This window comes from Rhizobium sp. P38BS-XIX (assembly GCF_012641435.1).
In the GTDB taxonomy this organism is placed as follows: domain Bacteria; phylum Pseudomonadota; class Alphaproteobacteria; order Rhizobiales; family Rhizobiaceae; genus Rhizobium.
Map to the genome: position 1 here is coordinate 1 of NZ_JABAIJ010000014.1, position 57,106 is coordinate 57,106.

At 59.8% G+C, this 57,106-nt stretch carries 54 protein-coding genes (1 of these 54 cut by a window edge); 23 read left to right on the forward strand and 31 right to left on the reverse strand.

Going from position 1 to position 57,106, the window contains the following annotated elements:
* The 6 genes from HGP17_RS29485 to HGP17_RS29510 all read left to right on the forward strand — a co-directional run.
* Positions 1-338: TOBE domain-containing protein (locus tag HGP17_RS29485; RefSeq protein ID WP_168814815.1), on the forward strand; the 338-nt coding region annotated here is incomplete at its 5' end.
* Between the two features lie 12 nt (positions 339-350).
* Positions 351-1,901, forward strand: coding sequence for a GMC family oxidoreductase (locus HGP17_RS29490; RefSeq protein WP_168814817.1), 1,551 nt, complete (start codon positions 351-353; stop codon positions 1,899-1,901).
* Between the two features lie 9 nt (positions 1,902-1,910).
* Complete coding sequence (locus HGP17_RS29495; RefSeq protein WP_168814819.1) at positions 1,911-3,566, forward strand: GMC family oxidoreductase N-terminal domain-containing protein; 1,656 nt, start codon at positions 1,911-1,913, stop codon at positions 3,564-3,566.
* A 30-nt stretch (positions 3,567-3,596) separates the two neighbouring features.
* Positions 3,597-4,766, forward strand: coding sequence for a Gfo/Idh/MocA family oxidoreductase (locus tag HGP17_RS29500; protein WP_168814821.1), 1,170 nt, complete (start codon positions 3,597-3,599; stop codon positions 4,764-4,766).
* A gap of 31 nt (positions 4,767-4,797) precedes the next feature.
* On the forward strand, positions 4,798-6,879 hold the full coding sequence (locus HGP17_RS29505; protein ID WP_168814823.1) for an FAD-binding protein: 2,082 nt from the start codon (positions 4,798-4,800) through the stop codon (positions 6,877-6,879).
* A 221-nt stretch (positions 6,880-7,100) separates the two neighbouring features.
* Positions 7,101-7,733 (forward strand): Pr6Pr family membrane protein, encoded by a 633-nt coding sequence (locus HGP17_RS29510; RefSeq protein WP_168814825.1) that lies wholly within the window; start codon positions 7,101-7,103, stop codon positions 7,731-7,733.
* Between the two features lie 152 nt (positions 7,734-7,885).
* On the opposite strand, the gene HGP17_RS29515 is transcribed toward HGP17_RS29510, so the two are convergent.
* The 12 genes from HGP17_RS29515 to HGP17_RS29570 form a co-directional block, all read right to left on the reverse strand.
* Complete coding sequence (locus HGP17_RS29515; RefSeq protein ID WP_168814827.1) at positions 7,886-8,884, reverse strand: Gfo/Idh/MocA family oxidoreductase; 999 nt, start codon at positions 8,882-8,884, stop codon at positions 7,886-7,888.
* Positions 8,881-10,065 carry a mannonate dehydratase gene (gene uxuA, locus HGP17_RS29520; RefSeq protein WP_168814829.1) on the reverse strand — a complete coding sequence of 395 codons (1,185 nt, stop codon included), beginning with the start codon at positions 10,063-10,065 and terminating at the stop codon, positions 8,881-8,883. Before uxuA ends, HGP17_RS29515 begins: the two co-directional genes overlap by 4 nt.
* The gene (locus tag HGP17_RS29525; RefSeq protein ID WP_168814831.1) at positions 10,062-11,534 is read right to left on the reverse strand and encodes a mannitol dehydrogenase family protein; all 1,473 of its coding nucleotides are present in this window, start codon (positions 11,532-11,534) and stop codon (positions 10,062-10,064) included. The genes uxuA and HGP17_RS29525 overlap by 4 nt, the downstream gene beginning before the upstream one ends.
* Before the next feature lie 40 nt (positions 11,535-11,574).
* Positions 11,575-12,642, reverse strand: a complete 1,068-nt coding sequence (ugpC, locus tag HGP17_RS29530; protein WP_168814833.1) for a sn-glycerol-3-phosphate ABC transporter ATP-binding protein UgpC — start codon at positions 12,640-12,642, stop codon at positions 11,575-11,577.
* Between the two features lie 4 nt (positions 12,643-12,646).
* Positions 12,647-13,873 (reverse strand): AGE family epimerase/isomerase, encoded by a 1,227-nt coding sequence (locus tag HGP17_RS29535; RefSeq protein WP_168814835.1) that lies wholly within the window; start codon positions 13,871-13,873, stop codon positions 12,647-12,649.
* A gap of 4 nt (positions 13,874-13,877) precedes the next feature.
* The gene (locus tag HGP17_RS29540) at positions 13,878-14,771 is read right to left on the reverse strand and encodes a carbohydrate ABC transporter permease (protein ID WP_168814837.1); all 894 of its coding nucleotides are present in this window, start codon (positions 14,769-14,771) and stop codon (positions 13,878-13,880) included.
* Positions 14,768-15,655: a sugar ABC transporter permease gene (locus tag HGP17_RS29545; protein ID WP_168814839.1), complete on the reverse strand. Its 888-nt coding sequence runs from the start codon at positions 15,653-15,655 to the stop codon at positions 14,768-14,770. Before HGP17_RS29545 ends, HGP17_RS29540 begins: the two co-directional genes overlap by 4 nt.
* Before the next feature lie 117 nt (positions 15,656-15,772).
* The gene (locus tag HGP17_RS29550; protein WP_348649005.1) at positions 15,773-17,077 is read right to left on the reverse strand and encodes an extracellular solute-binding protein; all 1,305 of its coding nucleotides are present in this window, start codon (positions 17,075-17,077) and stop codon (positions 15,773-15,775) included.
* Positions 17,078-17,163: 86 nt separating this feature from the next.
* Complete coding sequence (locus HGP17_RS29555; RefSeq protein ID WP_168814841.1) at positions 17,164-18,426, reverse strand: neutral/alkaline non-lysosomal ceramidase N-terminal domain-containing protein; 1,263 nt, start codon at positions 18,424-18,426, stop codon at positions 17,164-17,166.
* Positions 18,423-19,565 carry an amidohydrolase family protein gene (locus HGP17_RS29560; protein WP_168814849.1) on the reverse strand — a complete coding sequence of 381 codons (1,143 nt, stop codon included), beginning with the start codon at positions 19,563-19,565 and terminating at the stop codon, positions 18,423-18,425. The genes HGP17_RS29555 and HGP17_RS29560 overlap by 4 nt, the downstream gene beginning before the upstream one ends.
* Positions 19,565-20,344, reverse strand: coding sequence for a sugar isomerase domain-containing protein (locus tag HGP17_RS29565; RefSeq protein WP_168814851.1), 780 nt, complete (start codon positions 20,342-20,344; stop codon positions 19,565-19,567). The genes HGP17_RS29560 and HGP17_RS29565 overlap by 1 nt, the downstream gene beginning before the upstream one ends.
* Complete coding sequence (locus tag HGP17_RS29570) at positions 20,337-21,119, reverse strand: 6-phosphogluconolactonase (protein ID WP_246704285.1); 783 nt, start codon at positions 21,117-21,119, stop codon at positions 20,337-20,339. The genes HGP17_RS29565 and HGP17_RS29570 overlap by 8 nt, the downstream gene beginning before the upstream one ends.
* A gap of 209 nt (positions 21,120-21,328) precedes the next feature.
* On the opposite strand from HGP17_RS29570, the gene HGP17_RS29575 reads away from it, so the two are divergent.
* From HGP17_RS29575 to HGP17_RS29615, 9 genes are all read left to right on the forward strand, one after another.
* Entirely contained in the window at positions 21,329-22,321 is a 993-nt protein-coding gene (locus HGP17_RS29575; protein WP_168815075.1) for a LacI family DNA-binding transcriptional regulator, read from the forward strand.
* 295 nt (positions 22,322-22,616) lie between these two features.
* A complete protein-coding gene (locus HGP17_RS29580) occupies positions 22,617-23,843 on the forward strand; it encodes a PfkB family carbohydrate kinase (RefSeq protein WP_168814854.1) in 1,227 nt (408 codons plus the stop codon).
* Positions 23,840-24,607: a glutamine amidotransferase gene (locus tag HGP17_RS29585; protein WP_168814856.1), complete on the forward strand. Its 768-nt coding sequence runs from the start codon at positions 23,840-23,842 to the stop codon at positions 24,605-24,607. Before HGP17_RS29580 ends, HGP17_RS29585 begins: the two co-directional genes overlap by 4 nt.
* Positions 24,608-24,633: 26 nt before the next feature.
* Positions 24,634-25,404, forward strand: a complete 771-nt coding sequence (locus tag HGP17_RS29590; RefSeq protein ID WP_168814858.1) for an ATP-binding cassette domain-containing protein — start codon at positions 24,634-24,636, stop codon at positions 25,402-25,404.
* 33 nt (positions 25,405-25,437) lie between these two features.
* Complete coding sequence (locus tag HGP17_RS29595; RefSeq protein WP_168814860.1) at positions 25,438-26,424, forward strand: autoinducer 2 ABC transporter substrate-binding protein; 987 nt, start codon at positions 25,438-25,440, stop codon at positions 26,422-26,424.
* 17 nt (positions 26,425-26,441) lie between these two features.
* Complete coding sequence (locus HGP17_RS29600; protein ID WP_168814862.1) at positions 26,442-27,419, forward strand: ABC transporter permease; 978 nt, start codon at positions 26,442-26,444, stop codon at positions 27,417-27,419.
* Positions 27,416-28,363 (forward strand): ABC transporter permease, encoded by a 948-nt coding sequence (locus HGP17_RS29605; protein ID WP_205926190.1) that lies wholly within the window; start codon positions 27,416-27,418, stop codon positions 28,361-28,363. Before HGP17_RS29600 ends, HGP17_RS29605 begins: the two co-directional genes overlap by 4 nt.
* 2 nt (positions 28,364-28,365) lie before the next feature.
* Entirely contained in the window at positions 28,366-29,682 is a 1,317-nt protein-coding gene (locus tag HGP17_RS29610) for an ArgE/DapE family deacylase (RefSeq protein WP_168814864.1), read from the forward strand.
* Positions 29,683-29,862: 180 nt separating this feature from the next.
* Positions 29,863-31,209, forward strand: coding sequence for an FAD-binding oxidoreductase (locus HGP17_RS29615; protein WP_168814866.1), 1,347 nt, complete (start codon positions 29,863-29,865; stop codon positions 31,207-31,209).
* A gap of 27 nt (positions 31,210-31,236) precedes the next feature.
* Here HGP17_RS29615 and guaD read toward each other — a convergent pair whose 3' ends face one another.
* Both guaD and HGP17_RS29625 read right to left on the reverse strand, forming a co-directional pair.
* Complete coding sequence (gene guaD / locus HGP17_RS29620; RefSeq protein WP_168814868.1) at positions 31,237-32,589, reverse strand: guanine deaminase; 1,353 nt, start codon at positions 32,587-32,589, stop codon at positions 31,237-31,239.
* Positions 32,586-33,824, reverse strand: coding sequence for a urate hydroxylase PuuD (locus tag HGP17_RS29625; protein WP_168814870.1), 1,239 nt, complete (start codon positions 33,822-33,824; stop codon positions 32,586-32,588). The genes guaD and HGP17_RS29625 overlap by 4 nt, the downstream gene beginning before the upstream one ends.
* A 141-nt stretch (positions 33,825-33,965) precedes the next feature.
* Here HGP17_RS29625 and HGP17_RS29630 point away from each other — a divergent pair, with 141 nt between their 5' ends.
* The 3 genes from HGP17_RS29630 (at position 33,966) to HGP17_RS29640 (ending at position 35,695) form a co-directional block, all read left to right on the forward strand.
* A complete protein-coding gene (locus tag HGP17_RS29630; protein WP_168814872.1) occupies positions 33,966-34,901 on the forward strand; it encodes a LysR family transcriptional regulator in 936 nt (311 codons plus the stop codon).
* Positions 34,902-35,000: 99 nt separating this feature from the next.
* On the forward strand, positions 35,001-35,252 hold the full coding sequence (locus tag HGP17_RS29635; protein ID WP_168814874.1) for a type II toxin-antitoxin system Phd/YefM family antitoxin: 252 nt from the start codon (positions 35,001-35,003) through the stop codon (positions 35,250-35,252).
* A 2-nt stretch (positions 35,253-35,254) separates the two neighbouring features.
* Entirely contained in the window at positions 35,255-35,695 is a 441-nt protein-coding gene (locus tag HGP17_RS29640) for a PIN domain-containing protein (protein ID WP_168814876.1), read from the forward strand.
* Positions 35,696-35,735: 40 nt separating this feature from the next.
* On the opposite strand, the gene xdhC is transcribed toward HGP17_RS29640, so the two are convergent.
* Genes xdhC through uraH form a run of 4 tightly spaced genes read right to left on the reverse strand, consistent with a single transcriptional unit; the run spans position 35,736 to position 40,800 of the window.
* On the reverse strand, positions 35,736-36,584 hold the full coding sequence (gene xdhC, locus HGP17_RS29645; RefSeq protein ID WP_168814878.1) for a xanthine dehydrogenase accessory protein XdhC: 849 nt from the start codon (positions 36,582-36,584) through the stop codon (positions 35,736-35,738).
* Positions 36,585-36,588: 4 nt separating this feature from the next.
* Positions 36,589-38,943 (reverse strand): xanthine dehydrogenase molybdopterin binding subunit, encoded by a 2,355-nt coding sequence (gene xdhB, locus HGP17_RS29650; protein ID WP_168814880.1) that lies wholly within the window; start codon positions 38,941-38,943, stop codon positions 36,589-36,591.
* 2 nt (positions 38,944-38,945) lie between these two features.
* On the reverse strand, positions 38,946-40,430 hold the full coding sequence (xdhA, locus tag HGP17_RS29655; RefSeq protein ID WP_168814882.1) for a xanthine dehydrogenase small subunit: 1,485 nt from the start codon (positions 40,428-40,430) through the stop codon (positions 38,946-38,948).
* A 4-nt stretch (positions 40,431-40,434) separates the two neighbouring features.
* Positions 40,435-40,800: a hydroxyisourate hydrolase gene (gene uraH / locus HGP17_RS29660; RefSeq protein ID WP_168814888.1), complete on the reverse strand. Its 366-nt coding sequence runs from the start codon at positions 40,798-40,800 to the stop codon at positions 40,435-40,437.
* Between the two features lie 159 nt (positions 40,801-40,959).
* On the opposite strand from uraH, the gene puuE reads away from it, so the two are divergent.
* Complete coding sequence (gene puuE / locus HGP17_RS29665) at positions 40,960-42,417, forward strand: allantoinase PuuE (protein ID WP_168814889.1); 1,458 nt, start codon at positions 40,960-40,962, stop codon at positions 42,415-42,417.
* Positions 42,418-42,448: 31 nt separating this feature from the next.
* On the forward strand, positions 42,449-42,934 hold the full coding sequence (locus HGP17_RS29670) for an ureidoglycolate lyase (RefSeq protein WP_168814890.1): 486 nt from the start codon (positions 42,449-42,451) through the stop codon (positions 42,932-42,934).
* Between the two features lie 190 nt (positions 42,935-43,124).
* On the opposite strand, the gene HGP17_RS29675 is transcribed toward HGP17_RS29670, so the two are convergent.
* The 9 genes from HGP17_RS29675 to HGP17_RS29715 all read right to left on the reverse strand — a co-directional run bounded on the left by HGP17_RS29675 (position 43,125) and on the right by HGP17_RS29715 (position 51,965).
* Entirely contained in the window at positions 43,125-44,417 is a 1,293-nt protein-coding gene (locus tag HGP17_RS29675; RefSeq protein WP_168814891.1) for an NCS2 family permease, read from the reverse strand.
* 369 nt (positions 44,418-44,786) lie between these two features.
* Entirely contained in the window at positions 44,787-45,269 is a 483-nt protein-coding gene (locus HGP17_RS29680; protein ID WP_205926191.1) for a hypothetical protein, read from the reverse strand.
* Positions 45,270-45,272: 3 nt separating this feature from the next.
* A complete protein-coding gene (locus HGP17_RS29685; protein WP_168814892.1) occupies positions 45,273-46,157 on the reverse strand; it encodes an RDD family protein in 885 nt (294 codons plus the stop codon).
* Complete coding sequence (locus tag HGP17_RS29690; protein ID WP_168814893.1) at positions 46,154-47,233, reverse strand: stage II sporulation protein M; 1,080 nt, start codon at positions 47,231-47,233, stop codon at positions 46,154-46,156. The genes HGP17_RS29685 and HGP17_RS29690 overlap by 4 nt, the downstream gene beginning before the upstream one ends.
* The gene (locus HGP17_RS29695; protein WP_168814894.1) at positions 47,230-48,549 is read right to left on the reverse strand and encodes a DUF58 domain-containing protein; all 1,320 of its coding nucleotides are present in this window, start codon (positions 48,547-48,549) and stop codon (positions 47,230-47,232) included. The genes HGP17_RS29690 and HGP17_RS29695 overlap by 4 nt, the downstream gene beginning before the upstream one ends.
* Positions 48,550-49,506 carry a MoxR family ATPase gene (locus HGP17_RS29700; RefSeq protein ID WP_168814896.1) on the reverse strand — a complete coding sequence of 319 codons (957 nt, stop codon included), beginning with the start codon at positions 49,504-49,506 and terminating at the stop codon, positions 48,550-48,552.
* A complete protein-coding gene (locus HGP17_RS29705; protein WP_168814898.1) occupies positions 49,493-50,767 on the reverse strand; it encodes a hypothetical protein in 1,275 nt (424 codons plus the stop codon). Before HGP17_RS29705 ends, HGP17_RS29700 begins: the two co-directional genes overlap by 14 nt.
* Positions 50,760-51,515 carry a hypothetical protein gene (locus tag HGP17_RS29710; protein ID WP_168814900.1) on the reverse strand — a complete coding sequence of 252 codons (756 nt, stop codon included), beginning with the start codon at positions 51,513-51,515 and terminating at the stop codon, positions 50,760-50,762. Before HGP17_RS29710 ends, HGP17_RS29705 begins: the two co-directional genes overlap by 8 nt.
* Positions 51,516-51,518: 3 nt before the next feature.
* Positions 51,519-51,965 (reverse strand): DUF805 domain-containing protein, encoded by a 447-nt coding sequence (locus tag HGP17_RS29715; RefSeq protein WP_168814902.1) that lies wholly within the window; start codon positions 51,963-51,965, stop codon positions 51,519-51,521.
* A 467-nt stretch (positions 51,966-52,432) separates the two neighbouring features.
* Between HGP17_RS29715 and HGP17_RS29720 the strand changes: the two genes are divergently transcribed.
* Positions 52,433-53,245 carry a PIG-L family deacetylase gene (locus tag HGP17_RS29720; protein WP_168814904.1) on the forward strand — a complete coding sequence of 271 codons (813 nt, stop codon included), beginning with the start codon at positions 52,433-52,435 and terminating at the stop codon, positions 53,243-53,245.
* Positions 53,246-53,312: 67 nt separating this feature from the next.
* Here HGP17_RS29720 and HGP17_RS29725 read toward each other — a convergent pair whose 3' ends face one another.
* The 3 genes from HGP17_RS29725 to HGP17_RS29735 all read right to left on the reverse strand — a co-directional run bounded on the left by HGP17_RS29725 (position 53,313) and on the right by HGP17_RS29735 (position 54,849).
* Positions 53,313-53,933: a hypothetical protein gene (locus HGP17_RS29725; protein ID WP_246704286.1), complete on the reverse strand. Its 621-nt coding sequence runs from the start codon at positions 53,931-53,933 to the stop codon at positions 53,313-53,315.
* A 311-nt stretch (positions 53,934-54,244) separates the two neighbouring features.
* On the reverse strand, positions 54,245-54,541 hold the full coding sequence (locus HGP17_RS29730) for a hypothetical protein (protein ID WP_168814906.1): 297 nt from the start codon (positions 54,539-54,541) through the stop codon (positions 54,245-54,247).
* Between the two features lie 146 nt (positions 54,542-54,687).
* On the reverse strand, positions 54,688-54,849 hold the full coding sequence (locus tag HGP17_RS29735; RefSeq protein WP_348649008.1) for a Thivi_2564 family membrane protein: 162 nt from the start codon (positions 54,847-54,849) through the stop codon (positions 54,688-54,690).
* A 302-nt stretch (positions 54,850-55,151) separates the two neighbouring features.
* Here HGP17_RS29735 and HGP17_RS29740 point away from each other — a divergent pair, with 302 nt between their 5' ends.
* Entirely contained in the window at positions 55,152-55,613 is a 462-nt protein-coding gene (locus HGP17_RS29740) for a YbhB/YbcL family Raf kinase inhibitor-like protein (protein WP_168814909.1), read from the forward strand.
* A 30-nt stretch (positions 55,614-55,643) separates the two neighbouring features.
* On the opposite strand, the gene HGP17_RS29745 is transcribed toward HGP17_RS29740, so the two are convergent.
* Positions 55,644-56,225: a GNAT family protein gene (locus HGP17_RS29745; RefSeq protein WP_205926192.1), complete on the reverse strand. Its 582-nt coding sequence runs from the start codon at positions 56,223-56,225 to the stop codon at positions 55,644-55,646.
* A gap of 272 nt (positions 56,226-56,497) precedes the next feature.
* Here HGP17_RS29745 and HGP17_RS29750 point away from each other — a divergent pair, with 272 nt between their 5' ends.
* On the forward strand, positions 56,498-57,106 hold the 5' portion of the coding sequence (locus tag HGP17_RS29750; RefSeq protein ID WP_168814912.1) for a LysR substrate-binding domain-containing protein. 297 nt of this gene lie beyond the right edge of the window; 609 of the gene's 906 nt are visible here — the first part of the coding sequence; the start codon lies at positions 56,498-56,500; the stop codon falls past the right edge of the window.

The window sequence follows — 57,106 nt, forward strand, 5'->3', positions numbered from 1 at the left end:
CCGACGGCGAGCCGGTCAGGCTGCCGATCGCACCCGGCCGCGAGCAGCTCGAAGCCCATGCCGGCCGTCCCGTCGTCTTCGGCATCCGCCCCGAGGCGCTGACCGACCCGGATGGCGCCGACCGCAACGCACAGACCGTTTCCGAGAACGACTGCCTGATCGAGGTGGTCGAACCCGCCGGCTCCGACACCTTCGCCGTCATCAAGCTCGGCGGCAAGGAAGTCGTCGCTCGCCTGCGCGCCGATGCACGCATCCACGCAGGCCAACACGCACGCCTCGCGTTCAACCTCGACAAGGCCGTCTTCTTCGATCCAAACTCCCAACTCAGAATCGCTTGAACGGGGGATTCCATGAACGACACCCCCGATATCGTCATCATCGGTTCAGGCATGGGCGGCTCCACGGTTGCGGCCGGTCTTGCTGCATCCGGTGCCAGCATTCTGATCCTCGAAGCCGGCGATCATATTGCCGACCATCCGGTCAACCGCGACCAGCGCGCCATCTTCCAGCGCGGACATTTCCGACCGAAGGAAACGTGGTACGAGGCGAACGGCGTGGGGTTCAATCCCGGCAACTACTACAATGTCGGCGGCAATTCGAAGTTCTATGGCGCCGTGCTCTCGCGCTACCGGCGCGAGGATTTCGCGCTGATGGAGCATCAGGAGGGCGTCTCGCCGGCCTGGCCCTTTTCCTATGACGTTCTCGAGCCCTGGTATAGCCGCGCCGAGCGCATGTACAATGTGCGAGGCCGACTTGGAGAGGACCCGACAGAACCACATCATTCCGCGACTTACGATTATCCTCCGGTTCCCGACGAACCCGCGATTGCGGATGTGCGGGCGCGTTTGAAGGCAAAGGGGCTTCATCCCTCCTCGCTGCCGCTGGGTGTCGATATCGACCGATGGCTGGCGAAGGCGCGTACGCCTTGGGACGCACATCCGAATTCCGCGGACGGTAAGATGGATGCCGAAACGGTCGCGCTTTCGGCCGCTCTCCAGCATGGCAATGTGAAGCTTGAGACGAACGCGCGGGTGCTGAAGCTCGAAACCGGCGCAAACGGTCTCATCGAAAAGGTCGTTTATCAAAAGAACGGGCAGACCCTCTCCGTCACGCCAGCCATTGTCGTTCTGTCGGCCGGCGCGGTTCAATCCTCCGTGCTTCTGCTGCGGTCCGCCAACGATCGCTACAAGACTGGCCTGGCGAATTCGTCCGACCAGGTCGGCCGCAATTTCATGAATCACAACTCCTCGGCGGTCATCGGGATTTCGCCGACCTTCAGGAACACCTCCGTGTACCAGAAGACCTTTGCCTTCAACGATTTCTATCTGTCCGATGGCGAGGGTGGGCCGCCCCTCGGAAATGTTCAGCTTCTCGGGCGGGTTTCCGGCAAGATCCTGAAAGGCTCGCTTCCGCACGTTCCGGAGCGGCTTCTGGATTTCATTGCCGGACATGCCGTCGATTTCTACGCGATGAGTGAGGATATCCCCAATCCCGAAAGCCGGATCATGGTCGACGGTGACAGGATCGTCCTGCAATGGAAGCGCACCAATTGGGATGCGCATCTCGCGCTCGTTGCCAAGCTGAAAGGCATTCTGAAATCGATCGGCTTTCCGCTTGTTCTTGCCAAGCCCTTCGACAAACGCACCCCATCGCATCAATGCGGAACCGTGCGCATCGGCAACGACCCTGCGACGGCGCCGCTCGACATCTTCTGCCGCGCCTACGACCACCAGAACCTTTTTGTCGTCGATGCGAGCTTCCTGCCGACTTCGGCCGCCGTCAATCCGGCGCTCACCGTCGCCAGCCAGGCATTGCGGGTGGCCGATCACATCGCATCCACGGATTTGAAGCAGACGCGCGTCGCCGCAGATCTCAACCCGGCAACGCCTCGCCTTTCATAGGATCACAACATGGCTTTCGATTATATCATAACGGGTGCCGGGCCGGCGGGCTGCGTGCTTGCAAACCGGTTGAGTGAAGATCCAAGCGTCAAGGTGCTTTTGCTGGAAGCGGGCGGCGGTGACTGGAATCCGCTGTTCCACATGCCGGCCGGCTTTGCCAAGATGACCAAGGGCGTCGCGAGCTGGGGTTGGGAAACCGTTCCGCAAAAACACATGAAGGGACGCGTGCTTCGCTACACCCAGGCGAAGGTCATTGGCGGCGGGTCATCGATCAATGCGCAGCTTTATACGCGCGGCAACGCCGCCGATTATGATGCGTGGGCCAGCGAGGATGGATGCGAAGGCTGGGACTATCGTTCGATCCTGCCATATTTCAAGCGTGCCGAGGACAATCAGCGCTTTGCCGACGACTATCACTCCTATGGTGGCCCTCTGGGCGTTTCAATGCCCACGGCGGCTTTGCCGATCTGTGACGCTTACATCCGTGCCGGTCAGGAACTTGGAATTCCCTACAATCACGATTTCAATGGCCGCCAGCAGGCTGGCGTCGGTTTCTATCAGCTGACGCAACGCAACCGTCGACGCTCCTCGGCATCTCTCGCTTACCTCTCTCCGATCAAGGATCGCAAGAACCTGACGGTCAGGACCGGCGCGCGCGTCTCACGCATCGTCCTGGAGGGACGGCGTGCCGTCGGCGTCGAGATCGCCGGCAAGAATGGCCCGGAGATCGTGCGAGCGGAGCGGGAGGTTCTCGTTTCTTCGGGTGCGATCGGCTCTCCCAAGCTTCTTCTGCAATCGGGCATCGGACCGGGCGATCATCTGCGCTCCGTCGGCGTCAAGGTTCTGCATGATCTGCCGGGAGTGGGCGGCAACATGCAGGACCATCTCGACCTCTTCGTCATCGCCGAATGCACGGGCGATCACACCTATGATGGGGTCGCGAAGCTGCACCGCACGCTTTGGGCCGGTCTTCAATATGTGTTGTTTCGCACTGGCCCCGTCGCGTCCTCGTTGTTTGAAACCGGCGGATTCTGGTACGCAGACCCGAATGCGCGCTCGCCCGACATCCAGTTCCATCTTGGACTGGGATCGGGCATCGAGGCGGGTGTCGAGCGTCTGAAGAATGCCGGCGTCACGCTTAATTCGGCCTACCTTCATCCAAGATCGCGCGGCACTGTGCGCTTGTCGTCGGCTGACCCGAGCGCGGCCCCTCTGATCGATCCCAATTACTGGTCCGATCCCCATGACAGGGAAATGTCGCTGGAGGGGCTGAAGATCGCGCGAGAGATCATGCAGCAGGCGGCGCTCAAACCCTATGTGCTTGCCGAGCGGTTGCCCGGCCCGAAGGTGATGACCGACGCGGAACTCTTCGATTACGGCTGCGCCAACGCAAAGACCGATCATCACCCGGTCGGCACCTGCAAGATGGGGACGGGATCGGACGCCGTGGTCGGGCTCGATCTGCGGGTCCATGGGCTGGAGGGACTGCGCGTCTGCGATTCCTCGGTCATGCCGCGAGTTCCGTCCTGCAATACGAACGCGCCGACGATCATGGTGGGAGAAAAGGGTGCGGACGTGATCAGGAACCTGCCGCCGCTTCCGTCAACGATCTTTTCTTACGAGCGCAATGACACGCGGCCCCGCGCCCGTGCCGCTATTCGTTAGGCGCGTTTGAGGTTCAAGGGGATGAATGCAATGGCTGAAATCAAGGTAGCAGTGCTCGGCGCTTCGGGCTGGATGGGCAAGGTTCACACCATGGCTTACCAGACCTTTCCGCATTTTCTCGGGGTTTCGGGTGGCACGGCGCGGGTCGTGGCGCTGGTGGAGGCGAACCCGAAAGCTGCGGAGGATTTGGCCCGGCGGGCGCCTGGCGCAAGGATCCTACAGGATTGGCAAGTGGCCGTGCATGATCCAGACATCGATCTGATCGACATCTGCCTGCCTGACAGCCTGCATTACGAGGTCGCCAAGGCGGCCTTGTTGGCCGGAAAGCACGTCTATTGCGAAAAGCCGCTCGCCAACACCGCTCAGGAAGCGCGCGAGCTTGCCGATATCGCCCGGGAAAAGGGTCTGATTACCCGCGTCGGGCATGCCTTTCCGCGAAACCCCGTCCACGATCTGGCCAAGGAAATCATTGAGGCCGGGGAGATCGGCGAGATCAAGATGTTTCGCGGTTGCCAGCATGTCGACATGTATGGGGATCCCAACGCGCCTTTCATGTGGCGCGCCGACGGCAAGCTTGCTCCAACCGGCATCGTCGGCGACACGGGCTCGCATATCTTCAGCTTCATGGAGTTCCTGGTCGGGCGTGTCAGCGCGCTGATTGCCGACAATCTGATCGTGACGCCGAAGCGGCCGGTGGTCGAAGGTCTTGCCTATGGTGAACAGGTGCAGCTGAAAGGCGACGAGCGCTGGGCTGAGATTACCAATCCCGATGCGACCAATCTGCTTTGCCGTTTCGAGAACGGCGCAAGCGGTATCGTCGATTTCAGCCGGGTGGCGACCGGCCGCAAGTTCATGCAGACCTACGAGGTCTACGGCACCAAGGGCAGTCTTGCCTATACCTATGACGAAGTGAACCGACTGCGGTTCTATTCGAATGACGACCGCGCCGGTCGCAGTGGTTTCCGCGAGATCGACGTCGGCCCGGAGAACCCGACCTTCCGCGCCTTCCTGCCGCTCCCGAACTTCGCGCTGGGCTATAATGAGAGCAAGATCATCGAAGTGGCGGAAGTCATCCGGTCGATCAGCACGAATACGCCGATGTGGCCGACTTTCGAGACCGGCCACCACATCTGCCAGATCGTCGATGCCTGCATGGAATCCTCGCGCCTCAAGCGCTGGGTCGACATTCCGCTCGCCTGACCCTGATGGCTATTGCAAGGAATAGAGGCCGATGACCATTGATGTGCCGCAAAACATTCTCGACGCGCTGACGGATGTCGATATGCCGCGGCTTCCGCCGGAGATTGCGGCCGGTGAAACGATGCGGCTCGCCGGTATCGACGTGCCGGTTTACAGAGCCGGGTGCGTTGTCGTCGGCTCGGGGGCAGCGGGCTTGCGCGCGGCCGTCGAAATGAAACGCCGCAGCGATGACGTAATCATCCTCAGCCAGAGTGCCTGGGGCGGGACATCCGCCTGTTCCGGATCGGACAAGCAGACGCTTCACACCGCAAACACGGCCGATCAGGGCGATAATTTCAAGGCTATGGCACGCGCCATCCGCGCCGGTGGCGCGATGGACGAGGACACGGCCTATGTCGAGGCGGTCGGTTCCGCCCGCATGATGGCGACGCTGCAGTTTCTGGGGTTGCCATTGCCTCAGGATCCCCTGGGCGGCACGCTCCGATACCAGACCGACCACGACGAGGTCGGGCGGGCAACCAGTTGCGGTCCGAGAACGTCCCGGCTTATGGTCAAAGTACTGGCCGAGGAGGCCATTCGCCTTGATGTTCCGTTTTACAATCACACCACCGCCGTCAGCATTCTGACCCGCAGAGAAGGCGATGCTCGCCAGATCTCCGGTGTCCTGGCGATCCGCGCGGCCGATCGCAGCGAGACGAATCCTTTTGGTATCGCGCTTTTTGTCTGTGGGGTGCTGGTGTTGGCAGCCGGGGGGCCGGGAGAGCTTTATCGGGACAGCGTTTATCCAAACGGCTGCTTCGGATCGCTTGGTCTTGCTCTGTCTGCAGGCATCGAACTCGTCAATCTGACGGAAAGTCAGTTCGGCATCGGCACGCGCAGGGAAGGGTTTCCCTGGAACCTTTCAGGCACCTATGTCCAGTCGATCCCTCATATCTATTCGCTCGACAGCGATGGAAACGAGCATCATTTCCTGGCGCAATATTATCGTAGCACGCAGGAGATGGCGTCGAACATCTTCCGCAAGGGATATCAGTGGCCTTTCCACTCCACCCGCATGCTCGAATTCGGTTCGAGCCTAGTGGATCTTGCGATCTATCGCGAGACTGCGGCGGGCCGCCGCGTTTTCATGGATTTCAACCGCAACCCCCTGCCAGTCCCCGGCGACGAGGACTTCGATCTGCAGCGGCTCGACGACGACGTAAGGCATTATCTCGGCAAGGCCGGCGCTGGCCAGGAACTGCCAATCCAGCGTCTGCGGCACATGAACCCGCTCGCGATCGAGCTTTATCGCCGCTACAAGATCGATGTTGCCGAAGAGCCGCTCGAGTTTGCGGTCAACAACCAGCATATGAACGGCGGCATACTTGTTGATGTCTGGGGACGCAGCAGTCTTGCCGGCTGCTACGCGATCGGGGAAGCTGCGGGGACACACGGCGTTACCCGTCCGGGCGGTGCGGCCCTCAATGCGGGTCAGGTGTTCGGCACGCGTGCGGCCGAACATATCGGTGCCAGCGGCAAGGCGAAGGCTGCGCCAGAGACTGATGTGAGCGACGGCGCCGAAGCCTGCGTTCTAAGGCTGTTAGACACATTGAAGACCGACAGCCCTCTGACCGCAAAAGCGATCCGTAGCGACGTGCAGGCCCGGATGAGCGATCGGGCTGGAATGATCTGCGACGCTGACAGCGTCGCCGAGGCGTTATCCGATGCAAAGGCCCTTAACGCCGAAATCCGAGAAAGGGGTATCGGCTACGACCGCCCTGCGGAAGCCGCGCGTGCGCTTCAATGGCAGCAAATGGCACTTGCATCTGAGGCTGTGCTTACGGCTCTGGATGCTTTCATCAGCAATGGTGGCGGTAGTCGGGGTGCCCGGGCCATCTGTGATCGGGAAGGGGAATGCCTGCCATTTGATCGGTCCGGCCCGCTTGACGACTATCGCTTTCGAAGGGAGGACGACATTCATCGAGCCGAGCAGATCGTCGTCAGGCTTGACGCTGATGGAATGATGGCGTCGACCCGTCTCATTCGGCGTTTCGACGAAAATGCGAAGTCGTTCTTCGAGCGCGATTGGCCAGCGTGGCTGACTGGCCATATCTATGATCTTGGCTCCGTTTGAGGGTATGCAGCGCCTATCGATCGTTATTTAGAGGTTACATTATAAGCTAAGGCAACGCCGCTAGCCTGAGCCATGCGGCATACGGCCAAGACGCGGAACAACCGCGCCCGATGTGCGGCCGTGAATTAGAGCCAGGCTTCCCGTGGTTCGCCTTATCTCCGCCATGTATTCTCTCTCATACAGCAACTGGTGGTCTCAATCTTCGCAACGTCCCGGATTTCATGACGAGCTCGATCCGTTATTATCGCTGCATGATCGCGCTGCTGGCGCTGACAGGCGTCGTCATCTCCTACACAGCCATCGTGCCGGCGGCACATGTGTCACGAGTGAGGCTGACCACCAATTTTCTGAGCTATTTCACCATCCAGTCCAATGTCGTTCTGGCCCTGGCGTTGTTGGCAGGAGAGGTGGCTGCGGCATCGCTGATCGGTCGATGGGCACGTCATCCGTCGGTTAGAACCGGCCTTTTCCTTTATGTGGCGGTTGCCGGTGCTGTTTATGTCTTGATCCTGAAGGATGCCTGGCATCCACGTGGCTGGCAGCTGCGCGGAGATCAGATCCTGCATTATTGCATTCCCATTCTGGCGGCGCTGGACTGGCTATTCCTCGCTGAGCGGGGCAAACTCACCTGGCGCGATGCAATCTGGTGGCTTGGTTTTCCCGCCCTCTATTCCGCCTATACGCTGGTGCATGGTCATGTTTCCGGCTTCTATCCCTATCCCTTTCTGGATGTGGGCGATATCGGCCTTGAGGATGTCTTGACGAACATGGCTCTATTGGCGGCGCTGTTTCTCGCACTTGGATGCGCGTTCGTTTTGCTTGACCACATCGTTGCAAAGTTTCTACGCCGCTAGCCGTCGTATCGCGGCCGCGACACGATGCGTGACAGCTGTCAAAGGAAGCGGCTAGAGCAATTCCAGGAAAAGTGCGCAGCGGTTTTCCGTCCGGAATGCGCGAAAACAAAGAGATAGAGCGGTTCGGGGATTCCGTGAAAAGCTGAACCGCTCTAGCGCTTGGACCGCAGAATTTCGTCAATAAATGCATGCGCGCGCAGGGCATCGTCGCCGTTCACGACAAGCCGATCGCCCTTTGTAATCGCATCGATGAAGTTGCCGAGCAGTTCCCGATGCAGGTCGTGACCGAAGGCCATCGGGTCGCTGCCGAAACCGGCTGCCATGTTTGCTCCTGCGCTGACCATACGGCCATCATGTAGATTGGCCTGCAGGCTGTCGCCGGTCAGAAGCGCCGTCCCCTTCGAGCAGATGAGTTCGATCCGTTCCGGATAGCCGGGATAGGCGCAGGTCGTTGCATTCAGCGTTCCTGTCGCGCCGCTTTCAAAGGAAAACACCGCATTCACGAGGTCTTCCGTTTCCATGCGATGGATGGACGTCGTTCGAGAAAAGGCCGCAATGTTCGACGGGGTGCCTGCCAGAGCGAGCAGAAGATCGATCGTGTGAATGCCCTGCGTCAAGAGAACGCCGCCGCCGTCACGCGCCAGTGTGCCTCGACCTGGCGCGTCGTAATATTGCTGCGGACGCCAGTTGCGCAGGCTCATCGATGCTTCGAGGATGGTGCCCAGTTCTCGGGCCTGCAACATGGATTGCAAGGTCAGGAAGGATGATCGAAACCGGTTCTGCAGGACCACCGCCAAGAGCACACCGGCATTCCTTGCAAGCGAAACGGCAGCCTTGGCCCGCTCCAGCGAAATATCCAGCGGCTTTTCCAGGAGGATATGTTGCCCGGCTTTCGTGGCTCTTTCAACAAGCTCCAAATGCGTATTGGGCGGCGTCAGGATCAGGACGGCATCGGCGAAGCGCGTGTCGAAAGCCGTGTCGAGGTCAGCCACAGGCGGAAACCCATATTGAGCGGCGAAGGCTTCGCGGCGTGTCTCGGTCGGGCTGTAAACGCCGACCACATCGACCCGGTCGGCAAGATCGATGAGACTGCGGGCGTGGTGCCCGGCCGCCATGCCCAGCCCTATGATCGCCACCCGCAGTTTTGTCATCGAAGCCCTCCCAGGGTCTCGATCGTGCGCATGACGCCGCGCAGCTCGGCGAGACCCTTGAGGCGGCCGATACAAGAATATCCGGGATTAACGCGCTTGCCGATATCGTCAACGATGGCATGGCCATGGTCGGGGCGCATCGGTATTTCCCAATCCTCTCGGCCTTCCGCTTGCCGCCGCCGCTCCTCGGTCATCAGCGCATCGACCACACGGATCATGTCGGTATCACCCTCCAGATGCTCGGCTTCGTGAAACGATCCGTCGCCTTCCTTGGTGACATTCCGCAGATGCGCGAAATGGATATCGGGTGCGAACTCCTTCGCCATGGCGACCAGATCGTTTTCGGGATTTGCCCCATAGGAGCCGGTGCACAGGGTGATGCCGTTCGCCGCTGAAGGAACGGCCGACAATAGGGCGCGTGCATCGGCCGCGCAGCACACCACGCGCGGCAATCCGAAGAGCGGGAATGGTGGATCGTCCGGGTGAATGGCCATGCGGACGCCGGCTTCCTCGGCAACCGGAACGATCTCCGCCAGAAACTCGAACAGATTTTGTCGGAAACCTTCAGTCGAGAGCTCGCCATAGACATCGAGCATCCTGTTGAGGCTTTGGCGATCATAGACGAACTCGCGAGCCGGGACCCATTCGATCAGATTGCGCTCGAGCCGGGCAAGATCGCTTTCGCTCATTCTCTTGAGGCGCGCCTGCGCTCTTTCGATCCGCTCAGGCGGATGGTCAGCTTCCGCGCCCGGGCGCTTGAGGATGAAAAGATCGTAGGCGCAGAATTCGACGACATCAAACCGCAGCGCTGTGCCGCCATGCTGCATTTGATAGTCGAGGTCAGTCCTGGTCCAATCGGTGATGGCCATGAAATTGTAGCATATTGTCTTGATGCCCGCCTTGGCGACCGCACGGATCGACGCCTTGTAGTTGTCGATGAGCTCGCGGTAGCGTCCGCTGCGCGTCTTGACGTCTTCGTGCACGATGATGCTTTCGACCACAGACCAGGTCAGGCCGGCATCCTCGATGATCGCCTTGCGTTTGAGGATTTCGTCTTCGGGCCATGCCCGTCCGTCGTTCAGCTGATGAAGCGCCGTAACGATGCCGCTCGCGCCTGCCTGCTTAACATGAGAGAGCGTGACCGTGTCGTCCGGTCCGAACCAACGCCATGTCTGTTTCATTGTTCTTCTTCCCTCATCATCAACTCCTGCAACGCCTTCTCTGGCCCCTTGTCCCGGATCGCTTTCAGATGGCTCGCCACCAGATCAATTAGCTTGGAGCGCTCCGGTGCGGCCTTCGCAAAACCTGTAACGTCGAAGATGGCTTCGACCTCCCTCATATGATCAGGGAAGTCGGCTTCGACATTCGCCAGTTGCGCATCGAGCGGATCGGAGAACGCCGCCTCCTTCGACCGTCCCTGAAGCGCTGCAATCCAGGCGGCCACGACGAAAGAGAGATGCTCTGCCGGAAACTGCATCGACAGGCGTTCGCATGCCGCCGCGATAATCCGTTGCGGCAGCTTCTGCGAGCCGTCATTGGCGATCTGAGCAGTCCTGTGCTTCAACGCGGTATTCGAGAAGCGCTGGGTGAGTTTTGCCGTATAGGCCAGCGGCTCAAGGCCCTTGTCTTGCGGAAGGGTCGGCACCAGCTCGCCCCAGACGCCATCGACGAATTGCCTGACGAGCGGCACTGCCATGGCATCGGACACTGTCTGAAGGTCGAGCAACTGCCCGAGATAGGCAATGGCGGAGTGCGCGCCGTTCAGCAACCTGAGCTTCCTCACCTCAAACGGAGCGACATCGTCAACCATGGTCACACCGAACGGTTGCCAGTCCGGCCTGCCATGCGGAAAGCGATCCTCGATCACCCATTCGCTGAAGGGTTCGGTCACGACAGGCCATGCGTCGGTCATGCCTGTTGCGTCCTCGATGCGCGTTCTATCGGCTTCCGTTGTCGCCGGTACAATCCGATCCACCATGGTGGATGGGCAGGAGACATCGTGCTCGACGAACCGCGCAAGCTCCAGGGAGCGCTGTGCCGCAAATTCTCGCAGCAGACGGTGCAGGGTATGCCCGTTGGCAGGAAGGTTGTCGCAGCTGAGGATCGTGAACGGCGCATGTCCGGCCGCGCGCCGCCGCACGAGTGCCTCGGTGATCAATCCGTAAATCGTACGCGGATTTTGCGGATCGGCGAGATCGGCGCGAATATCGGGATCATTCAGATCAAGAAGGCCATTCGCATCGCGCAGATAAGCCTTTTCAGTCACCGTCAGCGAAACGACGCGAATATCGGGATTGGCCATGGCGGCAATCACGGCTGCGGGATCTTCCGGTGCCACCAACAGGTCTACGACTGCGCCGATCACCCTCAGTGCTTCGCCGCCGCCGTCACGCACCGCAAGCGTATAGAGGCCGTCTTGCGGTTGCAGCGCATCGCGTGTCTGCGGACTGCGCAAGGATACGGCAATCACGCCCCAGCCTGTCTGACCTGCCGCAAGGCACTCATCGATGTACATGGCCTGATGAGCGCGATGAAACGCGCCGACGCCCAGATGGACGATGCCTGGTGTGATCGCCGATCTTTCGTAACCCGGGCGAAGAACGTCGTCCGGAAGCTGGCCGATCGTATGTCGTGAAAGGCGCAAACTCATCTTTCCTCTCGACATTGCTCTGTTTTCGACGTCATGGCGGTCAAACGAAGCGGATGCCTGTCGCTGCATCGAAAAGATGGGTATGTCCCGGAGGAATATTCAGAGGCATGATGTCGCCGACCTTGATGGGCATGCGCTCGCGAAGTTGCGCGGAAACTTTCTGGCCATCGATCGTTCCCTGGATGAAAGTCTCCGCGCCTGTCGGCTCGACGTTGGTGACCGTCATTGCAATGCCGTTGCCGTCCGTCGCGATCGCCAGATGCTCGGGACGAATGCCATAGGTGACAGCCGTTCCAGGTGCAGCGGCAGCCATGTCGGCGAGCGGCAGAAGGGTTCCGTTTTCGGTTCGCACAGACTTACGATCTCCGGCCACTGTTGCGGAGAGGAAATTCATCGATGGGGAGCCGATGAAGCTTGCGACGAATGTGTTGACCGGCTTGTCGTAGAGGTCGAGCGGCGCGCCGACCTGCTCGACAATACCGTCGCGCATCACCACGATGCGGTCAGCCATCGTCATGGCCTCGATCTGGTCATGCGTGACGTAGACCGTCGTCGTCTTGATGCGCGCATGAATATCCTTGAGTTCAGCCCGCATCTGCACACGCAGCTTTGCATCGAGGTTCGACAACGGCTCGTCGAACAGGAAGACCTTCGGGTTGCGAACGATAGCGCGGCCCATGGCCACGCGCTGACGCTGGCCGCCAGACAATTGCTTGGGATAGCGCGTCAGATATTCGGAAAGGCCGAGAATGCGAGCTGCGTCGGAGACGCGCGTGGCGATCTCGTCCTTGGGAGTCTTGGCGAGCTTCAGCGAGAAGCCCATGTTTTCGGCGATGGTCATGTGCGGATAGAGCGCATAATTCTGGAAAACCATGGCGATATCGCGGTTTTTCGGCTCGACATCGTTGATGACGCGACCGTCGATGCGGATCGTACCGCCGGTGATTTCCTCAAGGCCGGCAAGCATGCGCAGCAGCGTGGACTTGCCGCAGCCCGAGGGACCGACCAGCACAACGAAGGCACCGTCCGGCACTTCGACCGAGACACCCTTGATGGTCTCGAATGTACCGTAAGCCTTGCGGACGTTCTGGATTTCGACTGAAGCCATGGATCTATCCTGAGATTTTTGGGTTTTGGGACATCAGTTGATCAGCGGCGCGAATGGCCGCGAGCAGGCTGAGGCCGGTGTGATAAGCGGGATCGAGGTCCGGCGTTGCGGGAACGAAGTCCACCGGTCCTTCTTTCGTCATGGTCTGATAGGCAATCGGCGGCGTGCCGCGCCAATAGTGGTCGAAGAAGGCACGATGGGCCGTTTGCCAGACGCGCAGGCTTTGCTGGCTCCGCGTGCGGCAATGGGCAAGTGCGGCGGCACGGATCGCTTCCGGCAGTGACCACCAGGGGCAATTGGGCGTAAGCGCCTTGCCGGTGGAAACCGAAATTGCGCTCGCAATGCCGGGACCGACGAAGCCTTTGTCGAAAGAGCAAGTGAGGATGCGCTCCAATATTTCGATCAGCGCCGGGTCGGCATTGTCGTCGAGATAGTCGAGGGCGAAGCCGACGAATTCGATGCCGTGCCCCGGATTGCAATCGTCTCCGCCAGGCACGTCACGCAATAGCCCGGCTTCCGGGTCGAAATGCCGGTTGATGACATGGGTAATAAAGCGATCGGCATAGGCCAGATGTGCCGTGTGGCCGAACCCTTTCAGCATTGCCGCTGCACCAAGCAAGATCATGCGGGGGCCGAAATCCTCGGGCTGGCCAGCTATGTTATCGAGCGATAGCAGCTGGCGTTCATCGATCTGAAAGTGACCGATCTCTATGGCCGCGATGATACGCTCGAGATAGGCGAGATGGTCTGGAAGATCGGGCAAGCCATAGCGACTTGCGGCCGCCACGAGACCCTTGGCGAAGAATGCATCCGAGTAGGTATAGACAAGCTGCGGATTTTGCTGCGCGTGAAGCACGCCTGGGGCATCGCCATAGACTGGCTTCATCTCACGATCGTAGCAAAAATAAGCGTGGCCGTTTCGCCGTTGCAAATCTTCGAGCAAGGCGTAGAGCCGGCTGCCGACTGCATCGAGCTTGTCGGCGAGCGGCGGCAGATCTTCCTCGAAAAATTCCGCGTGTTCGATCAATGCTTCCAGGCCGCGTCCCTGGATCCACCCGTAAGTGTAATCCGGGCCACGCAAGCCGTCCCTGGCGTCGTAGTCTGCCAGCGTCAGGCTGTTTTGCTTCGTGTTGAGGACACCGTTGCCAAGTGCCGGCCGTTGCAGCATCCAATAGAGGGTGCCGGCATTGGCTGCTGCATAGGTTCTGCGTGCTTCTTCGAGGAATTGCATGCCATCACTCCTTGAGGCCAGTGCTTGCGACGCCCTGAACGAAGTTGCGGCGGAGAATGACAAAGAGCAAGATGGATGGAATGAGAACCGTTGCGGAAGCAGCGCTCAGGCGCCCGAGGTCGACGGTAAATCCGGTCTGGAAGAGCGCCAGTCCCACTTCGATCGTATAGCTCGAGCGCGTTGTCGCGACGATCATCGGCCAGGCGAAAGCAGTCCAGGCCTGGAAGAAGGCGAGGACGGCCAAAGCGCCGAGAGCGCCGCGCAACAATGGCAAGACGATGCGAAAGAAGATCCAGAACTGCCCTGCGCCGTCGATGCGTGCAGCCTCCAGAAGCTCGTCCGGGATCGAATGCATCACGTTCTGGCGGATCAGGAAAATGCCGAAACTCATCACCAGATAGCCGAGCAGCAGCCCCCAGACAGAGTTGAGGATACCGAGGCTTTTTGCCTGGAAATAGAGCGGTATCATATAGACTTCGAACGGCACGATGGCGGTTGCCAGGAAGAGCGCGAAGAGAATGCTCATCGTGCGGTAGCGGAATTTTCCGAAGATGTAGCCGGCGATCGCCGACGTCGCGACAATGGCGATCGTCGACATCACGGCAAAAGCAATGCTGTTGCCGATCCATCGCAGCAGCGGAGTCTCTCCAAGCACTGCCGAAAAGTTGGCGATCGTAGGGTCGCGCGGAATGATGGTCGGCGGCCAGGCAAGCATCTCGGCGGGCGTCTTGAACGCATTCGCCACCAGGAAAAGCAGCGGCAGCAACATCAGGATCGAAACGACAGCCAAAAAGAGATCGATGGCAAGATTTGTCAGCTTTCGCTTGCGTCGCAGGCGCAGGCTATCGGCTTTTTCCGCGGCGGTGAGTTCGCCATAGTGCATGGTTTCGGTCGTCATGCCTTGCCCCTTTCCCGCAGCATCGAGAACTGAATGAGTGTCAGCCCCAGCACGATGACCAGAAGCACGACCGCCTCGGAGGCGGCGTAGCCGACACGATAGTTGCGGAAGCTATTTTCCAGCATGTCCAGAACGAGCACGCGAACCTGCCTGCCGGGCGCGCCTTGAGCGTCGGAGGCCAGCACGAAGGCCTGGGCATAGACGTTGAAGCCGGACACGAGCGTTACGACGGAGACGTAGAGCGTAATCGGCTTCAGCATCGGAATGGACAGATACCAGAAGCTTTGCGGGCCGGAGGCCCCGTCGAGCTTGGCCGCCTCATAGAGCGAGACCGGCAGATTCTTGAAGCCGACGATATAGATCAGAACCGCATAACCGAGCGCCTGCCAGGAGCAAAGGACGATGATGCAGATCACCGACAGAACGGGATCGAAGAGCCAGTTCTGGGCGGGAATGCCGAAGAAGGTCAAAAGCGCATTGAGCGGGCCGAGGCGAGCGTCGAAAATCCATTTCCAGGCCATGGCCGCCGGCACCAGCGACACAACGTGCGGAATGAAGACGGCGGTTTCATAGAAGCCGGCCATCTTCGACCGCGTGCGGTGGAATATCAGCGCGGCAATGATGAGGGCCATCGGGATGGTCAGGAAAAGTACGCCGAACGCAATGATCGTCGTGTTGACCAGCGCATCGAGGAAGAGGTGGTCGCCCATCAGCTCGCGGAAATTGGCAAGCCCGATGAACGGTTTGTTCTTCGACAGGATATTCCACTGATAAAGGCTAAGCCTCAACGTGCCGATGATCGGATAGAGGCGAACATAGGCAAAAATTGCCAGCGTCGGTAGGATCGCAACGATCGCAAAGAGGAACCTTTTGCGCTTCAACATTCGGTCGTGGCCTGTAGACGAGTGGATGCAGCCGCAGAACGGATCGGCACCACTATCCCCATGGGTGCCCGGAGCCTTCGCCCCGGGCGGCGATTAGTTTGGCAAGCGTGATGGCTCTTATTTCGCCAACAGCCCCTCGCGATCGAGAATGGTGTTCACCTCGTCGCTGCTGCTCTTTAGGAAGGCGTCGATCTTGGCATCATCGCCGGCAAGCGACGGGTCCCCGAAGGCGACCACCAGCTGCGCAGCGACGCGCGTGAGAATTTCCTCGATCGGGCCGATGGAGGGCAGGGTGAAGAACTCATAACCCTTCGGATAATCGACGAAGGCGGCAAACGCCGGCTGCTTCGATGTGACGCTCGAATAATCCAGGCCGGCGCGGTTCGGCAGCCAGCCGACATTTTGCAGAAGCCAGATCAGGTTTTCCTGAGAATTGGCGGCCTTGGCGAATTCCCAGCCGATGGCGGAATCGTCGCCGGCGACATAAAGATTGGTCGGCAGCGCTATCGAGCCGCGCGGCAGTGGTGCGGTCGCATATTTCAGGTCCGGCGCCTTCTTGGCGATATCGCCGATCACCCAGGACTCGCGCATGAACATCGCCGTCTGGCTACGCTCGAATGCATCGGCGTCAGCCGGCATTTCCGGGGTCACGGTCTTCGTGGTGAAGATGTTGGCGAGATATTGTTTCAACGCCTTGCGGCCGGCTTCGTTGGCGAAGTCCGTCTTCCACTTGCCGTCGCCGGCCGGCACGAGGATTGCGCCGCCGAATTGGTGCAGATTGAGCCAGAATTTCTCGGCGATGCCCTGGCCGCCGCCGGAAAGACGCAGGCTCCAGCCAGAGACGGTTGCCTTGCCCGAGGCATCGCGCTGCGTGAGCTTCTCGGCATAGGTCGAGAACTCTTCCATGGTCTTCGGCGGAGCGGTCAGGCCTGCGGCCTTGAACAGGTCGGTGTTATAGTAAAGCGCGCCCTGGCCGCGGAAAAGTGGCACGCCGTAGACCGTGCCGTCGTAGCTGGCGCTGTCGATGAAGAATTTATCGAAGTTCTTGCCGTCCTTGACGAATGTCGAGACATCGTCAGGAGCCTTCGGCAGGAGATCATTTTCAAGGTAGCGGGTCGCCGTCGAGCCCGAAAGCTCGATAACGGTCACGCCTTCCTGGCCGCCGCCCGTCAACCCGAGGGCCACACGCTTTTCATGCTCGCGCAAGGCAATCGCTTCGACCTTGACCTGCAGATCAGGATGAGCCGCCTTCATGCCTTCGGCAACGTGCTCGTAGAAAGGCGCCATTTCCGGGTAGCCGCTCCACACAGTGAGCGTCTCGGCCGAAGCGGAGGCGATGCTGGAAAAAAGCGTGCCGGCAAAGGCCGCGCTCACGAGCAGCGCCCGCGTGGAAATCTTCATTTTCACTGATGCATTTTTCACGTTTCTGTTCCCTTATCTTTGTTGGAAAAATTGTCATGCAACCGGTTGCGTGTCAAGCTTCGGCTCATCTTGGATGTCGCCACTGGTCAGGCGGCGCTATCCAACTTTCTGGCCAAATCGATCGCGCATCTGGCAAGTGCCTCTGCTGAGCCCGGCGCGAATGTTATAGGCATGCCGTAGTAGCGATGAGCCTCATCCACCTCGTAGCCGCCATGCTGGAACTCACTCGCGGGGGGAATATAGCCGGGGTTGTCCTCCGCAAATCCGATGATGAAAGACTGTTCGCCGGATGCGATGCCAGCTCGGATCGACAATGCGGTCTCGGTGAAGATTTCGCCGGGCAGCGCCACGATCGTTATACCTCCCCAATCGAATAGCGTGACGCGCGCCGCCATTGGCTCCTGTCCTTTGGGTGCGACCTGCTGCGCCCATTCGGTCCAATAGCCAAGCAGGTTCCTGCGCGCAGGTTCGGCGGTCGGTGCCTCGTCGCGCCAGAGCTTCTGCAGCGCCTTCGGTGAGTCCTCTTCACGGCGCTCGAACTGAAGCATCACCGTGTCGTTGAACACATGGATGCTGTCAGTGATTGGCCGCTCCACAGCCGTCAGCGCCGCTTGTGCGACCTTGCTGCCGATCCGCCGCGCTGCATCAAATGTTCGATCTGGCGCGGCCGTCAGCGTGATGGAAGCATGTGCGGAATGACCGGTGTTCACGTCTCCCACGCAGCCGGTCAGGAAGATTGCGATTGCGCCGGGATGGGCGCCCTCCAATGCTTGCCGAACGAAATGCGGATAGTCCGCCGTCCAGAGCAAGTTATCGGCTGCAAGAACGACCGGATGGCAGGCATAGCCGGTCACCACGGCGATCATCGCCCCATCTTCGCCGCGCACGCGCAACAGCGGCAGGGTGGCATCGACCGGTCCGTCGATATGGCGCCGATTGCGAGCGACCCTGGGATCGCTACCCCTAGCGATTGTCATCTCGGCCGACCGCCGTGAAGTGGCCGCCTTGTTGATCGCTGCCACACACGCGTCTTCCAATCTTTCCAGATAGGCCGGATCCGAGGGAGCGCCGAGGCGACCTTCCATCGAAACGGGGCCGCCATGTGTGTGAAGAGCGGCCACCACGACATTGTCTGTGGGCAATGAGCAGCGCTGCCTTATGCGCATGCTCATCTGCTTGTCGATGCCAATGACGTCGGCCACGACGATTGCCGTATCGCCGATCACGAGCGCCCGTGCCGTTAGAGGATCGTGCGCACCCGTTGCCGTGAGGCTTCGCGCGGCAAAACCGGACATCGCGAGTCCTGGCGGCGGGGTGATATCGATGATGGCGGCGCCGGCTTGGATCATCGGTCGAATACCTTTTCGCCGCGCAGCCAGGTTTCCCGCACCCGGATCTCGCGATCGCCCTTTGACCATTCGAACCGGATGAGATCGGCTCTGGCGCCGACTTCCAATCGTCCGCGTCCGCCGACGAACCGGCCGGGATTTTGCGTGGCGAGCAGCAAGCTGTCGGCAAGTGGAATTTCCGCCATCTCCGCGGCAATTGCGACATTCGCCGCAAGAGGCAGGCTGGCGCCGGCGAGATAGGGTGTTTCGGCAATGCCGATGCGACCTTCAGGCGAGACTTCCACATTGCCGCCGACCGGTTGCCGATAGAGGCCCGGCGGCATTCCCGCCAGGGCAACCATGTCCGAGACGAGAATGGTCCGCGCCATCCCCTTGGCACGCAGCATGGATTTGAACGTATCGGGCGGCAGATGCCAGCCGTCGGCGATCAAGCTGGCGGTCAGGCGGTCGTCGGCAAGCTGCGACCAGATGACATTCGGATGGCGCGGCAACATGGATGCAGCGCCATTGCCGAGATGGGTCGAGAGTCTGGCTCCGGCTGCGGCTGCGGCGTGGATTTCCTCCGGCGTGGCCGCCGTGTGGCCGAGAGAGACGAGGATGCCCTGCGCTGTCAGTGCAGTTATATAGTCGATCGATCCCTCATGCTCCGGTGCAAGCGTCACCATGGAAACAAGATTGCCCGAGGCGCGCTGCCAGCGCTCGAACTCCGCAAGGGACGGTGGCCGGATATGGGCGAGCGGATGGGCTCCACGAGGGCCATCGATTCTCGAGATCGAAGGCCCCTCGAGATGAACGCCTGCCACCATCTCGGCAACCAGTCCATCGTCAGCGCGGCTTTCGGCGATCGCCTCCAGGGCCTGCAGGATCGCTGCTTCCGATGCGGTAATGATCGTCGGCAACCACGTCGTTACGCCGACGCTCAACAGCTCCCCGCATATCGATCGCACAACATTCGGTGTAACAGCGCCGTTGTTGAGATCGAAGCCGCGAAAACCGTTGACCTGCAGGTCGATGAGACCAGCTGAAATGAAGGTGGGGCTTGCGCTCTCGCACGGCTTTATCGCCGCGATCGCGCCGTCGACGATCTCTATCGCAATGGCCGTGCCTGTGCGGGGATCAATGCCGTCGACAACAACCATCACAGCGCCTTTACCCGACCCTGGAAGTTCGCGATGAAACGGCCGTTTGCCTCATCGCCACCCGGTGCATTGCCGCTGCGCCAGACGGGCGGTTCGATACCCCGCTCCACCAGCTTGGCAACCGTGCGGATGACCAGGCAGTTCAGCGCGAAGGCATTGGCAAAGGTCGAGATTGCCGCGATATTCTCGCTCATGCCGGCAATCGTGACGACTGCGTCGCCAATCGGCACCTTGCAGTCGATTGCGATGTCGACAAGGTCGTGCAGATTGCGCTTGGTCGGATGGCGGGCCGGATGGTCCGGTGACGTCTTGTTGGCGTGCTCGTGCGAGCTGATGCCGATCAAAAAGGCGCCGCGATGGCGTGCTTCCAATGCCGCATCGATCAGGGCGGCGTTGATGCCATAGGCGTTGATGAGGATCAGAAGATCGTTTGCGTCGATACGATTGTTGGCGATCACGATCTTGCCGTATCCCGGTGTGCGTTCGATCGCCATCGAGCGCAGCGCACCATTGGAAAGCAGCGTGCCTTCGTCAAGGATGGCGCTGATATGCATCAGCCCGCCGGCGCGGAAAAACACCTCTTGCGCAGCCAGATTGGAATGACCGCCAGGCCCGAATATGTGCACCAGTCGATCGGCGGCAATCTGGTCGGCCAGTTTGGAAGCCGCGCCGTCGAGAGCTGCTTTCTCCTCTGCCAGGATTCGGTGCATCAACGCCTGGGTGGAGGTCAAATAGCTGTCGCAGAGTGCGTCGACGTCGATCTTGGTGGCGTCAGGCATCGGGATCCGAGTCCTTGTCGATGTAAAGGGTGCAAGCGGCATGCGTACGCAAGATGGTTGCGGGGCACTCCTCGCTGAGGGGAGCATACAGCGTTCCCCAAACCGCCTCGCGCTTGATTTTACCCGGCACGACGCAGAACAGGCGGCCCGCGCGCATCAGCCTTGGTACGGTGAGCGTGATGGCGCGATGCGGCACCGAGGCCAGATCCGGGAAGCAATCGTCGTCTACCTGTTGCTGCCGGCAGACATCGTCCAGCTCGACGAGCTTGACGTCGAATGGATCGTCGAATTCCGCGACAGGCGGATCGTTGAAGGCGATGTGCGCGTTTACGCCAATGCCAAGGCAGACAAAGTCGATTGGCGCCTCGTTCATCAGTGCAGAATAGCGGGAAACTTCGGCCTCGGCGTCCGGTTCGGGTGTCATGCGATGCACGGCGGCAAAGGGCAGTCGATTGAAAAGATTGGCATCGAGCCAGTTGGCAAAGCGTGCGGGGGACGCTGGATCCAGCCCGATATACTCGTCCATGTGAAAGGCCGTGACACGGCTCCAGTCGATCCCCGGCGAATTGGCGAGTACCGCCAATGTATCTGCCTGGCTGGGTGCCGAGGCGAAGACGATGCGCGCAGTCGCGTGGCTGCAAAGGCGTTCGATCAGCGCCGCTGCAATATCGGCTGCTGCCGCTGCACCCATGTCTCCACGGGTCGCAAAGCTTTCGACGACAAGCTGGTCAGCGGTTCGCCGTGTCATCGGCGAGGGGCGTATGGCGGAATTCAATACGGTCTCCACGATTGATGTGCGGAAACCAGCGGCGCGACGCCATATCCTGCGGTCGCGGCCGTTACGGTTCCCCTTGTTCTTGTTGGTCAAAGACTTTCATGCAACCGGTTGCATGTCAAGTGGATGAATGGCAGTCTTCTGCATCGATTGATGAGGCTGTGAACTTTATGGTAAGCGGGTCCAGAGCGAGCGAGTTTCAAGACACGATGATCAAGCGGGCCAAGGGCGTTACCATCAGCCAGGTTGCGGATGCCGCAGGGGTGGCGCGTTCCAGCGTCTCCCGTGCCTTCACGCGACCCGACATGCTGCTGCCCGAAACAGTCGAACGCATCCTTAAGGCGGCTGAGGCTTTGGGCTATGTGCCGAACCATACGGCGCGAGCGCTCAGCACCGGCCGCCACGGCAACATCGGGCTGATCGTACCGGACATCGCCAATCCGTTCTTTCCACCGCTGATCCAGGCGGCCCAGCTCGAGGCCGATCGTTCGGACTTCTGCATCTTCCTTGGCAATACGGAGGAAAATCCCAAGCAGGAAGACAAGCTGGTCGGGCGTTTTGCCGGCCAGGTCGAAGGCCTTGTGCTGACCTCCTCGCGGCTTAGCGACGAGCGCATTCGTGCGCATGCCAGCCAGTTGCCGCTTGTTCTCATCAATCGTGACCTCGAGGGTATTCCTCGCGTGCTCATCGACAGTGGCTCCGGCGTCCGCCAAGCCGTGGAACATCTGGCGCAGCTCGGCCACCGCAAGATTGTCTATGTCAGCGGCCCGTCGAATTCCTGGTCGAACAAACAGCGTCGCGCGGCAATCCGCACGGCTGCCTCAAGCTTTCGCATGGAGCTTGAGGTCGTGCCGGCCGTACTTCCCAGCTATAGCTCCGGCCGCAATGTCGTGGACGCGATCCTAAGTGCCGGTGCAACGGCCGCGATCGCCTTCGACGACGTGACTGCTCAAGGCGTATTGGCGGGTCTGTCGGAGCGAAAAGTCGCGGTGCCCGCCACATTCAGCTTGATCGGTTGTGACGACGTGCTTGGCGCCGTCACCTATCCGGGGCTGACTTCAATCTCCAATCGGTCCAATGAAGCCGGTCGGCTGGCTATTTCCCTCCTGCTCGAGATGCTGAGCAACCGCAGTATCCGCGATGTTCGTTACGTTCTTGAGACCCATCTTGTCGTCAGGGGTACGACGGCCGCTGCCGGATAGGGCTATTCCGTCATCGATTGAAGCCACGCTTTCAATTCGCCAGATATATGACAGCCAACTCTGGGCCACGGCGTGGCGCCTCCTTCAGGTCGAAACTTGAAATTTCATCATTGAACGCCCTCGGCTTGACGATTGAAGAAAATTCAATTCGGCTCCGATTTGGTTAAATTTTTCATTCAGTGCCGCCTGTTTCCAGCATCAGGCGCCGAATCGCTCCCAAAATTAGTTTTCGATTTCTTTGACGTTCCCTCGGGTGCTTCATAGCATTTGAAGCGTTTCAATGGATCTGGAAGCCATGAAAAAGGGACGACCGACTATTGCCGATGTTGCACGCACCGCCGGAGTATCCGTCGGGACGGTATCGAATTTCCTGAACGAAACGGTCCCCGTCAAACCCGAGACGGCCGATCGCATTCAGGCGGCGATCCATAAGCTCGCCTATCGACCGAGTGTGTTTGCGCGTTCGTTGCCGATGATGTCGGCAAAGGCCGTGCATGCAAAGGAAGGCAATCCGCGGCTGCTCGTCGTCGGTCATATCTGCCTCGATTATCTCTGCCGTGTACCCGTTCTGCCCCATCGCGATGACCGTGTCGCCGCGGATCACATCAACAAGGCGCTTGGCGGCCCGGCCGCCAATCTAGCTGTCGCCGCCGCCGGCATGGGTGCGCCCTACGAGCTTCAGATCGATCTTGCAACCGCGATCGGTGATGACGGGGACAGCGAGTGGGCGCTTGCCGAGCTGCTGGCGCGCAACGTCAACGTTCTTCCCATTCGCCGCCCGATCAAGAACCGCCTGCCGCGGGCGATCGTGATCATCGAGGCCAATGGCAGCAGGACGATCATCCACGAGACGTTCGAGTTGAGCGAGATCGACCTCACCGAAAACATGGACATCGAGCCGGCCAGCGTGCGCTCCTGCGTTCATATCGAAGGCTTTCACTATGAACGCATGGTCCCCTCGATCGCCCGCTTCCACGCGGCGGGATGGAAGGTAAGCCTCCATACCGCCGGCCTTCCTGCCGGCTCCCGCACCCCGGAAGCGTTTGCGGCCCTTGTCCGGCAGGTCGATCTGACATTCATCAACGACGAGACCTTTCGCGAAATCTTCGAGATTCGTACCCCGCTTGCATCGATGATCGATGAGGCGGATCGCATCCTCAAGCACATCAAGATGCGCGGCGATGTCGTTCTGACGCTCGGTGAATTCGGGGCCGTCATCTTCGCCAGAGGCGGCGGCGTTCCGATCGAGGTTCCCGCCTTGCCGATCACGCGGGTCGACGCCACCGGCGCGGGTGACGCATTTGCTGGCATCTTCCTCAGCCTCTGGCTGCACGACAAATCGCTGGCAGATGCCGCTCGCCATGCCGCCATCGGCGCCAGCCTCACGACGACAGCCGAAGGGGCGCAAGGACGACCCGCAAGCGCCGATGAGATCGCAGCGCTGCTGCCTTCGGTCGAAGTGAAGACAACGGTCGAAAACGGCCGCCATGCTCAAGAAAAATCGTCAAGGAGAAGACTATGACAATCAAGGTTTTGCTGGTCGGAGAGAGCTGGGTCTCGTCCGCAACCCATTACAAGGGCTTCGATCAGTTTGGCAGCGTCACGTTCCATCTCGGTGCGGAGCCGTTGGTCGACGCCCTCAAGGGTAGTGAATTTGAGATCACGTACATGACTGCGCATGACGCAGTCGAGAAATTTCCATTTTCTCTCGATGACCTCTCCGCCTATCAGGCCATCATTCTCTCCGATATCGGAGCCAATTCCCTGCTCCTGCCGCCGGCCGTGTGGCTGCATGGGAAGCCGGTCGCAAACCGGCTGAAGATCATCCGCGATTGGACTGCGGCAGGCGGCGGGTTGATGATGGCCGGCGGATATTTCAGCTTCCAGGGGATCGACGGCAAGGCGCGCTGGCGTCGTACGCCGGTCGAAGAGGCTCTGCCCGTCGAGTGCCTGCCCTATGATGATCGCCTCGAAATTCCTGAGGGCTTCCGCGCTGTCGTCAAAAGCAAGCATCCGATCCTCGACGGCATCGAAGGCGAATGGCCCCTGCTTCTGGGTGCCAACGAGGTTGTCGTCAAACAGCAGGCCGGCGTCGAGCTCGTAGCGACGTTGCCGGAATCGGAAGGCGGTCATCCGCTGCTGGTCACCGGCGAATACGGCGAGGGCCGCACGGTGGCCTGGACCTCGGATATCGGACCCCACTGGCTGCCCAATGAATTCGTCGCATGGCCCGGCTACGCGACCCTTTGGAAAAACATCCTGCGATGGATCAGTCGCGCCGCCTGAAGAGCGTGAAGCAGGGGAACAAAAAAATGAAAAATCCATTCTTGAAGGCCAACGGGATCAGCAAGCGCTTCGGTGCGCTTGCCGCTCTCACCGGCGTCGATCTCGAGATCAACAGCGGCGAAGTCCTGGCATTGCTGGGTGACAACGGTGCTGGCAAGTCGACGTTCGTAAAAATTTTGGCCGGTGCGCATACTCAAAGCGACGGCGAACTTCTCGTGGAGGGTCGGCCGGTGACCTTCTCGTCTCCCAAAGATGCGGCGGGCTCCGGTATCGCGACGATCTTTCAGGAGCTGGCCCTTTCGGAAAACCTCTCCATTGCGGAAAATGTTTTCCTTGGCCGTGAACTGCGGCGTTCGGTGCTCGGCATACCCTTCTTGCGCCGCACGGAGATGCGGGATCGCGTCGATGCTTTGCTGCACGAACTCGACGCCCATATTTCCGATCCGGAAGCACCGGTCGGCAGCCTGTCCGGCGGTCAACGTCAAGCCGTTGCTATCTGCCGGGCGCTTAATCTGAACGCCAAACTCGTCATCATGGACGAGCCGACGGCGGCGCTCGCAGTTGCCGAAACACGCAAGGTGCTGTCGTTGACGCGGCGTCTTGCCGAGCGCGGCTGCGCCGTTGTGCTCATCAGTCACAATATTGCCGACGTTTTCGAAGTCGCCGACCGCATGGTCGTCTTTCGCCGCGGTCGCAAGGTCGCGGAGCGATTGCGGCAGCAAACGACACCCGAAGAAATCGTCTCCCTCATAACAGGCGCTCACCCCGACGTGCGGGCGCTTGAAACCAATCAATAAAAAGCACGTCCAATCTCCAGAGAGGCTCCTCCTATGTTTCACAATCTCAAGACAGTGCTGATTGCATCATCATTGAGCCTTGCGCTCGCATCGACCGTATTTGCGCAAGACAAGCCGAAGGTGGCATTCGTGCCGCAGCTGGTCGGCATCCCCTATTTCAATGCCATGGAAGAAGGCGGCAAACGCGCGGCAAAGGACCTTGGCGTCGATTTCATCTACACCGGGCCGGTCGACACCAACCCGGTCGATCAGCTGCAGATCGTTCAGAACCTGATCGATCAGGGCGTCAATGCCGTGTCGGTCAGCGTGCTCGACGCCTCCTCTATCGCTCCGGTGGTCGAAGCTGCCAAGGCAAAGGGCGTCAAGCTCTTCACCAGCGATAGCGATGCGCCCGACAGCGGCCGCGCCGTCTATGTCGCTCAGGCGACCGACGAGGGTCTTGGCGGCGCAATCATCGATGAACTCGTCAAGCGAGTGGGTGCCGATGCGAAAATCGGCATTGTTTCGGGCGAGGCGACGGCGTCCAATCTCAATGCCTGGATCGGCTTCATGAAGCAGCGCGCGGCGGCAAAATACCCCAAACTTCAGCTGCTTGAGCCGCAATATGCAGGCGGCACCGCGCAGCGCGCAGCGCAGATCGCGGGCGACCTGATGACCGCCAATCCCGATCTCAAGGCTATCGTTGCGGTCGCCTCCTCGACATGCCCCGGCGTCGCCCAGGCCATCGAGACGGCGGGCAAGATCGGCAGCGTGATCGGAGCCGGTTATTGCAGCCCGAACACGGCAAAGGCCTACCTGAAGAGCGGCGCATTCGGCTTCACTGTTCTTTGGGATCCAGCTCAACTTGGCTATCTGACTGTCTGGGCTGGTAAGCAGTTGATCGACGGTAAGGCGTTTGCCGCTGAAAACAAGGTGCCTGGCTTCGATGCTCCCGTCACCTACGATGCCGCCAAGGGCATCCTGTTGCTGGGGCCGCCGGCCATCTTCACCGCCGACAATGTCGACAAATTCAACTTCTGACGGTGGATGATCACGCGATGCGACGGTTAAGTCCACGCTTCCTCGCCATGGGCGGACGTGAATGGGCGCTGCTTTGCGCGGCCATTCTCGCCGCGCTTGTCTTCACCGCCGCATCGCCCTTCTTTGCGACCATGGGCAACATCGATACGATCGTGCGCAACAGCATAGAGCTGATGCTCGTCGGTCTCGGCATGACGCTGTTGCTCGCCATGGGCGGTATCGATGTGTCTATCGGTATCGTCATGGGGCTTGCGGCGATCGGCGTTGCCAATGCCCTGCTTGCGGGCTGGGGCGCCTTGCCTGCAGCACTGCTGGGGCCTGCCATTGGTGCCGGCCTCGGTCTCTTGACCGGTGCCGTCGTCGTGATCGGCCGCATCCCGGCCATCGTCGGAACGCTCGGTCTTTTCGGCGTCTACCGAACGGCCGTCTTTGCCCTACTCGGGGGGCAATGGCTGTCGGGTCTGCCGACCAATCTGACCGGGCTTCTCGCTGGCAGCGTGGCGGGAGTTCCCTTCGCCGCCATCGCGATCGCCGTCGTCTATCTTGCCGTCTGGGTCGCGCTCAGGCGCACGCCTTTCGGCCCGCACCTTCTCTCCGTCGGCAATTCCGAAGAGAAGGCTCGCCTCTCCAGTGTGCCGGTCATGAAGGTGCGCCTGGCAACCTTCGTCATCAGCGGTGCGCTGACCGGACTGGCTGCCAGTTTCTATGTTGCCAATTATCGCAATGTCGAAATGGCAATCGGATCGACATTGGCGCTGGATGCGATTGCTGCGGTCGTTCTTGGCGGCACCAGCATCACCGGCGGACGCTGCAGTCTCCTGGGCACGGCCCTCGGCGTCGTTCTTTTGCGGATCCTGCAGAACGGATTGCTGCTCATGGGTGTCCCTTCTCTCTGGCAGTCGGTTGTCACCGGCGCGCTTTTGATTGGCGTTCTGGCGCTTGAAATGCCGGCCAGCCAGCTTGCTGCATTGAAAACGAAGTGGATGCGCGGATGACCAGAAACCAAACTATGAACGGCTCGTCGCGCATCCTGATGCTGCTTGGCGTCCTCTGGATCGTGGTTGTCGTGCTCTTCGGCATTCTCAAACCATCGATGTTCAGCCAGAGCACGATCACCACCATCTTGCAGTTCTCGACCATTCTTGCGCTCGTGGCGCTTGGACAGGGGCTTGTCGTCCTGGCAGGCGGCGCGGGGATCGATCTTTCCGTTGGCGGCACGGTGTCTCTTTCGGCGACACTGACGATGCTCGCGGTCAAGGCCGGCATGCCGACGCTGGCTATCCCGGTTGCATGCATTCTGATCGGAGCCGCCCTCGGCGCGCTGAACGGCTTGCTGGTGACCCGGCTTTCGATCCTGCCGCTGATTGCTACCCTTGGGACGCTGTTCATCTATTCTGGGCTCGCCGTTGCCTTGACCGGCGGCGCCGCGCAGTCGGGCGTGCCGGCCTGGCTGCTGAGCTGGGGGCGGGGTGTATTCTTCGGGCTGCCGGTACCGTTCACGACGGTCGTATTGCCGGCCTTCCTGTTCGGATCGGTGGTGCTGATGCGTTCCGCCTGGGGCGCCTGGATCTTCGCTCTTGGCTACAATGAACGCTCGGCCCGCCTCGTCGGCATCCCCGTCGACCGGGTGCGCCTGACGATCTATGCGCTGGGCGGCACCCTGGCCGGCCTCGCCGGGCTGGTCTCGATCGCCTGGCTTGGCAGCGCTCGACCCAATATCGGCCAAAACCTCGAACTGGAATCGCTGACGGCCGTCATGCTCGGCGGCATCGCCATCACCGGCGGCATCGGCGGTGTGATCGCCGCCGTTGTCCTCCTGGTGACGCTTAAGACGGGATTGCTGCAGCTCAATGTCAACACCGTGTGGCAGGTCGGCCTAGTCGGTGCGCTGCTGATCGCCGTTCTCCTCATTGACCGCATTTCGAAACACTGGAGATAAGAATGCCATCCATTGAAACTTTGATCGCCGACCATGTCGAGGCAGCGCATGAGCGCATCGTTGCGACCTTGAGCGATCTCGTTGCCTTCCCGTCGATCGTCAAATCCAATCCGAAGGAAGCAGGCCCCGGGGAACGCGATTGCCAGCTCTATCTGCAGAAGCGCCTGGAACGCCTCGGCTTTATGACCGATCTCTGGGACCCCGACGGGCCGGCGCTCTATGCGAAGTACGAAGGACGGCCGGGAGCGAACAAGGGCCGCACATTTGAAGGACGCCCGAACCTCGGCGGCGTTCTGAAGGGCACCGGCGGTGGCCGCTCCATCATGCTGACCGGCCATATCGACGTGGTGCCGCCCGGTGCGCCGGAGCACTGGACGACGGATCCTTTTGGCCCCGTCTTGAAAGACGGCTTTCTGCATGGTCGCGGCACCGTCGACATGAAAGGTGGCGTTGCCTGCATGCTGATGGCGGTCGAGATCCTCAAGGAGATGAATGTTCCGCTCAAGGGCGATATCGTCTTCACGACCGTCGTCGACGAAGAGATCGGCGGAATGGGATCGCTTGCCATGGTGGATCGTGGTTTCCGCGCCGATGCGGGCATCATGACCGAGCCGACCGCCAACCGTATCGCACCGCTCTGCCACGGCATCCTCTGGGGAAAGATCATCATTGACGGCATCGGCGGCCATGCGGAATTGACCCCGAATGCCTGGTACACGAGCGGGCCCGTAGATGCGGTGCAGCTTTGCCGCCAGATGCTCGATGGCATCGATATCCTCAATCGCCGATGGATGTTCGACCCCAGGAAGAACCATCCCCTCATGGATCTGCCCAACCAGATCATCGTCACGCAGGTCAAGGCGGGCGAACATCCATCCTCGATGGCGGGCAAGGCGGAGATCATCATCGATGCGCAATATCTGCCGAGCGAGAAGGATGACGTCGGTCTTGGCGGCCATGTGAAGCGCGAGATCGAGGAGCATGTCCGCAACATCTGCCAGGCGGATCCCTATCTGCGTGAACATCCCGCCCGCGTGGAATGGATCCTCGATGCGGATTGCGCTGAGGTGCCGGCTGACAATCCATTCGTCCGCCTGCTTCAGGATGCCGTCGAAACGGCCGAGCTGTCGCCCGCTCTGTGCGGCTTTGGCGCGCATAGCGATATCGGCCTGCCTACCTCTCTCGGCAATACGCCGACCGTCAACTTTGGACCGGGCGATCCGGCTCAGGCACATCAGCCGAATGAGCGGGTCTCGGTCCGCGATCTGGTCGACTGCACCAAGGCGATCGCGCTTGCCGTGCAGAAATGGTGCGCGTGAAACTTGAAGACACACCCTGCGTCAGCTGGGTTGATTCATGACGTCACGACGCCGGGTATTGCTCGTCCGGCGTCGTTTGGCAGTCTGCTCGGGTCGATCCCCGCGATCGACTGTTCTTGATGGGCTCTCCAAGAATGGCTACTAAGTCTATCGATGTAGTCAGATCGTCAGGATGTGCCCTTGCCTGTGTTTCCCTTCTCCGAAGCTGATCCCATTCAATTTTCCGGTCCGCTGCCGAAGACGTCGGACGTGGTGATCATTGGTGGAGGCGTCATTGGCGTGACGACGGCGCTGTTTCTGGCGAAAAGGGGCATTCCGGTCACGGTGCTTGAGAAGGGAAGGGTCGCAGCAGAGCAATCCTCCCGAAACTGGGGCTGGATCCGCAAGCAGGGGCGGGATGCGGATGAGCTTCCGATCGTGATCGAAGCCTGTCGTCTATGGCGGGAGTTGGCCAAGGAAACGGGCGAGGACATCGGCCTCAATCAGACCGGTGTGACCTATCTCGCGAACTCGGACAAGGATATGGCCGATTTCGAAGAGTTTATGAAACTCGCGGCCACCTATCAGCTCGATACCCGCTTGCTTGATGGAGACGAGACATCGCAGTTGATCCAGGGCATGTCACGAAAGTTCAAGGGGGCTATGACCACCCCGTCCGACTATCGTGCCGAACCCTGGCTCGCCGTGCCGGCACTTGCCCGGCTTGCCGTGCGGCACGGCGCTACGATCGTGGAAAACTGTGCCGCGCGAAATCTCGAACTGTCGGGCGGCAGGATCAGTGCCGTGCGCACCGAGGCGGGTCGCATCGAAACCTCCACCGTTCTCGTCGCCGGCGGCGCTTGGTCCTCTCTCTTTCTCAAGCGACACGGTATTTCCATCCCGCAATTGAGCGTCAGGGCAACGGTCGCCGCGACGGAGCCGTTGCCGGAGATTCATGCAGGCGCCGCCGCCGAAGACACCATTGCTTTCCGGCGTCGGCAGGACGGCGGTTATACGCTGGCACCTGGTGGCAGCAATTTGCTCTATGTCGGGCCGGACGCCTTCCGCCACGCGACAAAGTATTTTCCCGCACTGATGAACAATCCGTTCGGAACCCATTATCTGCCGCTTGCGCCCTCCGGTTATCCGGATGCATGGTCGACGCCGCGCCGCTGGACGCCGGATGAGTTGACGCCGTTCGAGCGCATGCGCGTGCTCAACCCCGCGCCGGAAGCTGCGGGCATTCGCGCGATAGAGCGCAATTTCAAGCAATTGTTTCCGCAGTTCGAAACGATCCGGTTGAAGAAGGCGTGGGCCGGTATGATCGACGCGATGCCGGATGCGGTGCCGATCGTCGACAAGGTGCCGGCGATCAATGGTCTGCTTGTTGCGACGGGAATGAGCGGACACGGGTTCGGGATTGGCCCCGGCATCGGCCGCATCGTGGCCGACCTGATCCAGGGAAATAAAATCGGGCACAATCTCCAGCGTTTTCGCTTTTCCCGGTTCAGCGATGGAAGCCCCATTCGCATGGGGCCTGCCATCTAGCAATCCGGTTCTGCCTCCCAGCAGACCCTAGCTATATTCCGGGGCCTTCTGTGACGTCCGCTGACCAGCGGTCTCGGGCTTCCGGTTCGTCTTCATCGCCTTTCCGGCGACATAGACCTCGGCAACGCAGCGATCGTCACCCATGGTCTGGAGAACGAAGAGTTCCTCGAGCAGCGACGTCGCGGTGCGCATGCGGAATTCCATTGCCGATTTGGCGCCGGAGTCGAGCACGACAATATCGGCGTCGGCGCCTGCTTGCAGCGAGCCGATCTGCTTTTCGAGACCGAGCGCCAGGGCGTTGCCGCGCGTCACGCGATAGAAGGAGTTGAACGGGGTCAGTCGCTGCCCCTGCAGATGCAGCACCTTGTAGGCCTCGTCCATCGTTTCCAGCATGGAGAAACTCGTCCCGGCGCCGACGTCCGTGGCAACCGACCAGCGGGCGCCGAGCCTGTCGAACTCCGCGGCGTTGAAAAGCCCCGAGCCGAGGAAGAGATTTGAAGTCGGGCAGAAGACACCGACCGCGCCCGTTTCGGCGAGCACGGCGACTTCCCGTTCGCTCATATGGATGCAGTGGCCGAGCAGCGTTCGCTCGTTGAGCAGCCCATAGCGGGCATAAATATCCGTATAGTCCTTGGCTTGGGGATAGAGAGACGTGGCAAAGGCGATCTCGTCCCGATTTTCGGAGAGATGCGTCTGGACGTAGCAGTCCGGATGTTCGGCGACGAGCGCCCTGCTCATCTCCATCTGTTCGGGCGTCGAGGTGATGGCGAAGCGAGGGCTGATGGCGTAGTGCGCGCGGCCGCGGCCATGCCACTTCTCGATCAGCTGCTTGGTCTCGTCGTAGCCGCGTTGCGGCGTATCGCGCAGCGCCTCAGGCGCGTTGCGATCCATCATGACCTTGCCGCCGATCATGCGCATGCCGCGCGCTTCGGCCGCCCCGAAATAGGCATCGACGCTTTCCGGGTGCACCGAGCAATAGGCGACTGCTGTCGTCGTGCCGTTGGATAGGAGTTCGTCCATGAAACGGTCTGCAACCTCGGCCGCATGGGCGGCGCGGGCAAACTTCTGTTCCTCGACGAAAATATAGGTGTTCAGCCACTCGAGTAGCTGTGCGCCATAGGAGGCGATTGCCTGCGTCTGCGGGAAATGCAGGTGCGTGTCGATGAAGCCGGGCAGGATGAGGTTTGGACGATGATCGGCGATCCTGATGCCGGCATCAGCCAGCTTGCGAACATCATTATACAAGCCGATATCAACGATCTTTCCATCGCGAACATAGACCGCGCCATCCTCGATATACCGATAGGACGCGGTATCATCGATACCTTGCGGCTCGGAAAGGAAGGTCAGCACGCGGCCACGGATCAGGACTTCGTTCATTGGGTCTTCTCCCCATTGATGGCACTTTCGTACCAGGAGACGAGCAGGCGGCGCTCCTCGTCGGTTATGTGAGAGGCGTTGGCCGGCGGCATAGCGTGGCTGCGGCCGGCCTGCAGATAGATCTCGCGGGCATGGGCGGCAATGTCGCGATCTGTCTCGAAGACCACGCCTTTTGGCGGCGCGATAATCCCTTCCCAGCTCGGCTCTTTTGCGTGGCACATGGAGCAGCGGCCCATGATCGTGTCACGCACCTTGGGGAAAGCCTCGGCGGTGACGAAGGGTTGCTGGGTCGCGGAGATCTTCGTCGTCGGTTCTTCCGTCAGGATCTTCGGCACCGTGGAAAGCCACATGATGATGATGAAGAGGATGACGGTGATCAGCCAGGTCCAGGTCGGGTTGCCGGCATTGGCATGGCGGGTGTTGAACCAGTGGCGGACAGTGACGCCCATCAGGAAGACGAGCGAGGCGATGATCCAGTTGAACTGCGTGCCGAATGCCAGCGGATAATGGTTCGACAGCATCAGGAACAGAACGGGCAGCGTCAGGTAGTTGTTGTGCGTTGAACGCTGCTTGGCGATGCGGCCGTATTTCGCATCGGGCGTGCGACCGGCAATCAGGTCGGCAACCACGATCTTCTGGTTCGGAATGATGATGAAGAACACGTTGGCCGACATGATCGTCGCGGTGAAGGCGCCGAGATGCAGGAAGGCGGCGCGGCCGGTGAACAGGTGCGTATAACCCCAGGCGACCCCCACGAGAATGAAGTACAGCGCCACCATCAGCCGCGTATTGTCGTTGCCGAAGGGCGATTTGCAGATCAGGTCGTATAGGAGCCAGCCACCGGCGATCGAGCCGAGCGAAATGGCAATCGCCACGGGCTTGGAGACGTCGAGCACGGCAGGGTCGATCATGTAGAGGTCTGCACCGGCATAATAGACAAGACAGAGCATGCCGAAGCCGGACATCCAGGTGACGTAGCTTTCCCATTTGAACCAGACGAGGTGGTTCGGCATGTTGGCTGGCGCAACCAGATACTTTTGGATGTGGTAGAAGCCGCCGCCATGGACCTGCCATTCCTCGCCATAGGCACCGGGCGGCAGCGCCGGATGCTTCTTGAGGCCGAGGTCAAGCGCTACGAAATAGAATGACGAGCCAATCCAGGCGATAGCCGTGATGACGTGCAGCCAGCGGACGGCAAATGTCAGCCAATCCCAGGCGATGGCATATTCATACATGGGAACTCCCTCCCGATCTTGAAGGGGTTGTTTGCCATCCCTGGATTTTCTCGAAAATCCCGGTGAATCCGCAACACTTTCAAAAAAATCTATAAGATCAGCCCTGGTTCGTTCCTCACGCCGATGTGATAGAAAGATGTCATGTCCTATCTTGATAACGTGCGTGTCTTCGTTCGCGTGGTCGAACTCGGTACCCTTTCGGCAGCAGGGCGCGATCAGCGCGTCACGCCCGCGGTTGCGAGCAATCGCATCAAGGAACTGGAGCGTCATCTCGGGGTGCGGCTGTTCAACCGGACGACGCGCAAGCTCTCGCCGACCGAGCACGGTCGTGTTTTCTATGAAAAGGCGGTGAAGATCATCGAGGCCGTCAACGAGGCGGAAGCGGCGATCGCGGATCTCTCACGCAATCCGAAAGGTTCGTTGAGGATCACGGCGCCGCTTGGCATCGGTCGAAGGCTGATCGCCTCTGGCATTCCGGAATTTCACGACAAATATCCGGATATCGAGGTGCGCGTGCGCCTCTCCGATCACAATGTCGATATCCTCGCCGAAGGCGTCGATGTGGCCTTCAAGCTGGGTGTGCTCGAGGACTCGAACCTGCGCATGCGCGGTATCCTGAATTGCGAGCGTGTTCTTTGCGCCTCGCCGGACTATCTCGCGCGCCGTGGCGTGCCGCCCACCGCCGACGCCTTGATTTCCGACAAGCACGACTGTCTTCTGCTACGCTATCCAGGCTCCAAGGAATATTTCTGGACTTTGGTCACGGCAGATGGTCCACGAAAATTCGAGGTTGCCGGCCCCTATGACAGCGATGACGGCGACGTGCTCACGCAATGGGCGCTCGAAGATCGCGGCATCATCAACAAGCCGCTTTTCGAGGTGAGGGCGCATCTGAAGGACGGACGGCTGGTAGAAATTCTGAAGGACAGTCCGCCCGCCTCGGTCCAACTCGCCGCAATCTATCCGCACAAGCGGTTTCAGGATCCCAAGGTCCGCCTGATGATCGATTTCATGGCAGAGCGCTGTCAGCGGCTGATCGGCAAGCTTCTGCAAGAAGAGCCTGCGACGGCGGAATGATGATGCGAACGACCTTCCGCGACGCAATGTTGATGATCTCTGCTTGAACCTTGCCGGCAAAATCATATATGACTATCGGTGGTCATATGGAGGCACGAGATGAAGGAAATCCAGCTCAAGGATGCGAAGGCGACGCTTTCCGCGGTGGTCGATCAGGCCGTGGCCGGCGAACCCACAGTCATTACCCGCCATGGCCGCAAGGAAGCCGTGCTGGTTTCCTTTGAAGAATGGCAACGGGTTTCCAAAGTGCCCGATTTCGCCGATCTGCTTTTAGCCTTTCCCGGCGAGGCGGCGGATATTCCCGAACGATCGCGAAAGCCCGCTCGCTCGTTGCGTGAAAGCGGTCTCTGATCTTGTATCTGCTGGACACCAATATCGTATCGGCCGACGCGCCGACCAAGCGTCATGTCGGGGCCGAGGCGTTTGCAGCCTGGGTCCGCGCGAATAGCGACCGGCTTTATCTTTCGGCAATCACCATCGCCGAGATCGAGGCAGGCATTGCGCGGGCAGTCAGGATCGAGGCGACGACGAAAGCGCAGCAGCTACGCCGCTGGCTTGCCGCAGTCGAACACTTCTATGCCGGTCGTATCCTGCCGTTCGGCATTGAAGAGGCGAGACAGGCTGGTTTGATGCTCGATCGAGCCAGAGCGCACGACCCCGGCTTTGAAGATATCGCCATCGCGGCGACTGCTGCTGCACACGGACTGACCGTCCTGACCGCCAATGAACGCCATTTCGAGCCGCTTGGGGTGTCACTCGCCAACCCTTTGAAGCAGCTACCGATTATCCAATAACGGCCCGTGCTTGATCGAGAATGCGCGGGATAGGCCGACTTTAGCGGTTTGTCACTCCGGCCAGTTTTGCGTGATCGGCGGACCACGTTAGCGCTGCCGTCATGATTTCCGCGGCGGCGAGCGTGGCGATGACCGTGGGCCGTTTGTCCTTCACGGCCGTGCCGCCGATCGGGCAGACAAGCCGTTCGAAAAGATGGGCCTGTCCCGTTTCCCGCGAAAGCCAGTTGCGAAACGTCGCGCGCTTGGTCTTGGAGCCGATCATGCCGACATAGGCGGCATCCCTATGCCGGAGCGCCTCTGCCGCAATGAGGAAATCGAGAGCATGATCGTGGGTCAGGATGACGAAGCTGCTGCCGGCTGGCGCGTCGCGCACGACGGCCTCGGGCATGGCCGTCAGGCAGGTTTCGATGCGAGGGACCGCGCTCGCCGTGAGCTCATCCTCTCGCGTGTCCACAAGCACGACGCGCAGCGGCGCCAGCGACAATGCCATGGCCAGCGCATCGCCAACATGTCCTGCCCCAAAGACATAGACATGCGGACGCGCCGCCATTTCCCGGTCGCTGCGGGAAATAAGCTCGTTTTCGCGCTCCGTGTTGAGAGCCGTGAAGGCAAGTCCCACCCGGCCGCCACAGCACTGGCCGATCTCCGGGCCGAGCGGTACGTTCATCGGCTCTGCGGAAAGGCCGGAGCGCAAGGCCCGGCGCGCCTGATCGATCGCCATGTATTCGAGTTGTCCGCCGCCAATGGTCGCAAAGATCGCGCGCTCCGATACCAGCATCCAGGCATCGGTGTCGCGCGGCGCCGAGCCTGCAACCCCCGTCACCTCGACAAGGATCGACACCGGTTCACGGCGTAGAAAGTCCCGGATATCCTCGCGCGCGGCATTCATCACCTCACTCCTTGTGCGCAGCCTTCAGACGTTCGATCGCCATCAGCACCCGCTCGGGCGTTGCCGGTGCATCGAGGCGAGGGCAGACCTTGTGATCCGCAACACTTGCCACCGCATCCGAAAGCGCATGCAAGACGGCAAGACCAAGCGGCAATGGTGGTTCGCCGACGGCCTTAGAACGATGGATCGTCGGCTCATAGGCCTCCGACCAGTCGGTCAGCGCCACATTGAAAATCTTCGGGCGGTCGGATGCAAGCGGGATCTTGTAGGTGGAGGGCGCGTGCGTGCGAAGCCGACCCTTGTCATCCCACCAGAGTTCTTCCGTGGTCAACCAGCCCATGCCCTGAATAAAGCCGCCTTCGATCTGGCCGATATCGATCGCCTTGTTCAAGGATCTGCCGGTGTCATGCAGAATGTCCGTGCGCTCGATCACGTATTCGCCCGTCAGCGTGTCGATCGAGACTTCCGAACAGGCAGCGCCATAGGCGTAGTAGTAGAAGGCATGACCACGTCCCGCCTTGCGGTCCCAATGAATCTTCGGCGTCTTGTAGAATCCCGCAGCCGATAGCTGCACACGCGACATATAGGCCTTCTTGATCAGATCGGGGAAGGACATCTCGATCTCGCCGATGCGCACGCGGTTGGGCAGGAATATGACCTGATCGCGCTGCACCTGATGGCTTTCCGCTGCAAAGGCGATCAATCGCTCCTTGATCTGGCGTGCGGCATTCTGCGCCGCCATGCCGTTCAGATCGGCACCCGAGGAGGCGGCCGTCGGCGAGGTGTTCGGCACTTTGGCTGTCGTCGTCGCGGTGATCTTCACCCGGTCAAGATCGATCTGGAATTCTTCCGCCACGACCTGCGCCACTTTCAGATGCAGACCCTGTCCCATCTCCGTGCCGCCGTGGTTCATGTGCACCGAGCCGTCGCTATAGACATGTACCAGCGCGCCGGCCTGGTTCGATTCCGTCTTGGTGAAGGAGATGCCGAATTTCACCGGCGTCAGCGCGATACCGCGCTTGACGATGCGGCTCCCGGCATTGAACTCGGCGATCGCCTTGCGGCGCCCGGCATAATCGGCGCTTTCCTCGAGTTCGGCGACGATGCGCTGGATGATGCAGTCTTCGACCTTCTGGTGATAGGGGGTGAGGTTGCGCTCGCCCTGGACGCCCATTGCGTCGTAGAAATTGAGTTTGCGGATTTCCAGCGGGTCCTTGCCGACCGCGAAAGCCACTTCATCAATGACGCGTTCGGCGCCGACCATGCCCTGCGGGCCGCCAAAGCCGCGGAAGGCGGTGTTGGAGACCGTGTTGGTGTAGAGCGGAGCCGATTTCGCATGCACATGTGGGAAGAAATAGGCATTGTCGCAATGAAACAGCGCGCGATCGCCGACGGGGCCGGAGAGGTCGGCGGAAAAGCCGGCCCTTAGCGCGAAAGTATAGTCGACGGCCAGGATGCGCCCCTCATCATCGAAGCCGATGTCGTAGTCGATGGCAAAGTCGTGCCGTTTACCCGTCGCGACCATGTCTTCGTCCCGATCGAGCCGAAGCTTGACCGCGCGCTTCAACATCTTGGCGGCGATGGCCGCGATAGCAGCGCATTGGTTCGCCTGCGTTTCTTTGCCGCCGAAGCCGCCGCCCATGCGGCGAACCTCGATCGTCACGGCATTGCTCGGCACACCCAGTGCATGGGCGACCATATGCTGTGTCTCGCTCGGGCCCTGTGTCGAGCAATAGACCACGACTTCGTCGTCTTCGCCGGGAACGGCAAGTGATACCTGGCCTTCAAGATAGAAATGATCCTGGCCGCCGAGCCGCATGCGACCCGTCACTCGCCGTGGCGCGCTTTCAAGGGCTGACGCTGCATCGCCGCGCTTTAGCGTTAGCGGCGTGACGACCTGTCGATGGGTTGCAACATCGAGATCCCAGATGTCGATATCGGCAGGCAATGCCTCGTATTTGATCTTGGCAAGCCGCGCGGCGCGGCGCGCCTGCTCGCGTGTTTCGGCGATGACACAGAAGATCGGCTGACCATGAAACTCGACCTTGCCGTCGGCAAGCACCGGATCATCGTTCATATAGGATGGCGAGATGTCGTTGACGCCGGGCACATCCGCATGCGTCAGTACGGTTACGACACCGGGTGCGGCGCGAACGGCGGTGAGATCGACGGACTTCAAAATGCCGTGGGCCACGGTCGACAGACCAATGCCCGCATGCAGGGTGCCCATGGGTTCCGGGATATCATCGATATACACGGCGGTGCCGGCGACGTGCTTGTGAGCCGAGTCATGGCGCGGGCTTGCGTGCACGCCGCCAACGATGGTTTCGGCCTTGAGATCGGACGTGTGCTTGTTCATGGCTAGGCGGCCTCATATCTCGACACCTGAGCCGGTGCCGCGCTGGACGTCGTTTCCAGATAGAAGCGAAGAAGAAGGTTTTTCGCTGCTAGTGCGCGATAATCCGCGGTGGCGCGCATGTCGGTCAGCGGCGAATAGTCCTCCGCATATTTTTCCATTGCCGCAGCTACCGTCTCTTCGCTCCAGGGCTTGCCGAGCAGTGCGGCTTCGACAGCGAAGGCGCGTTTCGGCGTGGCGGCCATGCCGCCATAGGCAATGTTAATGGCCGTCACCATCCCGCCGGCATCGAGCGACAGGCGGAATGCACCGAGCGTTGCGGTAATGTCCTCGTCCCGACGCTTGGTGACTTTGTAGATCGCGAATTTTTCGTTGGCGCTCGGGATCGGCACATGCACGGCTTCGACAAATTCTCCGGCCTGCCGATCCTGCTTGCCATAGGCGATGAAGAAATCCGCAAGCACGATGGTGCGCCGGACGGCGCCCTTGCGCAGGGTGACCGAAGCGCCGAGCGCGATCAGCGGGGGCGGAGTGTCGCCGATCGGCGAGCCGTTGGCGATATTGCCGCCGATCGTACCCATGTTGCGCACCTGCTGGCCGCCGATGCGGTTCACCAGCGCGCCGAGGGCCGGAATATGTTGTGAAAGCGTCGCGATAGCCTCGGCATAGGTGACGCCTGCGCCGATGGTGATAACGCCATTCTCGACGGCGATGGACTTCAGCTCGGAGAGGCTGGCGATGAAGATTGCCGGCGAGATGTCGCGCATGTGTTTGGTGACCCAAAGGCCGACATCGGTGGAGCCGGAAACCACTGTGGCACCCGGAGAGGCATCGAGGACTGAAGCGAAATCGTCGAGATCGGCGGGCACGACCAGCCGATCTCGGCCTTCACCGATTTCGACGCGAGCGCCGTCGCGCAACGCCTTGAGCCGCGCGATCATCGCGGCGCGTTCTATCAGAAGCGGATCGCGCTCGGTGCCGCCATAGTTGGAAATGGCACGGGCGGCACGCAATATCGGCTCATAGCCGGTGCAACGACAGAGGTTGCCCTGAAGCGCGATCTCGATTTGCCGATCAGACGGATTTGGCGTCTGCATCCACAGGCCATAGAGCGACATGACGAAGCCGGGCGTGCAGAAGCCGCATTGCGAGCCATGAAAATCGACCATGGCCTGCTGCACAGGATGCAGGTGGTCGTCTTTGCCGGCGACATGTTCGATAGTCACCACATGACAGCCGTCGAGTGACCCAAGAAACCGAATGCAGGCGTTGACGCTTTCATACACAAGGCCATCCGTCGGGGTCAGGCGCCCGACGAGCACGGTGCAGGCGCCGCAATCGCCCTCGGCGCAGCCTTCCTTGGTGCCCTTCAGCGAGCGTGCAAGCCGCAGCCAATCGAGCAAGGTCTGGCTTGGCTTGACGTCGGCAAGAACGATATCCTCGCCATTGAGGATGAAGCGCAATTGGGAGCGGATGGCGACGGAGGTCATGATTTCAACTCCCTCGGTACGTGGAATAGCTGTAGGGCGACACCAGCAGCGGCACATGGTAATGCGAGCTCTCATCCGCAAGGCCGAAGCGGATCGGTATGATGTCTAGAAACATCGGTTCATCGGATGCGCGGCCAAGATAATCGCCGGCATGGAAGCGCAGCTCATAAGTGCCGGCCTTCATGGTATCCCCTGACAGAAGCGGAGCATCGCAGCGACCATCGGCATTGGTTTGCGTCGTTTGAAGATGGTGATGCGTATCGCCCTCGATCCGATAAAGATCGATGCGCAGCCCTTGTGCCGGCTTGCCGAGCGCCGTGTCCAGCACGTGAGTGGTGAGCCGGCCGGCTCCTTGCGAATGAGACTGCATGTTTTCTCCCGAACGTGGCGCTCCTGTCTCCACTATCCGCCATGCCTATTCCTCTGAAAAGCGCCGGTATCGTTCGAGACTTTCAAATTTTCCAAGGGGAATAGCGCGCGCGATTTGCGGTTAGAAATTCGCCATCGAAAACATTGGGAGGAGTGTTTCATGCGATATTGCCGTGACATGCACGGATATGGCCGGACGCCGCCGGCGTCTCTGTGGCCGGACGAGGCACGCATCGCCGTGCAATTCGTCTTGAACTACGAAGAGGGGGGCGAGAACTGCGTGCTGCATGGCGACGCGGCGTCTGAGGCCTTTCTTTCTGAGATCGTCGGTGCCACCCAGTGGCCTGGCCAGCGCCATTGGAACATGGAATCGATCTATGAATATGGCGCCCGCGCCGGCTTCTGGCGCCTGCACCGGCTTTTCACGGATAGACAGTTGCCGGTGACCGTCTACGGGGTCGCGACAGCGTTGCAGCGATCGCCGGCGCAGGTTGCCGCCATGTTGGAAGCCAACTGGGAAATTGCCTCGCACGGACTCAAATGGGTCGAGCACAAGGACATGGGGCGCGAACAGGAGCGCGAAGCGATCGACAAGGCCATTCGGCTACACACGCTTGTGACCGGCGAGCGGCCTCGTGGCTGGTACACCGGGCGCTGTTCGGCCAATACTGTCGATCTGGTGACGGAAGCGGGCGGCTTCGATTACATCTCAGACAGCTATGCCGACGATCTGCCCTATTGGCGCGAATATGACGGCCGTCACCAGCTGATTATTCCCTACACGCTAGATACCAACGATATGCGCTTTGCGACGCCGCAGGGCTTCAACAGCGGCGATCAATTCTTCAGCTACCTGAAGGATACGTTCGATGCGCTTTACGCAGAGGGGGCAGCGGGATGTCCGAAGATGATGAGCATCGGCCTGCACTGCCGCCTCATCGGCCGCCCGGGACGCGTGATGGCGCTTGCCCGCTTCATCGACTACGTCCAGAGCCATGAAAAGGTCTGGATCGCGCGCCGCGTCGATATCGCCAGACATTGGGCGCAGCACCATCCGCCAATGCCAGGCGTCGAGAAGCCGACGCGCATGCCGGAGGCCGTCTTCGTCCAGCGTTTCGGCGGTGTTTTCGAACATTCGCCCTGGATTGCCCGGCGTGCCTTTGCGGGCGAACTTTCGCCGGCGAATGATACCGCGATCGGCCTTCATGCGGCGCTTGTCTTCCAGTTTCGCGCGGCAAGTGAGGAGGAGCGGCTCGCCGTGCTCGTCGCACACCCGGATCTCGCCGGCAAGCTGGCACAGGCAAAGCGCCTGACGGAGAGCTCGACGCAAGAGCAGGCCTCTGCCGGCCTAGATGCCTTGACGGATGAGGAGCGGCGTCGTTTCACCGAACTCAACGACCGTTACGTCGCGAAATTCGGCTTCCCGTTCATCATCGCCGTGCGTGACCATTCCAAATCGGGAATTCTGGCCGCATTCGAGGCACGGCTCGGCAACGATCGCAATACCGAATTCGCCGCTGCCTGCCGTCAGGTGGAGCGCATCGCATTTCTGCGGCTGGCGGCCTTGCTTCCCGAAGGAGAAGGCCGGCACGGGGTCGGACAGCGCAGCGCGGCCTGAGTGTTGGCCGGAACGATTGAGGAGAGCGCGAATGAAAATGATCGAGATCCAACCCCTGACCAATGTCGCCTTCTTTCCCTTTGGCGAGGTGATCGAAATGGAAGGGGCGTATAACTATCCTATCAACGCGGGAAAATGCGTTCGATATCATGATCTTGCAAAGGTCGAGACGACGGGCGGCAAAGCCCGGGCGATGATCAGCCTGCTGCGCGGACAGCCCTATCCATTGCCGCTGGAGCTGAAGATGGTGGAGCGGCATCCTCTCGGCAGCCAGGCTTTCATCCCGTTGACGGAACATCCGTTTCTGGTCGTCGTCGCGAAGGAAACCGCGAATGGACCGGCCGAGCCGCTGGCCTTCCGCACGAAGCCGGGGCAGGGGGTCAACATCGGCCGCAATGTCTGGCACGGCATCCTCACGCCGCTCGACGGCGTGTCCGACTTTGCCGTGATCGATCGCGGCGGCGAAGGCGTCAATCTGGAAGAGCATTTCTTCGAAGAGCCATTTTTGATCCGCTGAGGCGATCGTAAGGCCGAATGAAAACGGGGCGCTGCAATCGCAGCGCCCCGTTTTATCGTATGCCAATGCAAGAGCTGAATTCCGCGTCACATCTATTGCGCGAGGATTCCTAAGGTTCATGCCGTGCACATAGACACAAAGAAGCCGGGGCTTCGCTTCGGATGCCCCGGCGCCATGAGGTTTGGTTTGCTCAGTCTGCGAAGAAGGCGAAGCGCACGATGAACAGGGCGGCTACGATCTGTGTCGCCAGATGTAGCGTCGACCAGCGTCCAGTGCAAACCTTGAGCACCACATAGCTGATGAAGCCGAATGCAAGGCCGTTGGCAATCGAGTAGGTAAAGGGCATTGCCAAGGCGGTGAGTGCTGCCGGTGCCGCCTCGGTCAGATCGTCCCATTCGATTTCCGTCAATTCGCGCATCATCAGGCCGGCGACGTAGAGCAGGGCAGGTGCGGTCGCATAAGCGGGAACGGAAGCTGCGAGCGGCGAGAAGAACAGCGCTGCGATAAAGAGCACGGCAATGGTCAATGCCGTCAGGCCTGTGCGGCCGCCGGCTTGAACGCCCGAGGCGCTTTCGACATAGGCTGTGGTGCTGCTGGTGCCCATCAGCGAGCCCGCCACAATGGCCACACTGTCGGCAAGCAGCGCCCGGCTGAGGCGGCTCGGCTTGCCTTCCTCGATCAGTTTCGCCCGCTTGGCGACGCCGATCAGCGTTCCGGTCGCGTCAAAAACCTCGACGAGCACGAAGACGAGAATGATATGAACCAGGCCGCCATGCAGAGCGCCGACGATATCGAGCTGCATGAAGGTGGGCAGCATGGACGGCGGCATGGAGACGACGCCGTGGAACTGGCTGACGCCGAAAATCCACGAGAGGACTGTGACGGCCAGAATGCCGATCAGGATCGAGCCTTTCACGCGCATCGCATCCAGAACGGCAATCACGAAGAAGCCGAAGATCGCAAGAAGAGGTCCTGTCTGCTTGAGATCGCCAAGCCCGATCAGCGTCGCCTTGTTGGCGACCACGATATTGGCGCTCTTCAGCGCGATGATCGCCAGAAACAAGCCGATACCGGCGGCAATCGCGCTTCTGAGCGAGCGGGGAATGCCGGCAATCAGCCAGCTGCGCACACCGGTGACGGTCAACAGCAGGAAGATGCCGCCGGAGATGAAGACAGCGCCGAGCGCCTGCTGCCAGGTGAAACCGAGTGCTGCGACGACAGTGAAGGCAAAGAAGGCGTTTAGTCCCATGCCCGGCGCAAGGCCGATCGGCCAATTGGCGACCAGACCCATGACGATGGAGCCCAATGCCGCAGCAAGACAGGTGGCGACGAAGATCGCATTCCGGTCCATGCCGGTGGTCGACAGAATATCCGGATTGACGAAGATGATGTAGGACATCGTCAAGAACGTCGTCACGCCAGCGATGAGTTCGGTGCGAACGGACGTGCCGTGCTCACTCAATTTGAAAAGTCTTTCGAGCATTATTCCTCCCTAAGCGTTCCAGACGCTCGTGAATGTCATGTGACTTGCCGGCATCTCCTCCGATGCGGGCCACGAGAAGCGCCTGTCAGACGTTTCGCAGCGTGGGGGATTGTGCGCTTTTAAGGGCTCCGCGCGCTAGAGCCGGATTTCCCTGCAATTCGCGAAAGACATTCTAGTTTTTCTGGCTATGTCTGCGAGGCTGACGGGGGAGGAACGGAGCGATGACGCGGTCAAAACTCAGACTGTCACCATTTATTGTCACGTTCCAATGGATCTAATCCATCTGTCAAACGCGATATAGGTGCAATCCTATAAGGGTTAAATGACAAAGCCAACCGGTTTTGCAATTTTCAGCGATGGCCGCCCGATTTATCTGATTTCATCTTGAAGCGCGGCACGGGCACGCTCGCTCAGAGGGCATCCCTTGCTTTCAAGGATCTTGAGCGCTGCCACGGCATTTGCCTCGTTTGCCGTATTGCCGACGAAGCTTCTGATCGAGTCGTGGAATTCGAGGACGACATTCACGGTGCGCCACGCCGTGCGCAGATCAACATTCGAGATATCGGTGTAAGGCCGGCGCTTCCGGCGGATGACGCGATACTCGAAATCCGCTTCGTACAGGATCAGCAGCGGTGCGATATTGGAGCTTGTGGACGCGATCCACGGGATCGATTTCCATCCACCGAAAGCAGCGACAAGCGGCACCTTGGTTCCTTCACCGGAGATTTCCGATAGGGGGGCGGCTTTGGCGTTTTTCAGTTTCGATCGTGTGTTGCGCGTGAGGCGCCAAAAGACATAGAGAATAAAAAGCGCAGCCAGGACCGGTGTCACCATCCACGGATAGATCGGCATGTTTTATTCGCTCTTCTGCTTCTGGTGGAACTTGTCTTCGCGACGCGTGCCAAAGAGCCTCAGCGTTTCCAGATGCTCGCGCTGCGCCCGGTAGAAGGCAGCCAGGAAAGCGAGTTCCTGCCCGGATTTCACAGGGTCGGAGTAGCCGATCTTCCGGATGATCGTCCGTGTGATCTGCACGATCTCCTCGCTATAGGAGTTCTTCGTCGGGTCGCGAAGAACGTCTTCAAGCGTCTGCAACTCATACTTCCCGTAGACGTCGAGATGCTCCGGCTGGAAGTCGAACATTGTCTGAGAGGATGTGGTCAGCGGCGTGGCGATCGCGAGATCGGACAGTAGCACCGAGCGTGGATTGTCGACGACGAGCGTACCGGCAATGATATCGCCCAAACGCTGCCTGCGTCGATTGGCGAGCGGCACGATCAGGATCACCAGAACCCAGATGACCGCCACGGCTATTTCCCAGCCCGACATCGAACTTACGGCAAAAATGAAGGTCAGCGGAGTGAAGATCTCCACTTCCTTCATGAGGTTTCTGGCGACGACCTGATGGGGCGTGAGGCGCCGGCCGTTGACATTGACGACACGGACTCCGACGATCCGCTTTCCAAGCGTGCGTCCGTTCCAGACGAGTTCCGAGAGAATGTAGTAAGGCGTGCGTGTCAGGAACGCCAAAAGCAGGAACAACGTCATGCCGGCCTCGGGGGAGAGGGAGCGGCTGAAGATCACGACGAGAGCGCAGACAAACACCAGTAGAAGCGTGAAGATAAGGTCCAGGCACTGTGCCCCGAGACGAGCGCCGAGCGAGGCGATCGCGAAATTGATCGGCACGCCTTCCGGCGGGATGAATTGCTCAATGCGCTTGTTGGTCTGGACGTGTTGGTTCATCCGCGGGATCCGTGCAACGCTTTGCCTTCACGGCCGGAAAACAGCAGCCAGCTCGTCCAGAAGACGCCCATTCCCCAGCCGATGACGATGCGCAGGATCGGGTCCTGAATGAGTTGACGCAGGAAACCTTCGATGAATGCGGCAACGACGAGCATGAGGGCCGCGAGAATGGCCAGCTTGACCGCATCACGCGCCTGGTGCCGCAACTCATCGCGGCGGCTTCGAGACCCCGGCAGCAAAACGGCGAGCCCTAGTCTTGCGCCGCCGGCGCAGGCAATGGCAATCGCTGCAAGCTCGGTCACGCCGTGAATGGACAGCCACGCAAACACGTCGTAGCCCAGCCCCTTCTCCTTGAACATCGCAAAAAACGCACCGAGCATCAGCCCATTGTAGAACGTCAGGATGAAACTTGGAACGGACAGGAAGATTCCGAGCGTGAAGATGAGAATGACGATCGAGGTGTTGTGAGAGAACAGGAAGGTCGAAAACGCGGCCAGCTTGTCGCTGCCATGGCTTTCGTCACCGTAGATGGTGGATCGGAGGTAGTCGGCCGACGCTTCGGGCGTCCGCTGATCGGCCAACTCCTGGGGAACGAAGGTATAGAGCCAGCTGGAATCGTTCACATAAAGCTTGTAGCCGGCGGCCGCTCCCAGGATCAGCGCCAGAAAGCCGATAAACAGAGGCAGCGCCGACCGGCGCACAGCCTGCGGAATCCCGTGCGTGATCAGGCGCAGCGTCAGGCCGCCGAGGCTTTCCTGCGGGGCGTAGACAACAAGATAGGCTCGGGCGCACAGGCTTTCGAGATAGGCGATCATGGCCCGATCGAGCGAGATGTCACGAGCAACGCTCAAGGAATTCATGGCCTGTCTGTATTCGGCAGAGAGGTCACGGACTTCTTCGTAACTGAGGGCCGCAGCACCGCCTTTTTCGGCGCGCGTCACCAGCTCGTCCAGGCGGCGCCAATGCGTTTCCCGCTCCAGCCGAAATCGTGCGGAACGCAACAGATCGGTTTGCTGAACGGCGGGATCCACCGTCGCGCTCATGGTTATCCTGTCATCGATCCCAATATCGGTCATATCATCTCGCGCGATTTGATTTCGATATAACGTGCCACGAGGTCCGTGGTCAGGGCTTCTGGCGTGCTGTCGAGGCAGAGCACGCCCAGACGCGCCAGTTTCTCCAACACCGCGCGCCTTTCCTGCAGGATCTGCCGGGCAGCAACCGAGCGGGCAATGGTGTCGGGCGTCATTTCCTCCGGTTCGGTCAGCCGGGACAGCATCGGATCGCGCAAGGCGACATAGACGATGAAATGATGTCGAGCCAAAACCTGTATATTCTCGATCATCAGCTCCGCCGTGATGGTGTCAACGAAATCGGAGAATATCACGATCAGTGAACGGCGCTTCAGCCGACCGGACAAATGGGTCAGCCCCAGCGTGTGATTGGTTTCCTGAGTTTCATATCGCAGCTGCGCGCAGAGCGTTTGCAGGCGGGGAAATGCGGGCCGCCCGGGCAGAGCCGGCACGAACAGCCTCGGGCGGCTGTCGAAGCTGTAGAAGCCGACGAGATCGCCGGCAAGTCCCGCCGCCCAGCACATGGCCAGAGCGGCGTTGATGGCGCGGTCGAGCTTCGACAGTCCCGCCAGTTGCTCGGCCATCAGCCTTCCGGAATCGACGCACAGAATGATCTGGTGATTTCGTTCGGCCCGCATCTCGCGCACGACGAGGCTGCGCATGCGAGCGGAGCGTTTCCAGTCGATGCTGCGCGGATCCATGCCCGCCGCAAATTCGCGCAACTGGTGGAATTCCGATCCTTCGCCGCGCAGCCGCAAATCCTTCTGACCAGATTCGAGCGGCAATATCTGGGTCTGTATTGCGCCCGAGAGCACGGGCGACACGTCCGGTATGACGGTGATCTCTTTCTTGATCGGTAAGCGCGCGATCATATCGAGCAGCTTCAATCGTGACGGCCACTTTAGCCAGAGGTTGTGAACGGCATATTGCCCGCGTCGCGATAGACCAAGATCGATCGAACTCTTCACCCGACGGCCATCGCTGGCGGGCAAAATAGCTGGCCTGGTGTTTTCAGGGGTCGCCAGTTCCGGCGCCAGATCGAGTCGCATTTCGATCCCGGAAGGCAGCGAACGTCTGTGCGGCGCGATCTCAACCGTCAGCCGCGCCGTTTGTCCGACAAAGCCTTGGGGCGGCATGTCGACCTGCACCTTGACCCGTCCGGAAAAGGCCGACAGCGCGAGATCGATCACCGTCAATGCCGAAAGCGCCAGCCACAGGATGAGCAGCGGCAAATTCATATCCGATCGCCACACGCTGACGATTACGGTCATGGCGGTCAGGATCAGAACAAGGGCGATCAGGCGTGACGAGGGCCGCATTTAACGAGGTGCGTCCACGCGGTTCTTAATATTGCGCAGGACTTCGTCCGTCGTGCGTCCGTCGATTTCCGCCGTGGGCGACAGAACGATTCTGTGGCGCAGGGCCGGGACCAGAAGCGCCTGCACATCGTCCGGCAAGCCGTAATCGCGGCCTTCGAAAGCCGCCCGCACCCGCACGGCCGATGCAAGGGCATCCGCGGCGCGCGTCGATGCGCCATGAAGGATATCGGGATCCGAGCGGGTGGCGCGCACCAGGTCGACGACATAGGTGAGAATCGTCGTATCCAGACGGATATTGTCGATCAAGGCGCGTCCCGCCGCGAGCGTCGCGCTCGATACAAGCGGTTGGATGCCGGCGTTGCGAACATCCGAGTTGAGCGCCAGACCCGCATGCTTGGACAGGATGGCGATTTCGGTACCGCGATCCGGGAAATCGACGACGAGCTTGAAAAGGAAACGATCCAGCTGCGCTTCGGGCAGGGGATACGTTCCTTGCTGTTCGATCGGGTTCTGCGTCGCAAGCACGAAGAAGTCCGGGCCGAGGGAGTAATCGGTGCCGTCGATCGTGATCGTACGCTCGTTCATCGCCTGCAGCAGCGCTGATTGCGTCTTTGGCGGCGCACGATTGATTTCATCGGCAAGCAGGATGTCGGTAAAAACCGGACCCTTTGTCAGATGGAATTGGTTGGTCTGAAAGTTGAAGAGATTGATGCCGAGAACGTCGCCGGGCATCAGGTCGGGGGTGAACTGAATGCGGCGATATTCCAGCTCCATGACGGCGGACACTGCGCGAGCAAGCAGGGTTTTGGCGGTGCCCGGAGGCCCTTCGACGAGGCAATGGCCACGGGCAAACAACGAGATCAGAACGAGATCGATCAGCGCGTCCTGCCCTTGCACCGCCTTACCGATTTCGCCGCGAACCGTTGCGACGAGATTGCGAAATTCACCTAGATCCAAGGTCGGTGCTCCCTAGCAATTTCCTGAATGTTTCGAGATTGCGATACAGGTCTGACCGCGTCATGACATGCCCTCGCTCGATCAATAGCTGCGCTGCGGACTGCAAGGCAGCGGCCGACGTCTGATCGCGACGGGCCAAACGCTGGAACATCCGCTCGATGCCGGCTTCATTCCCGGCCCCGCTTCCAAACAGTAGAACGGCCTTGTCCGACAGGAGATGCTGCACGAATTGCGCCGTCATCCGGCCGTCGTTTCCCGAAAGTCGCAGCAATCGCGCCGTGGCTTCGATGGCTGCCGTCTTCGACATTTCGATGTTGGAAGAGGTGTCGGTAACCGGGGGCCCGAACCTATAGGCTCCGCGCCAGAGGCATATGACGACGACAAGCAGGATCGTTCCCCAGATGACGGACAGCGGATAGGCAAAGAAGCGTTTCAGATCATTGGCGGAGCGCTCATAGGTTCTGCCCTCATCGACCGGTTCTTCCGTCTCGAGCAACTGGCCCCTCGTGTCCAGATAGACTGGCCGCGTCTCGTTCTCGCCGCGCAGCTTCTGGATCATCGAGACGGCGAAGGCGGCGTTTTCGGCCAGGGAAAGCCCGTGATTGTTCAATAGATCGGGATCCGAGAGAAGATAGAGAGGCAGGCTATCCTCACATCGCAGAAGCAGTGCGCCCGCCGGTATGCCTGCAAGCTCCTTGCAATCGGTTGGCAGGCTGGAGCGATAGAATACCTGCGCGCGGTACAGGGCAACTTTCTTTGACTGGTCTGGCGCTAGCGTCAGCTGCGCTTCCTCGAAATCGGGACCCAGCCTTTTGAGATAGAGATCGGGAGGGTAGGCCTTGGCTAGGTCACGATAGAGATCGGCAAATGGCACCAGCGCGGATTCGCGCGCGATACCGTCCTTGCCGACGCTATCGCGCCATTTCGGCAATATGATCAGCGTTGGGAGCTCGTAGAGTTTCGCCTCATAGACCCAGGGCTCGAAGCGATCGCCGGTCTTGTCCTCGCTCCCCTGTTTTTCCGTGGGCTTGGTCTGCGAGATTGGCAGCGGCAGGATACGAAGCGAGATTTCCGAGCGTTGCCGCGTCACATGCGCATCGGATCGGATGACCGGTATCCCCTTGGACTGCAACCAAACCTGTAACCCTTTGCTGCCGAGCGGCGAGCGGTCATAGTCGCCATCTGGCGGCGATACGAAGAACGCCAGCGCGGCGAGCCCGAGCAGCAAGACGACAATCAATAGCAACCCGAGATTACGCATTCACCATTCTGCCGCTCGAGAGAAACCCGCGTGCTGTGTCGAGCAGCGTCGTGAATTGACTTTCCGCAAGGACACGGCCGCCGTAGTGAACCAGTTCCGCCTCGTTGAGCAGATTTTCAAGCCGCTCACGCCCTGGCAGGCTCTCCGGCAGACGACCCAAAACGGCGCGTTCGGTGTCGTAACGAAACAGTCTCGTCTCGGTGATATCGGCGGCGTGAAGCAAACAATGCCGTAAAAGCAGGACGAGCGCCTGCCTGCGATCTTTCATGTTGGCAATTCGCTGCAGGAAGTCGCCGGGCCGCTCCTGGGCTTGAGGCACAACGGAGCGCCAGCTTTCCGGCGCTTCGTCATGGCGTTGCTTCATCTCACGCGGCGCTTGCGACAACAGAACACCGCCATTCCCGAAGCGCATCCAAAGACCGATGACGGCAATAAGCCCGACGATAACGACAACAATTGCCGTCGGGCCGTTCATCAACGGTTCGCCGGGACTAAATGGCTGCCCGTTTTCAGAAGGCGTCGCCTTCTGCGCTGTTTCAGCTGCCTTGGCCGCATCGGCATAGACAAGGGTGCAACGCAGGCCATTGCGCAAGCACTGCGCGTTGTACTCAACGGCGACAGCACTGGTCGGATGACCAGTGCTTCCAAGCAGAGCCGAGCGATCTTCTTGCGCCTGTGCAGCGTGAATGTGGGCCGATGCGGCAAAACACAGGCCCAATATCAGCAGGCTGACGCCGCGGATCAACATATTTTATGCAAACACCTCTGCCCTGGCGTCTGGACGAAGCGGATCGGCGCCGAACTTGTTCGGTCCGTCCGTGCCTCTGAGCACGCTGATCACAAAGATCGCAATGCCGGCAATGATGCCGATGTAAGGGATCATGCTGAGGATGAACAGGCCGAGATACCACCAACCGGAAATGTTGCGGTCATGGAAGCGGCGAACCTGAAGAGAAATCATTGGCAGGAACATTGCGAGCGCAAACAAACCGCCGATAATTCCGACACCGATCAGCATTGCCGAGGGGCCGTTTTGTATATCGGAGAAGGCGCCGGTCAATCCGGCGATGATGCCGAGCGCGAGTGCTACGAGCCAGTAAAACAGTATAAACCACCAGAATTCCGAGCGAGATGCTCTTCCGGAAAACGTTACATACTTCTCAGTCAGAACGGTACGAACAGCTTCACCAAATCCCATCTTTTGGGGCTCCGTTTTGTTTAGGGGGGTGCTTAACTACCATCGCTCCCCACATTGTCCCGATTTCAAGGGTGATCCCAAGCGAAAAAGTGGTAGCGTTTGATCGTTAGAATTGCAACCAGTGGAATCGAAACGGATGCTATTTGCATGGCAGAAAGGAAAAGGGGCTGTTTGGATTGCATCGAAAATCAATCAGTAATTGTTTATCGACTTGATATTCGCGCAGGCTGCGCCTACCGAGCCTTATTATCGAAGCTCCATTCAACGCTCCAAGGGCAGCATCAGTCAAATCTGGCTTATGAGGGTAGAGTGATATTCGTCGGCGGTTCGCAAGCCCTGGCGAGAGGCGCACTTATCAAGCATCTTCCAATTCGGTCTTGCGCCCAGACGCAAAAAGCTCAACCATTTCACGAAAATAACCGGACGCTCCAGAGGCGATCCCCGGAATTCGAAAACGGAACATTTAAATGCTCGACAAGCTTGGCAAAGACGACCGCATCCTGATCCTGTCGCCTCATCTCGATGACGCGGTTTTGAGCGCCGGCGGTCTGATGGATCGAGCCGTTCAGGGCGGCGCAACCGTCGTCGCGGCGACCATCTTCACTGCCGATGCGGAGTTCGACGGTGAACCCTCCCCGTTTGTGCAGGAATTGCATGCATGGTGGAATTTGGGTGCCAAACCTTACGAGGCGCGCCGCGCGGAAGATATCGTTTCAATCCGGTCGCTCGGGGCTGATTATATTCATGCCGGGATGCTGGACGCCATCTATCGCCGGGACGATAGCGGCAAGTTCCTCTATGCCAGCCGCAAGGCGGTTTTCTCGCCGCCGAATATCGGGGATCCGGTGCGGGAACCCCTGCGCGCCTTGTTTGCCGATTGGATGGGCTCTATTCGACCAACCGTTATCCTCTGCCCGATGACGGTTGGCCGTCACATCGACCACGTCATCACCTCGGAGGTCTTCCGAAGCGGATATCCATACGGGAATACGGATCTCTACCTTTATGAGGATATGCCTTATTCAGGCGGCCTGTTTCCAACGGATTTTCCGGACAGCGTTGCCGCGGCGATCGGCAGAACGGCCTGGAAGATCAAGCAGCCGATAGATATCGATGTCGATTTCAAGCGTAAGTTCGAAGCGATCATGAAGTACGCCTCGCAGATAGGAGAGATTTTCCCCGGCCTCGATGCCGAGCAGGAGCTGAAACGTTATATGGATGCTGGCGATGGGAAGGCGTTCAAAGAGCGCTTCTGGCTGGTAGACGGCGTGATTGCATAACAGGTCGGCAATCTCGTTCAAAAAAATCGGCGCAGCCGGCAGTCGCGGCATAACTATCGTGCCGCGCCTACTGCTCGTCAAGCGCGCAAAGCGGGCTGCATGCGCTCTGTTCGAATGCCGCTTTGACGGCCAGAGCTTTTGGTCGTTGTTGGTCGTCCAGTGCCGGTATAATCGTATCGATCTGCGCGACGAGCGCCATCCTGTCCGCTTTTGGTGTCGATGCCGCCATGAGATTGGCGCTATCCTGCAGGGCCGCGAGCAGAATGTCACGATTGGCGGTCTGCAAACCGGGTGAACGTATCATCAGAATGGCGCTGGTGATCATCTCGTTGATGCCGAGATGCACCTGCTTCAAGCCGGCGCGCCGGGCGGCATTCATTTCTGCAGCCGGAAGCGATTTGACAAAGTCGGTCATGGCCTCGAGTTCCGCCGACTGAATGCGCAGCAGATAGGCGACGGCACGCGATATCTCATCCTGATATTTCGCTGTGTTTGATGCGGTATCGGGCAACGCTCCCGCCTGAGGCGAAAACAACAGGTAGGTCTTGTAGAGCGCGCCGGCGCGATCCGCGATCGTCAGGAGCGCTGGGACATCGTTGGACGTGTAGGGTGATGCGCCGAGCGTCTTCGTGACATCCCAGAAGCGCTTGAGAACAGCGGCTTCCTGCGGATTTGACCAGCGCGGCAAGTCTCCTCGTGCTCTCGTCTGTCGAGCCAGCGCATCGACAGCCTGAAACGAAGCGGCTGCCTCCGCCTGGTTCGACGAAGATACGTCCGCAAAGCTCGGCACCGGCGACAAGCAGGTCAAACCTAAAAGGCAAAATATAGGAAGTGCGCGTTTCAACGTGTTTCACCCATAATCGCTGTAGCATGCCATGCGTACGAAACACCCTCGTGAAAGCAGAATGTCAGGCGTTGAAACAGGCTGTTGTTCGCGAAGAAAAGACCCCGGTCAATCGATCGAGGTCTGGTTTCAGAATCAAAGCAAAATCTTCGAGATCAATCGTTCAATCTGCCGATCAGCAAACCGGCGACGAAGCCGACGAGTGCTGTGCCGAGAAGGATCGAACTTGTCGCTGTCGGGTTTTCCTTAGCGGTGCGAACTACGTTCCGCCCTTCTTCCCGAGCCTGGTTTGCAACGGCCGAAACTTTGGTCTTCGCGAACGAAAGCGCTTCGTCCGCGTGCTCGGAGGCCGTATCGATCCTCCTGGCGAGATCGGTCGAAAGCCTGTCGATCTGATTGCGAAGCTCGTCGATCTGGGCGTTGATGTCCTTGTCCGGCGCGATGTCGGCCATGATGATCTCCTGCTTGATGATATGGTTTGCTTTCAGGAACGATATCGCCCCGGCTTTGGTTCCTTAGGATCTTCATCGAAAAGCAGGCTGATCGAGAAGATCCCAGGCGAGGGCTCGAGTGGGAGCCGCGAGCAGGTGCTGTCCTTCTACCAGACGGATAGATATCGCAGCAGAGACAGGATGCCGATGATGATGACGATGATCTGGACGATCTGGCGGGTGCGACCGTCGAGCGGCAGGCGCTGAACCAGATAGAGAACAAGGACGATCACCAGAAAGGTGATCAGAATTCCGATCAGCACAGACATACCTAGCATGGAAGCACCTCCGATAGAGAAAACTCAATCACGACTGGTGTTTAACTATGGGGCATCGCTTCAAAGTAAAGGTCGGCTTTGAAAATGACGTTCCGACATGCCGCCATGGCTCATGATCGTGGGCCGGAACAATTCGGCGACATGCGTCGATAGGATTGCGCGCATTGCTTCATATGAGCCGGCAAAGATCATTCAAGCCGATTTTTAAAGGGAACAATGCTGGCCGTAATGGATTCCGCCTTGGGTCCGGGGAATGCCGAATGGGCGGCATCCATGACATGCAGGAGGATTTTATGGCCTTGATATTGATCAGCAAAGCCTTTGCGGACGCGGAGCCGATACCGGAAAAATATGCACTTGAGGGCAAGAATATGTTTCCGCCGCTGGCCTGGGGTGGAGCCCCGGAGGATACGCGAAGCTTTGCGTTGATCGTCGAAGATCCGGATGCGCCGAGCGGGACATTCCGGCATTGCGGCATCGCCAATATCCCGGCGCGCTGGACCAGCCTCGCCGAAAGCATAGACACATCGCAGGAGGGCGCTTTGCGCTTCTACCAGAACGATTTCGGCAACGCGCGCTATGACGGCCCGCAGCCGCCGGACGGAGATCCGCCCCATCGCTATATCTTCCGTATCGCGGCTCTCGATGTTCCGAGATTGACGCTGCCGGAGGCTGTCGGCGTCGAGGCTATGTGGACGCAAGCTCAAAAGCACACGTTGGCCGAAGCAAGTCTTACCGGCCTCTATCAAGCCTAAACATTGCTGTTTCCGAGTGAGCGGCACCGCTCACTCGGAGGCGCCCAATCTTTCGAGAAGGCGTGCTTTCACGCCGGGCCACTCATCATCGATGATGCTGAAGCGCAAGGAGTTTCGCTTGCGTCCGTTCGGCATGATGCGCTCGTTTCGAATAAGACCTTCCTCCACCGCTCCAAGTCTGAGAATGGCGGATCGCGAGCGCTGATTGAGTTCATCGGTCGTGAATTGAACCCGGATCAGGTCAAGCGTTTCAAAGGCGTATTGCAACATCAGAAACTTGGCCTCGGTATTGGCAATGCTGCGCTGCCAGGATTGTGCGATCCAGGTATGGCCTATCTCGACGTTTCGGTTCTTGCGATCGAGTTTCCAGAACCGGGTGCTTCCGATCACCTTGCCGTCAATTGTCGTGACAAACGGGATAACCGTACCTTCGTCCCAGCCGCGAAGCGCTGTTTCGATGTATTCATCCATGCTGTCGGCGCCGGGAACATTGGTCACCTCCAGCTTCCAAAGCTCGCCATCGGATGCAGCAGCCAGCAGCGCGTCGCGATGAGCCCTTTCCATCGTCTCGAGCACGACCCTTCGTCCGATCAATCGAGGCGTCAATTCCATATCGGTGTCCTTGCCTGTCATCGCTCCGGTCGCAATATCCTTTGGAATGATTGATTTCTCGGGACATGAAACATCCTGACCGGTGCGGGAATAGACGCCAGGTGCATGATGTCGTCAAGCGGGGAATCGGGTTCCAGCTCGGCTCCATTCGAACAGCCGGTTTCTTCGTGCGTCGGCCCGTTCGAAGTGCGGCACAAACGCGCTTGAGCTGCGACAATGATTTTTATATAGGGAACGATAGGCAGATTTAATTTCCGAATAGAGATTGTTCTTTGGACCTTTCATCAATCGACATATTTCTCGCGGTGGCGCGTGATCGGAGCGTGACGAAAGCTGCAAAGGCGGTCGGTCGGGTACCGTCAAACGTAACGACGCGTATCCAGCAGCTCGAGGACGACCTTGGCGCGTTGCTGTTCAGCCGCGATAGCAAGAAGATGACCCTGACCAAAGAAGGCGAGACCTTCCTTGTTTACGCCAACCGGCTCGCAGCGCTCGCGCTTGAAGCGCGGCAGGCAGTGCGGCCCTTGCGGCCTTCGGGAACACTGCGCGTGGGAGCGATGGAAAGTACGGCGGCAAGCCGTTTGCCGGCGGCGCTCAGCCAGTTCAATCATATGTGGCCGGACGTATCATTGCAGCTCAGCCTCGGCGCGTCGCGCGAGCTTGCCCGAGATGTGCTGCTCGGGACCTTGGACTGCGCATTGATCGCCTCGCCGCCAAAAGGGATGCGGGACGAGGACATTGGCTTCGATGCCGAACTCCGCCAGCTTACGGCCGAACCGATCTTCGTCGAGGAGTTGTTGCTGGTCTTGCCATCAGGTCACCCGACGATCCGTTCGGCCGCCGACTTGCAGGTCACATCAATTGCTGCTCTGGAACCGGGA

Excerpts from the sequence above, each read along its gene's own strand:
- HGP17_RS29490 (WP_168814817.1), top strand. The coding sequence starts at position 351 with ATGAACGACACCCCCGATATCGTCATCATCGGTTCAGGCATGGGCGGC.
- HGP17_RS29495 (WP_168814819.1), top strand. The coding sequence starts at position 1,911 with ATGGCTTTCGATTATATCATAACGGGTGCCGGGCCGGCGGGCTGCGTG.
- HGP17_RS29500 (WP_168814821.1), top strand. The coding sequence starts at position 3,597 with ATGGCTGAAATCAAGGTAGCAGTGCTCGGCGCTTCGGGCTGGATGGGC.
- HGP17_RS29505 (WP_168814823.1), top strand. The coding sequence starts at position 4,798 with ATGACCATTGATGTGCCGCAAAACATTCTCGACGCGCTGACGGATGTC.
- HGP17_RS29510 (WP_168814825.1), top strand. The coding sequence starts at position 7,101 with ATGACGAGCTCGATCCGTTATTATCGCTGCATGATCGCGCTGCTGGCG.
- HGP17_RS29515 (WP_168814827.1), bottom strand. The coding sequence starts at position 8,884 with ATGACAAAACTGCGGGTGGCGATCATAGGGCTGGGCATGGCGGCCGGG.
- uxuA (WP_168814829.1), bottom strand. The coding sequence starts at position 10,065 with ATGAAACAGACATGGCGTTGGTTCGGACCGGACGACACGGTCACGCTC.
- HGP17_RS29525 (WP_168814831.1), bottom strand. The coding sequence starts at position 11,534 with ATGAGTTTGCGCCTTTCACGACATACGATCGGCCAGCTTCCGGACGAC.
- ugpC (WP_168814833.1), bottom strand. The coding sequence starts at position 12,642 with ATGGCTTCAGTCGAAATCCAGAACGTCCGCAAGGCTTACGGTACATTC.
- HGP17_RS29535 (WP_168814835.1), bottom strand. The coding sequence starts at position 13,873 with ATGCAATTCCTCGAAGAAGCACGCAGAACCTATGCAGCAGCCAATGCC.
- HGP17_RS29540 (WP_168814837.1), bottom strand. The coding sequence starts at position 14,771 with ATGACGACCGAAACCATGCACTATGGCGAACTCACCGCCGCGGAAAAA.
- HGP17_RS29545 (WP_168814839.1), bottom strand. The coding sequence starts at position 15,655 with ATGTTGAAGCGCAAAAGGTTCCTCTTTGCGATCGTTGCGATCCTACCG.
- HGP17_RS29555 (WP_168814841.1), bottom strand. The coding sequence starts at position 18,426 with ATGATCCAAGCCGGCGCCGCCATCATCGATATCACCCCGCCGCCAGGA.
- HGP17_RS29560 (WP_168814849.1), bottom strand. The coding sequence starts at position 19,565 with ATGGTTGTTGTCGACGGCATTGATCCCCGCACAGGCACGGCCATTGCG.
- HGP17_RS29565 (WP_168814851.1), bottom strand. The coding sequence starts at position 20,344 with ATGCCTGACGCCACCAAGATCGACGTCGACGCACTCTGCGACAGCTAT.
- HGP17_RS29575 (WP_168815075.1), top strand. The coding sequence starts at position 21,329 with ATGATCAAGCGGGCCAAGGGCGTTACCATCAGCCAGGTTGCGGATGCC.
- HGP17_RS29580 (WP_168814854.1), top strand. The coding sequence starts at position 22,617 with ATGAAAAAGGGACGACCGACTATTGCCGATGTTGCACGCACCGCCGGA.
- HGP17_RS29585 (WP_168814856.1), top strand. The coding sequence starts at position 23,840 with ATGACAATCAAGGTTTTGCTGGTCGGAGAGAGCTGGGTCTCGTCCGCA.
- HGP17_RS29590 (WP_168814858.1), top strand. The coding sequence starts at position 24,634 with ATGAAAAATCCATTCTTGAAGGCCAACGGGATCAGCAAGCGCTTCGGT.
- HGP17_RS29595 (WP_168814860.1), top strand. The coding sequence starts at position 25,438 with ATGTTTCACAATCTCAAGACAGTGCTGATTGCATCATCATTGAGCCTT.
- HGP17_RS29600 (WP_168814862.1), top strand. The coding sequence starts at position 26,442 with ATGCGACGGTTAAGTCCACGCTTCCTCGCCATGGGCGGACGTGAATGG.
- HGP17_RS29605 (WP_205926190.1), top strand. The coding sequence starts at position 27,416 with ATGACCAGAAACCAAACTATGAACGGCTCGTCGCGCATCCTGATGCTG.
- HGP17_RS29610 (WP_168814864.1), top strand. The coding sequence starts at position 28,366 with ATGCCATCCATTGAAACTTTGATCGCCGACCATGTCGAGGCAGCGCAT.
- guaD (WP_168814868.1), bottom strand. The coding sequence starts at position 32,589 with ATGAACGAAGTCCTGATCCGTGGCCGCGTGCTGACCTTCCTTTCCGAG.
- HGP17_RS29625 (WP_168814870.1), bottom strand. The coding sequence starts at position 33,824 with ATGTATGAATATGCCATCGCCTGGGATTGGCTGACATTTGCCGTCCGC.
- HGP17_RS29630 (WP_168814872.1), top strand. The coding sequence starts at position 33,966 with ATGTCCTATCTTGATAACGTGCGTGTCTTCGTTCGCGTGGTCGAACTC.
- HGP17_RS29635 (WP_168814874.1), top strand. The coding sequence starts at position 35,001 with ATGAAGGAAATCCAGCTCAAGGATGCGAAGGCGACGCTTTCCGCGGTG.
- xdhC (WP_168814878.1), bottom strand. The coding sequence starts at position 36,584 with ATGAATGCCGCGCGCGAGGATATCCGGGACTTTCTACGCCGTGAACCG.
- xdhB (WP_168814880.1), bottom strand. The coding sequence starts at position 38,943 with ATGAACAAGCACACGTCCGATCTCAAGGCCGAAACCATCGTTGGCGGC.
- xdhA (WP_168814882.1), bottom strand. The coding sequence starts at position 40,430 with ATGACCTCCGTCGCCATCCGCTCCCAATTGCGCTTCATCCTCAATGGC.
- uraH (WP_168814888.1), bottom strand. The coding sequence starts at position 40,800 with ATGCAGTCTCATTCGCAAGGAGCCGGCCGGCTCACCACTCACGTGCTG.
- puuE (WP_168814889.1), top strand. The coding sequence starts at position 40,960 with ATGCGATATTGCCGTGACATGCACGGATATGGCCGGACGCCGCCGGCG.
- HGP17_RS29670 (WP_168814890.1), top strand. The coding sequence starts at position 42,449 with ATGAAAATGATCGAGATCCAACCCCTGACCAATGTCGCCTTCTTTCCC.
- HGP17_RS29675 (WP_168814891.1), bottom strand. The coding sequence starts at position 44,417 with ATGCTCGAAAGACTTTTCAAATTGAGTGAGCACGGCACGTCCGTTCGC.
- HGP17_RS29680 (WP_205926191.1), bottom strand. The coding sequence starts at position 45,269 with ATGCCGATCTATCCGTGGATGGTGACACCGGTCCTGGCTGCGCTTTTT.
- HGP17_RS29685 (WP_168814892.1), bottom strand. The coding sequence starts at position 46,157 with ATGAACCAACACGTCCAGACCAACAAGCGCATTGAGCAATTCATCCCG.
- HGP17_RS29690 (WP_168814893.1), bottom strand. The coding sequence starts at position 47,233 with ATGACCGATATTGGGATCGATGACAGGATAACCATGAGCGCGACGGTG.
- HGP17_RS29695 (WP_168814894.1), bottom strand. The coding sequence starts at position 48,549 with ATGCGGCCCTCGTCACGCCTGATCGCCCTTGTTCTGATCCTGACCGCC.
- HGP17_RS29705 (WP_168814898.1), bottom strand. The coding sequence starts at position 50,767 with ATGCGTAATCTCGGGTTGCTATTGATTGTCGTCTTGCTGCTCGGGCTC.
- HGP17_RS29710 (WP_168814900.1), bottom strand. The coding sequence starts at position 51,515 with ATGTTGATCCGCGGCGTCAGCCTGCTGATATTGGGCCTGTGTTTTGCC.
- HGP17_RS29715 (WP_168814902.1), bottom strand. The coding sequence starts at position 51,965 with ATGGGATTTGGTGAAGCTGTTCGTACCGTTCTGACTGAGAAGTATGTA.
- HGP17_RS29720 (WP_168814904.1), top strand. The coding sequence starts at position 52,433 with ATGCTCGACAAGCTTGGCAAAGACGACCGCATCCTGATCCTGTCGCCT.
- HGP17_RS29730 (WP_168814906.1), bottom strand. The coding sequence starts at position 54,541 with ATGGCCGACATCGCGCCGGACAAGGACATCAACGCCCAGATCGACGAG.
- HGP17_RS29735 (WP_348649008.1), bottom strand. The coding sequence starts at position 54,849 with ATGTCTGTGCTGATCGGAATTCTGATCACCTTTCTGGTGATCGTCCTT.
- HGP17_RS29740 (WP_168814909.1), top strand. The coding sequence starts at position 55,152 with ATGGCCTTGATATTGATCAGCAAAGCCTTTGCGGACGCGGAGCCGATA.
- HGP17_RS29745 (WP_205926192.1), bottom strand. The coding sequence starts at position 56,225 with ATGGAATTGACGCCTCGATTGATCGGACGAAGGGTCGTGCTCGAGACG.